This is a genomic window from Myxacorys chilensis, assembly GCF_059505265.1.
Genome location: NZ_JCACKG010000189.1, coordinates 1 through 55,135, shown reverse-complemented (window position 1 = coordinate 55,135; position 55,135 = coordinate 1). Strand labels below are relative to the sequence as shown.

The 55,135-nt window shown below is 47.9% G+C and carries 65 protein-coding genes and 1 tRNA gene (1 of these 66 cut by a window edge); 36 read left to right on the top strand and 30 right to left on the bottom strand.

Going from position 1 to position 55,135, the window contains the following annotated elements:
- Positions 1–162, bottom strand: partial view of a DUF3172 domain-containing protein gene (locus AC5JLB_RS16800; protein ID WP_495874973.1) — the beginning only. Its footprint begins 420 nt before the window's first position; 162 of the gene's 582 nt are visible here — the first part of the coding sequence; it begins with the start codon at positions 160–162; the stop codon falls past the left edge of the window.
- 160 nt (positions 163–322) lie between these two features.
- Between AC5JLB_RS16800 and AC5JLB_RS16795 the strand changes: the two genes are divergently transcribed.
- On the top strand, positions 323–1,144 hold the full coding sequence (locus AC5JLB_RS16795; RefSeq protein WP_495874972.1) for an ABC transporter permease: 822 nt from the start codon (positions 323–325) through the stop codon (positions 1,142–1,144).
- 21 nt (positions 1,145–1,165) lie between these two features.
- On the opposite strand, the gene AC5JLB_RS16790 is transcribed toward AC5JLB_RS16795, so the two are convergent.
- On the bottom strand, positions 1,166–2,212 hold the full coding sequence (locus AC5JLB_RS16790) for a histone deacetylase family protein (RefSeq protein WP_495874971.1): 1,047 nt from the start codon (positions 2,210–2,212) through the stop codon (positions 1,166–1,168).
- A 154-nt stretch (positions 2,213–2,366) separates the two neighbouring features.
- Between AC5JLB_RS16790 and gyrA the strand changes: the two genes are divergently transcribed.
- Positions 2,367–4,964, top strand: a complete 2,598-nt coding sequence (gene gyrA / locus AC5JLB_RS16785; RefSeq protein ID WP_495874970.1) for a DNA gyrase subunit A — start codon at positions 2,367–2,369, stop codon at positions 4,962–4,964.
- An 86-nt stretch (positions 4,965–5,050) separates the two neighbouring features.
- Here gyrA and AC5JLB_RS16780 read toward each other — a convergent pair whose 3' ends face one another.
- Positions 5,051–5,788, bottom strand: a complete 738-nt coding sequence (locus AC5JLB_RS16780; protein WP_495874969.1) for a HEAT repeat domain-containing protein — start codon at positions 5,786–5,788, stop codon at positions 5,051–5,053.
- A 491-nt stretch (positions 5,789–6,279) separates the two neighbouring features.
- Between AC5JLB_RS16780 and AC5JLB_RS16775 the strand changes: the two genes are divergently transcribed.
- Positions 6,280–6,885, top strand: a complete 606-nt coding sequence (locus AC5JLB_RS16775; RefSeq protein ID WP_495874968.1) for a hypothetical protein — start codon at positions 6,280–6,282, stop codon at positions 6,883–6,885.
- A 69-nt stretch (positions 6,886–6,954) separates the two neighbouring features.
- Here AC5JLB_RS16775 and AC5JLB_RS16770 read toward each other — a convergent pair whose 3' ends face one another.
- Entirely contained in the window at positions 6,955–7,275 is a 321-nt protein-coding gene (locus AC5JLB_RS16770; RefSeq protein ID WP_495874967.1) for a hypothetical protein, read from the bottom strand.
- Between the two features lie 7 nt (positions 7,276–7,282).
- Positions 7,283–7,492 (bottom strand): hypothetical protein, encoded by a 210-nt coding sequence (locus tag AC5JLB_RS16765; RefSeq protein ID WP_495696041.1) that lies wholly within the window; start codon positions 7,490–7,492, stop codon positions 7,283–7,285.
- A 246-nt stretch (positions 7,493–7,738) separates the two neighbouring features.
- Between AC5JLB_RS16765 and AC5JLB_RS16760 the strand changes: the two genes are divergently transcribed.
- From AC5JLB_RS16760 to crcB (AC5JLB_RS16740), 5 genes are all read left to right on the top strand, one after another.
- Entirely contained in the window at positions 7,739–9,340 is a 1,602-nt protein-coding gene (locus AC5JLB_RS16760; protein ID WP_495874966.1) for an Hsp70 family protein, read from the top strand.
- Between the two features lie 238 nt (positions 9,341–9,578).
- Positions 9,579–10,127, top strand: coding sequence for a methanogen output domain 1-containing protein (locus AC5JLB_RS16755; RefSeq protein WP_495874965.1), 549 nt, complete (start codon positions 9,579–9,581; stop codon positions 10,125–10,127).
- A complete protein-coding gene (locus AC5JLB_RS16750) occupies positions 10,124–11,764 on the top strand; it encodes a hybrid sensor histidine kinase/response regulator (RefSeq protein ID WP_495874964.1) in 1,641 nt (546 codons plus the stop codon). The genes AC5JLB_RS16755 and AC5JLB_RS16750 overlap by 4 nt, the downstream gene beginning before the upstream one ends.
- A 207-nt stretch (positions 11,765–11,971) precedes the next feature.
- Positions 11,972–12,370 (top strand): fluoride efflux transporter CrcB, encoded by a 399-nt coding sequence (gene crcB / locus AC5JLB_RS16745; RefSeq protein ID WP_495874963.1) that lies wholly within the window; start codon positions 11,972–11,974, stop codon positions 12,368–12,370.
- A 38-nt stretch (positions 12,371–12,408) separates the two neighbouring features.
- A complete protein-coding gene (crcB, locus tag AC5JLB_RS16740) occupies positions 12,409–12,810 on the top strand; it encodes a fluoride efflux transporter CrcB (protein ID WP_495874962.1) in 402 nt (133 codons plus the stop codon).
- 42 nt (positions 12,811–12,852) lie between these two features.
- On the opposite strand, the gene recF is transcribed toward crcB (AC5JLB_RS16740), so the two are convergent.
- Positions 12,853–13,977, bottom strand: a complete 1,125-nt coding sequence (gene recF, locus AC5JLB_RS16735; protein ID WP_495874961.1) for a DNA replication/repair protein RecF — start codon at positions 13,975–13,977, stop codon at positions 12,853–12,855.
- A 294-nt stretch (positions 13,978–14,271) separates the two neighbouring features.
- Here recF and AC5JLB_RS16730 point away from each other — a divergent pair, with 294 nt between their 5' ends.
- Positions 14,272–14,457, top strand: a complete 186-nt coding sequence (locus AC5JLB_RS16730; RefSeq protein WP_495696048.1) for a hypothetical protein — start codon at positions 14,272–14,274, stop codon at positions 14,455–14,457.
- Between the two features lie 216 nt (positions 14,458–14,673).
- On the opposite strand, the gene AC5JLB_RS16725 is transcribed toward AC5JLB_RS16730, so the two are convergent.
- The 4 genes from AC5JLB_RS16725 to AC5JLB_RS16710 all read right to left on the bottom strand — a co-directional run bounded on the left by AC5JLB_RS16725 (position 14,674) and on the right by AC5JLB_RS16710 (position 17,770).
- Positions 14,674–16,245 carry a bifunctional pantoate--beta-alanine ligase/(d)CMP kinase gene (locus tag AC5JLB_RS16725; RefSeq protein ID WP_495874960.1) on the bottom strand — a complete coding sequence of 524 codons (1,572 nt, stop codon included), beginning with the start codon at positions 16,243–16,245 and terminating at the stop codon, positions 14,674–14,676.
- A gap of 258 nt (positions 16,246–16,503) precedes the next feature.
- The gene (locus tag AC5JLB_RS16720) at positions 16,504–16,824 is read right to left on the bottom strand and encodes a pepsin/retropepsin-like aspartic protease family protein (RefSeq protein ID WP_495874959.1); all 321 of its coding nucleotides are present in this window, start codon (positions 16,822–16,824) and stop codon (positions 16,504–16,506) included.
- 6 nt (positions 16,825–16,830) lie between these two features.
- A complete protein-coding gene (locus tag AC5JLB_RS16715; RefSeq protein WP_495874958.1) occupies positions 16,831–17,043 on the bottom strand; it encodes a hypothetical protein in 213 nt (70 codons plus the stop codon).
- A 166-nt stretch (positions 17,044–17,209) separates the two neighbouring features.
- Positions 17,210–17,770, bottom strand: a complete 561-nt coding sequence (locus AC5JLB_RS16710) for a YfbM family protein (RefSeq protein ID WP_495874957.1) — start codon at positions 17,768–17,770, stop codon at positions 17,210–17,212.
- 222 nt (positions 17,771–17,992) lie between these two features.
- Between AC5JLB_RS16710 and AC5JLB_RS16705 the strand changes: the two genes are divergently transcribed.
- From AC5JLB_RS16705 to AC5JLB_RS16690, 4 genes are all read left to right on the top strand, one after another.
- Positions 17,993–18,754: a ferritin-like domain-containing protein gene (locus AC5JLB_RS16705; protein ID WP_495874956.1), complete on the top strand. Its 762-nt coding sequence runs from the start codon at positions 17,993–17,995 to the stop codon at positions 18,752–18,754.
- 338 nt (positions 18,755–19,092) lie between these two features.
- Positions 19,093–20,052, top strand: a complete 960-nt coding sequence (locus AC5JLB_RS16700; protein WP_495874955.1) for an orange carotenoid-binding protein — start codon at positions 19,093–19,095, stop codon at positions 20,050–20,052.
- Between the two features lie 119 nt (positions 20,053–20,171).
- Positions 20,172–20,498, top strand: coding sequence for a fluorescence recovery protein (gene frp, locus AC5JLB_RS16695; RefSeq protein WP_495874954.1), 327 nt, complete (start codon positions 20,172–20,174; stop codon positions 20,496–20,498).
- 128 nt (positions 20,499–20,626) lie between these two features.
- Positions 20,627–21,517 carry an alpha/beta fold hydrolase gene (locus AC5JLB_RS16690; RefSeq protein ID WP_495874953.1) on the top strand — a complete coding sequence of 297 codons (891 nt, stop codon included), beginning with the start codon at positions 20,627–20,629 and terminating at the stop codon, positions 21,515–21,517.
- On the opposite strand, the gene AC5JLB_RS16685 is transcribed toward AC5JLB_RS16690, so the two are convergent.
- From AC5JLB_RS16685 to AC5JLB_RS16635, 11 genes are all read right to left on the bottom strand, one after another.
- Positions 21,509–22,402, bottom strand: a complete 894-nt coding sequence (locus tag AC5JLB_RS16685; protein WP_495874952.1) for a carbohydrate ABC transporter permease — start codon at positions 22,400–22,402, stop codon at positions 21,509–21,511. The two genes, AC5JLB_RS16690 and AC5JLB_RS16685, sit on opposite strands and share 9 nt — an antisense overlap.
- A gap of 122 nt (positions 22,403–22,524) precedes the next feature.
- Positions 22,525–23,154: a hypothetical protein gene (locus AC5JLB_RS16680; protein ID WP_495874951.1), complete on the bottom strand. Its 630-nt coding sequence runs from the start codon at positions 23,152–23,154 to the stop codon at positions 22,525–22,527.
- 539 nt (positions 23,155–23,693) lie between these two features.
- Positions 23,694–24,725 (bottom strand): L-histidine N(alpha)-methyltransferase, encoded by a 1,032-nt coding sequence (gene egtD, locus AC5JLB_RS16675; RefSeq protein ID WP_495874950.1) that lies wholly within the window; start codon positions 24,723–24,725, stop codon positions 23,694–23,696.
- Positions 24,726–24,860: 135 nt separating this feature from the next.
- On the bottom strand, positions 24,861–26,120 hold the full coding sequence (locus AC5JLB_RS16670) for an SUMF1/EgtB/PvdO family nonheme iron enzyme (RefSeq protein WP_495874949.1): 1,260 nt from the start codon (positions 26,118–26,120) through the stop codon (positions 24,861–24,863).
- Positions 26,089–26,883: an ergothioneine biosynthesis protein EgtC gene (gene egtC, locus AC5JLB_RS16665; RefSeq protein WP_495874948.1), complete on the bottom strand. Its 795-nt coding sequence runs from the start codon at positions 26,881–26,883 to the stop codon at positions 26,089–26,091. The genes AC5JLB_RS16670 and egtC overlap by 32 nt, the downstream gene beginning before the upstream one ends.
- 92 nt (positions 26,884–26,975) lie before the next feature.
- On the bottom strand, positions 26,976–27,353 hold the full coding sequence (locus AC5JLB_RS16660; protein ID WP_495874947.1) for a DUF423 domain-containing protein: 378 nt from the start codon (positions 27,351–27,353) through the stop codon (positions 26,976–26,978).
- A gap of 2 nt (positions 27,354–27,355) precedes the next feature.
- Positions 27,356–28,012, bottom strand: coding sequence for a hypothetical protein (locus AC5JLB_RS16655; RefSeq protein WP_495874946.1), 657 nt, complete (start codon positions 28,010–28,012; stop codon positions 27,356–27,358).
- A 116-nt stretch (positions 28,013–28,128) separates the two neighbouring features.
- Positions 28,129–28,911, bottom strand: a complete 783-nt coding sequence (locus tag AC5JLB_RS16650) for an intradiol ring-cleavage dioxygenase (RefSeq protein ID WP_495874945.1) — start codon at positions 28,909–28,911, stop codon at positions 28,129–28,131.
- A 60-nt stretch (positions 28,912–28,971) separates the two neighbouring features.
- A complete protein-coding gene (locus AC5JLB_RS16645; protein ID WP_495874944.1) occupies positions 28,972–29,238 on the bottom strand; it encodes a peptidase in 267 nt (88 codons plus the stop codon).
- Between the two features lie 34 nt (positions 29,239–29,272).
- Entirely contained in the window at positions 29,273–29,668 is a 396-nt protein-coding gene (locus tag AC5JLB_RS16640; protein ID WP_495874943.1) for a response regulator transcription factor, read from the bottom strand.
- Between the two features lie 91 nt (positions 29,669–29,759).
- Positions 29,760–30,368: a hypothetical protein gene (locus AC5JLB_RS16635; RefSeq protein ID WP_495874942.1), complete on the bottom strand. Its 609-nt coding sequence runs from the start codon at positions 30,366–30,368 to the stop codon at positions 29,760–29,762.
- 207 nt (positions 30,369–30,575) lie between these two features.
- Here AC5JLB_RS16635 and AC5JLB_RS16630 point away from each other — a divergent pair, with 207 nt between their 5' ends.
- From AC5JLB_RS16630 to AC5JLB_RS16595, 8 genes are all read left to right on the top strand, one after another.
- Positions 30,576–31,256, top strand: a complete 681-nt coding sequence (locus AC5JLB_RS16630; RefSeq protein WP_495874941.1) for a response regulator transcription factor — start codon at positions 30,576–30,578, stop codon at positions 31,254–31,256.
- On the top strand, positions 31,253–32,779 hold the full coding sequence (locus tag AC5JLB_RS16625) for a sensor histidine kinase (protein ID WP_495874940.1): 1,527 nt from the start codon (positions 31,253–31,255) through the stop codon (positions 32,777–32,779). The genes AC5JLB_RS16630 and AC5JLB_RS16625 overlap by 4 nt, the downstream gene beginning before the upstream one ends.
- Positions 32,780–32,976: 197 nt before the next feature.
- Complete coding sequence (locus tag AC5JLB_RS16620) at positions 32,977–33,396, top strand: hypothetical protein (RefSeq protein ID WP_495874939.1); 420 nt, start codon at positions 32,977–32,979, stop codon at positions 33,394–33,396.
- Between the two features lie 29 nt (positions 33,397–33,425).
- Positions 33,426–34,487 carry a glycine oxidase ThiO gene (thiO, locus tag AC5JLB_RS16615; RefSeq protein ID WP_495874938.1) on the top strand — a complete coding sequence of 354 codons (1,062 nt, stop codon included), beginning with the start codon at positions 33,426–33,428 and terminating at the stop codon, positions 34,485–34,487.
- Positions 34,488–34,750: 263 nt separating this feature from the next.
- Positions 34,751–35,404 carry a hypothetical protein gene (locus AC5JLB_RS16610; RefSeq protein ID WP_495874937.1) on the top strand — a complete coding sequence of 218 codons (654 nt, stop codon included), beginning with the start codon at positions 34,751–34,753 and terminating at the stop codon, positions 35,402–35,404.
- Between the two features lie 341 nt (positions 35,405–35,745).
- Positions 35,746–36,150, top strand: a complete 405-nt coding sequence (locus tag AC5JLB_RS16605) for a response regulator (RefSeq protein WP_495874936.1) — start codon at positions 35,746–35,748, stop codon at positions 36,148–36,150.
- A 402-nt stretch (positions 36,151–36,552) separates the two neighbouring features.
- On the top strand, positions 36,553–37,260 hold the full coding sequence (locus AC5JLB_RS16600) for a Crp/Fnr family transcriptional regulator (protein ID WP_495874935.1): 708 nt from the start codon (positions 36,553–36,555) through the stop codon (positions 37,258–37,260).
- Positions 37,261–37,537: 277 nt separating this feature from the next.
- Positions 37,538–38,263, top strand: a complete 726-nt coding sequence (locus tag AC5JLB_RS16595) for a Crp/Fnr family transcriptional regulator (protein ID WP_495874934.1) — start codon at positions 37,538–37,540, stop codon at positions 38,261–38,263.
- Between the two features lie 6 nt (positions 38,264–38,269).
- On the opposite strand, the gene AC5JLB_RS16590 is transcribed toward AC5JLB_RS16595, so the two are convergent.
- From AC5JLB_RS16590 to AC5JLB_RS16575, 4 genes are all read right to left on the bottom strand, one after another.
- Positions 38,270–39,463, bottom strand: a complete 1,194-nt coding sequence (locus tag AC5JLB_RS16590; protein WP_495874933.1) for a sensor histidine kinase — start codon at positions 39,461–39,463, stop codon at positions 38,270–38,272.
- 209 nt (positions 39,464–39,672) lie between these two features.
- A complete protein-coding gene (locus AC5JLB_RS16585; protein WP_495874932.1) occupies positions 39,673–39,990 on the bottom strand; it encodes a hypothetical protein in 318 nt (105 codons plus the stop codon).
- 345 nt (positions 39,991–40,335) lie between these two features.
- On the bottom strand, positions 40,336–40,752 hold the full coding sequence (gene msrB / locus AC5JLB_RS16580; protein WP_495874931.1) for a peptide-methionine (R)-S-oxide reductase MsrB: 417 nt from the start codon (positions 40,750–40,752) through the stop codon (positions 40,336–40,338).
- A gap of 34 nt (positions 40,753–40,786) precedes the next feature.
- A complete protein-coding gene (locus AC5JLB_RS16575; protein ID WP_495874930.1) occupies positions 40,787–41,224 on the bottom strand; it encodes a GlcG/HbpS family heme-binding protein in 438 nt (145 codons plus the stop codon).
- Between the two features lie 164 nt (positions 41,225–41,388).
- On the opposite strand from AC5JLB_RS16575, the gene AC5JLB_RS16570 reads away from it, so the two are divergent.
- Together AC5JLB_RS16570 and AC5JLB_RS16565 are read left to right on the top strand one after the other, a co-directional pair.
- A tRNA-Pro gene (locus AC5JLB_RS16570) sits at positions 41,389–41,462 on the top strand.
- Positions 41,463–42,473: 1,011 nt separating this feature from the next.
- Positions 42,474–42,707 (top strand): Nif11-like leader peptide family natural product precursor, encoded by a 234-nt coding sequence (locus tag AC5JLB_RS16565; protein WP_495874929.1) that lies wholly within the window; start codon positions 42,474–42,476, stop codon positions 42,705–42,707.
- Positions 42,708–42,982: 275 nt separating this feature from the next.
- On the opposite strand, the gene AC5JLB_RS16560 is transcribed toward AC5JLB_RS16565, so the two are convergent.
- The gene (locus AC5JLB_RS16560; RefSeq protein ID WP_495874928.1) at positions 42,983–43,615 is read right to left on the bottom strand and encodes a DUF1003 domain-containing protein; all 633 of its coding nucleotides are present in this window, start codon (positions 43,613–43,615) and stop codon (positions 42,983–42,985) included.
- A gap of 477 nt (positions 43,616–44,092) precedes the next feature.
- On the opposite strand from AC5JLB_RS16560, the gene AC5JLB_RS16555 reads away from it, so the two are divergent.
- From AC5JLB_RS16555 to AC5JLB_RS16525, 7 genes are all read left to right on the top strand, one after another.
- Positions 44,093–44,272: a hypothetical protein gene (locus tag AC5JLB_RS16555; RefSeq protein WP_495874927.1), complete on the top strand. Its 180-nt coding sequence runs from the start codon at positions 44,093–44,095 to the stop codon at positions 44,270–44,272.
- A gap of 611 nt (positions 44,273–44,883) precedes the next feature.
- Positions 44,884–45,483, top strand: a complete 600-nt coding sequence (locus AC5JLB_RS16550; RefSeq protein WP_495874926.1) for a hypothetical protein — start codon at positions 44,884–44,886, stop codon at positions 45,481–45,483.
- Positions 45,480–46,235: a dCTP deaminase domain-containing protein gene (locus AC5JLB_RS16545; RefSeq protein ID WP_495874925.1), complete on the top strand. Its 756-nt coding sequence runs from the start codon at positions 45,480–45,482 to the stop codon at positions 46,233–46,235. The genes AC5JLB_RS16550 and AC5JLB_RS16545 overlap by 4 nt, the downstream gene beginning before the upstream one ends.
- 52 nt (positions 46,236–46,287) lie before the next feature.
- Positions 46,288–46,812 carry a DUF1643 domain-containing protein gene (locus AC5JLB_RS16540; RefSeq protein WP_495874924.1) on the top strand — a complete coding sequence of 175 codons (525 nt, stop codon included), beginning with the start codon at positions 46,288–46,290 and terminating at the stop codon, positions 46,810–46,812.
- 116 nt (positions 46,813–46,928) lie between these two features.
- A complete protein-coding gene (locus AC5JLB_RS16535) occupies positions 46,929–47,168 on the top strand; it encodes a hypothetical protein (RefSeq protein ID WP_495874923.1) in 240 nt (79 codons plus the stop codon).
- 139 nt (positions 47,169–47,307) lie between these two features.
- Positions 47,308–47,967, top strand: coding sequence for a hypothetical protein (locus AC5JLB_RS16530; protein ID WP_495874922.1), 660 nt, complete (start codon positions 47,308–47,310; stop codon positions 47,965–47,967).
- 27 nt (positions 47,968–47,994) lie between these two features.
- Positions 47,995–48,159 (top strand): hypothetical protein, encoded by a 165-nt coding sequence (locus tag AC5JLB_RS16525; RefSeq protein ID WP_495874921.1) that lies wholly within the window; start codon positions 47,995–47,997, stop codon positions 48,157–48,159.
- 37 nt (positions 48,160–48,196) lie between these two features.
- On the opposite strand, the gene AC5JLB_RS16520 is transcribed toward AC5JLB_RS16525, so the two are convergent.
- Positions 48,197–48,406 carry a hypothetical protein gene (locus tag AC5JLB_RS16520; protein WP_495874920.1) on the bottom strand — a complete coding sequence of 70 codons (210 nt, stop codon included), beginning with the start codon at positions 48,404–48,406 and terminating at the stop codon, positions 48,197–48,199.
- 209 nt (positions 48,407–48,615) lie between these two features.
- On the opposite strand from AC5JLB_RS16520, the gene AC5JLB_RS16515 reads away from it, so the two are divergent.
- A complete protein-coding gene (locus tag AC5JLB_RS16515; RefSeq protein WP_495874919.1) occupies positions 48,616–49,374 on the top strand; it encodes a TRADD-N-associated membrane domain-containing protein in 759 nt (252 codons plus the stop codon).
- Positions 49,375–49,662: 288 nt separating this feature from the next.
- Here the strand turns inward: AC5JLB_RS16515 and AC5JLB_RS16510 are convergent, their stop codons facing one another.
- The gene (locus AC5JLB_RS16510; protein ID WP_495874918.1) at positions 49,663–50,403 is read right to left on the bottom strand and encodes a hypothetical protein; all 741 of its coding nucleotides are present in this window, start codon (positions 50,401–50,403) and stop codon (positions 49,663–49,665) included.
- Between the two features lie 292 nt (positions 50,404–50,695).
- Between AC5JLB_RS16510 and AC5JLB_RS16505 the strand changes: the two genes are divergently transcribed.
- Together AC5JLB_RS16505 and AC5JLB_RS16500 are read left to right on the top strand one after the other, a co-directional pair.
- The gene (locus AC5JLB_RS16505) at positions 50,696–50,902 is read left to right on the top strand and encodes a hypothetical protein (protein ID WP_495874917.1); all 207 of its coding nucleotides are present in this window, start codon (positions 50,696–50,698) and stop codon (positions 50,900–50,902) included.
- A gap of 506 nt (positions 50,903–51,408) precedes the next feature.
- Positions 51,409–51,708: a hypothetical protein gene (locus AC5JLB_RS16500; protein ID WP_495874916.1), complete on the top strand. Its 300-nt coding sequence runs from the start codon at positions 51,409–51,411 to the stop codon at positions 51,706–51,708.
- A gap of 74 nt (positions 51,709–51,782) precedes the next feature.
- Here the strand turns inward: AC5JLB_RS16500 and AC5JLB_RS16495 are convergent, their stop codons facing one another.
- Positions 51,783–52,253, bottom strand: coding sequence for a hypothetical protein (locus AC5JLB_RS16495; protein ID WP_495874915.1), 471 nt, complete (start codon positions 52,251–52,253; stop codon positions 51,783–51,785).
- A gap of 453 nt (positions 52,254–52,706) precedes the next feature.
- On the opposite strand from AC5JLB_RS16495, the gene AC5JLB_RS16490 reads away from it, so the two are divergent.
- Both AC5JLB_RS16490 and AC5JLB_RS16485 read left to right on the top strand, forming a co-directional pair.
- Positions 52,707–52,886: a hypothetical protein gene (locus AC5JLB_RS16490; RefSeq protein WP_495874914.1), complete on the top strand. Its 180-nt coding sequence runs from the start codon at positions 52,707–52,709 to the stop codon at positions 52,884–52,886.
- Between the two features lie 222 nt (positions 52,887–53,108).
- Positions 53,109–53,933, top strand: a complete 825-nt coding sequence (locus AC5JLB_RS16485; protein ID WP_495874913.1) for a hypothetical protein — start codon at positions 53,109–53,111, stop codon at positions 53,931–53,933.
- An 87-nt stretch (positions 53,934–54,020) separates the two neighbouring features.
- Here AC5JLB_RS16485 and AC5JLB_RS16480 read toward each other — a convergent pair whose 3' ends face one another.
- Positions 54,021–54,176 (bottom strand): hypothetical protein, encoded by a 156-nt coding sequence (locus AC5JLB_RS16480; RefSeq protein WP_495874912.1) that lies wholly within the window; start codon positions 54,174–54,176, stop codon positions 54,021–54,023.
- A 28-nt stretch (positions 54,177–54,204) separates the two neighbouring features.
- On the opposite strand from AC5JLB_RS16480, the gene AC5JLB_RS16475 reads away from it, so the two are divergent.
- A complete protein-coding gene (locus AC5JLB_RS16475) occupies positions 54,205–54,456 on the top strand; it encodes a hypothetical protein (RefSeq protein ID WP_495874911.1) in 252 nt (83 codons plus the stop codon).
- Positions 54,457–55,135: the final 679 nt, after the last annotated feature.

The following is a 55,135-nucleotide window of genomic DNA, read 5'->3' as shown; positions in this document are numbered from 1 at the left end:
AAAAACTCCTGCAATGATTGCGATCGCGGTGGCATTGAACAGCGAACTCACTTTCTTCTCCGGTTTGGGATCAGGCGGTGTGAAATCAGGTCGGCGCTCGTAGCCATCGTAGTCGTTGCGATCGTAGTCGTTGTAGGAATTGGATTTAGGTCTACGTTTCATGGTGGCTTCAGAAGTTGAGACGTTCGTAAGAAATGGTAAATGCTATTTTACTTTCTTTTACTAGTATGACGAATCTCACGGGCAGATGGCTGCAAATCGAATGTGCACTCGGTTGTTCCAAATGCAAAAATGATAAAAGTGTTTCACTGACGTAACCCTCGTGACCCTGCAAGCCTCTTCCTCAACGCGATCGCGCAAATCTTCTCTGGCAACGCTTTGGTCAGATAGTCTCACCGTATTTTGGGGCGATTGGCTCGATCTGCGAGTCAGACTGGTGCAAGTCGCCGCTTCAGGACTTATTTCTCCCTTAATTTATATCTTGGCGTTTGGTTTAGGATTGGGCAGCACTCTCGATTCGGTTGCAAAACCAACGGCAGGAGACACCTATCTACAATTTATTTTGCCAGGAATGGTGGCGCTCTCATCAATGGTAATCAGCTTTGGCGGAACGACGTTTTCGATTTGCGGCGATCGCTTGTTCACTAAAACCTTTGAAGAAATGCTGCTGATGCCCGTTCACCCGTTAGCACTGCACTTGGGCAAAATGCTCGCGGGAATTGTGCGGGGAATGCTGACGGCTGGGTCGGTGATTCTGGTGGCGGTTCTAGTGACAGGAAAAATTTGGAGCTTTCTCAATCCATTATTTCTATTAGTTCTGATTCTCAACTGTGCTGTTTTTGCTGGATTAGGTGTGTTAGTTGGCTTGAACGTAAAGTCTCTCGAAAGCGTTGGAATCTACAATAATTTTCTAATTGTTCCAATGTCATTTTTAGGCGGGACATTTTTCGACGTGGCAAATCTTCCGATTGCTCTAAAAGCGATCGTCTATCTATTGCCTTTGACCTATACCAGCCTAGGACTAAGAGCCGCTGCTTACCTTCCGGTTGCGCAGTTTCCTTGGTTCGCGATTCCAGTTTTGTTGATTATGGCGATCGCAGTTTCAGCCGTAGGTGCATATCAGTTCTCTCATTTACAAGATTAACGAGAAGACTAATTTTTACGTTCAAGCTATCAGCGGATCGATCGTTTCCACTACCGATTGTGCTAGCGCGTTAAAATCATATCCGCCTTCCAGTCCAAAAACAATTCGCTCAGTGATCGTCAAGCAATACTTTGTAAACACACCATAGTCTTTCGGCTTCAACGAAATTCCGGCTAACGGGTCGTCGTGGTTGGCGTCATATCCTGCACTCACTAACAGCACATCGGGCTGAAATCCCGTTAAAAACGGCATAATCTTTTGTTCAAACAACGGCTGGTAATCCTCAATTGTGCTGCCTGATCGCATCGGCAGATTCAGCACATTATTGTGCAGCCCTCGTTCCGTCGCCCGCCCCGTTCCCGGATATTGGGGCGACTCATGAATCGAGCAAAATCGAATGTTGGGATTGTTCTCTACGATCGCTTGAGTTCCGTTACCATGATGCACATCCCAATCGAGAATTGCGACTCGTTCTGCGCCATTATCTAACGCATATTGAGCTGCGATCGCGGCATTGCTAAACAAACAAAATCCCATGCCGATTCCTGACACGGCATGATGTCCTGGCGGACGCGCTAAAGCAAAACAAGGTTCTCCGCTTTGCAAGGCATGATCCACCCCATCGATCCAAGCATTGACCGCGAGCATCGCCACCTCAAAACTGCGCGGCGACACCGGAGTATCACTGTCGATGTGTCCGCCGCCTTGCTCAGCTAACTGACGCAGTGCTGTCACATAGCGTGGACTGTGAGTTTTCTGGATCAACGGTAGCGGCGATCGCGCTTCAATGGAGGTTGGGGTGCGCCAGTCTAGTTGGTCTGCCCAAGGCGCAGACTGAAGTGCGGTTTGAATCGCGGTTAAACGTCCTGGTTTTTCAGGATGGAGAATGCCGGTATCGTGGAGCAGAAACTCGTCGGAGTAAATGATGGGTATCATGGACAGTGAGGTGCGATCGCGCTCTGAAATTACAGCAATTACAGCATAGGTAACTTTAACTATGCCATCCCCTCTTTGAGGACAACGCTTTATTCCCTTATCACAAGGCTGATTTCTGCACACAGTCAGCATCTTCACTCCCCCGTCAATGCCTCATTCTGTGCGCTCTTCAGCCCCCTCAACGTCCATGAAAATATGATAAAATTTAGACAATATTGAACCTAGCGAGTATACTTTCTAGGCTTTATTCTGCTGACAGGCTTGCACTGACATTTCGGAGTATTCTATGACCTTCTCCCAAGACCCGCCTCAAGATCGGATTATTCCAACCGACTTACGCAACGAAATGCAGCGGTCTTACCTGGAATACGCCATGAGCGTGATTGTGGGGCGGGCACTTCCAGACGCGAGAGACGGCTTAAAACCCGTCCATCGTCGCATTCTTTACGCCATGCATGAACTGGGTCTCACCCACGATCGCCCCTTCAGAAAGTCGGCTCGTGTCGTCGGGGATGTGTTGGGTAAATACCATCCCCACGGTGATACCTCGATCTACGATGCGCTAGTGCGGATGGCTCAAGATTTCTCGATGCGAGCGCCGCTGGTGGACGGACATGGAAACTTCGGCTCCGTCGATAACGATCCGCCTGCCGCCATGCGATACACCGAGTCGCGACTAACTTCCCTGACGACGACCGCACTGCTACAAGACATCGAAGCCGAAACGGTCGACTTTGGCGATAACTTTGACGGATCGCAACAAGAGCCGCTGGTGTTGCCTGCCCGGGTACCGCAACTGTTGCTGAATGGCTCATCCGGCATCGCGGTGGGAATGGCAACCAACATTCCTCCCCACAACTTGGGAGAATTAATTGACGGTCTGATGGCATTAATTCAAAATCCGGACATCACCGATTTGGAGTTAATGCAATACATTCCGGGTCCTGACTTTCCGACTGGAGGACAGATTCTCGGACGCACCGGCATTCGAGAAGCTTACACGACAGGTCGCGGCTCGATTACGATGCGCGGTGTATGTTCGATTGAAACGATCGAGCATCGAGGACGCCCCGATCGCGATGCCATCATCGTCACCGAACTGCCTTACCAAACTAACAAAGCGGCGTTGATCGAACGGATTGCAGAACTCGTGAACGATCGCAAGATCGACGGCATTTCCGATGTGCGCGATGAGAGCGATCGCGACGGAATGCGAATTGTGATCGAGCTGCGGCGCGATGCTTACGCGCGAGTTGTGCTGAACAACCTCTACAAGCAAACGCCCCTGCAAGCTAACTTTGGGGCAAACATGCTGGCACTCGTCAACGGCGAACCGCAACTGCTTACCCTGAAGCAATTCCTCAGCGTCTTTCTCGATTTTCGGATTGAAGCGATTACTCGGCGCACTCGCTATCAGCTTCGTAAAGCCGAAGAACGCGATCACTTATTGCAAGGCTTGCTGATTGCTTTGACTAACATGGACGCGATCATTAACTTGATTCGTCATGCGGCAGATACGACAACGGCAAAGCAAGAACTTATTTCTACCTATGAACTTTCAGAAGCGCAAGCAGATGCCATTCTGCAAATGCAGTTGCGGCGTCTGACGGCACTCGAAGCGGATAAGATTCAGCAAGAACACGACGCTTTGCAAGAGCAGATTGCTGACTTGCTCGACATTCTTGCCCGTCGAGAGCGAATTCTCGAAATCATCGCTACCGAAGTGACGCAACTACGAGCATCGCATGCGACACCTCGCCGCACGGTGATTGAGCAGTCTGAAGATGAACTCGGCGATATTGATCTAATTGCCAACGAGAAATCTCTCATTTTGATCACCGAGCAAGGTTATATCAAACGGATGCCCGTTGATTCGTTTGAGGCGCAGAGCCGAGCCACCAGAGGTAAAGCGGGAGCGCGAATGAAGGAAGATGATGTGGTTGAACACTTCATTACCTGTTGCGATCACAATAGCATTCTGTTCTTTAGCGATCGCGGCGTGGTCTACGCGCTGAAAGCCTACCAGATTCCCATCGGGTCGCGCACCTCGCGGGGAACCCCGATCGTTCAACTGCTGCCGATTCCTCATGCTGAAAAACTCACGTCGGTGATTCCGGTTACAGAGTTTACCGACGATGAATACCTGGTGATGCTAACGCAAAAAGGCTTCATTAAAAAGACGGCGCTTTCTGCTTTTGGCAACATTCGCTCCAACGGACTGATTGCGATTTCTCTTGAAGAAGGCGATCAGTTGCGGTGGGTTCGTTTGGCGCGCGTCGATGACAGTATTATTATCGGTTCGACCTTGGGACGTTCGATTCACTTCCGCGTCAACCATGAGCAGTTGCGTCCGCTCGGTCGCGCCACCCGCGGAGTTAGAGCTATGAATCTTCGCAAGGGCGATAATCTGGTCGGGATGGCAATCTTACCGAGCCAAGTGGTCGAAGATGTGGCTCAAGCAGAAGCCGCCGGACTGATCGATGATGCTGAAATCCCAGTAGAAGACAATACCGAACTTCCGCCTCAGTCAGGGCCGTGGGCGTTAGTGATCACCACGGGTGGACTGGGTAAGCGAGTTCCGGTGACTCAGTTCCGTTTACAAAAGCGGGCAGGCATGGGCATCATGGCAACAAAGTTCCGCAAAAAGGGCGATACGTTAGCGGCACTGCACATTGTGAATGAAGGCGATGAACTGATGCTAATCACCAATCGCGGGGTCATCATTCGCCAGTCGGTGAACGCCATTTCGTCTCAGTCTCGCGGAGCTACCGGAGTCCGGGTTCAGCGGTTGGATGAGAATGATGCGATCGCAGCGGTGGCACTCGTTCCGCCTTCTGTGGAAGTCGCTGTCCTTTCACCCAGCGCTAGTGATGAGGCAGAATAAGTTGATTGGCAACGGTCAGTAAAACGGAAACCATTGCCAATCAGATTTTTTCTACGATCATGCATCAGTCCTTGATGCATGATTTTTTATGGCATGATTTCAGTGGAGTGGAGTTCGCCCAGTGACGCGGCAGCTTGAACTCTCACATGAGAATCCGCATCTTGGCTTAACCGAGTCAGAAGGGCGATCGCGGCTTGGCGGTCATCTCCTTGTGTATTGGAAAGTAGCCCACCTAAAGTAGACGCGATCGCAACTCTTAATACGCTATCTGGATGTTGAACATACTCCGCTAAGTGCGCGATTTGATCTTTCTTTGACTGGTGGTCTAACTGAGTAATCTCTTGTAATACATCAGGCGCGTGGTGGGAGTGAGCCTGCTGCTCAAATTCAAGAGGATAATCCGGATAAAGATCAGGAATTGCAATCTTCTTAGGACTAACTGGATCGACAACTTCTGAAAGGGTAAGAGAAGTAGCTAACGGAATGTCATACCCAAAATTCGCAGAGTCCGGCGTAGCATTTGATACGTTGCTAACAGATTCATCATCAGAAGACGAGCCAGCTTCTACAGTTTCTGCATCAAATTTTGAACTTTCTCTACGTGTTGCCGGACGGATTTTAACAGATTCATCGTCAGAAGACGAGCCAGCTTCTACAGTTTCTGCATTAAATTTTGAACTTTCTTTACGTGTTGCCAAACGCACTGGAGTCCTTGTAGAACTGGGATGATTGTCATGGGAAACAAACTTATCTCGCGTTTTTAGAGCCGCCTCGATCGCTGCAAGAATCGCTACTAAACTTAGAATAATTAATGAAATACTCATTTTTCTCTGTTACTTGTTAATTCCGATACTTCTATTTCAGCATTAATAATTCGCTCAATTCATCTAACTTGTTATATAACTGCGTGAAAATGAGCATCCTGTGTGGGTGAAGCAGGTTTAGCCTAATTCTGGTGCTACTTACCTCCTTCTAAAGACTGTCTTTGCAACGGCAACAAATCATCAATTCAACTGATTCCAATTTCCCTTTTCGCTGCAAACTTTCTACTCAACAGTTTGCTGAAATTTTGTTGGTTAAACTTTCACATTTTCCTAGACTGTTTTACTATTTATAAAGGATGTATCACTATTCCAAATGGTTTGTAGTGTAAGTCTATTGCCTGCGGCTGATCAACTTTGAATCCGAGCCAGCAGATCGAGCACTTGCGTTAATTAGAGTGACTCAATAGATTGCTACAGTCCTGCTTTTGTATTGTTTTACTTCTTGTACTGTTTCACTTCGTTTAATAAACCCTGATCGTCCTATGAAATCTATGAGTTCCTGGCTCACGTCTTCTTCCCTGGTTGCGGGAGTTCTAGCTGCAATGGCTCCCGCCGTTGTTTTTGCACTGCCTGCTCGTCAATCGGCAACACAGCCAACTTTAGTTGCTCAAGCGCAATCAACAAACTACCAGATTTATCAGAGTCCCCAGCTTGGGTTTAGAATTGCTTATCCCAAGGGCTACACCGTGGATACGAGTGATGTTAGCAAGGGATATCTACGCTTTTCTCGTGATGCAAGCACGCTTCAAGCGAGTGCCGCTGAAACCTCAACGCAGGCTCAGCCCGGTGGTCAATCGGGTAGCATTGTGGCGTCTACCTTTGACAATCCGGGTGGCCTGTCCGCTCTCGAATGGGCACAGCAGAACGGCGAGAAATCGTTTTTTGAGACGGGACGGCAAAGCAACTATCAGAGCCGCAAGTTTGCTGGACAAAATGCGATCGCATATTCGTGGTGTGCGTCACAGTGTGGGGATAGCGTTGTTTTTCCCAGCCGCGATGGTAAGCGCATCATTGTCTTGAGTGCAGTCTACCAGTTGCCCGGAGACGCTGTGCGGTGGGAATTTCAAAACACGATTGGCAAGTTCCGTTTTAACTAGTTGTCTATTTCTAGAAAGATCTCCGATTTCCTGAAGAAATCGGAGATCTCAATATGCTGCATTTTAGGTTTACAAGTCCTGCGGAACCTTTAGCAACTCCTGTTCCAGGTCTGGATACTTCTCTGTTTGTTTTATGAACCCATTGGTTGGGTCTGAGTACTCCTTTGTTGCGTTGAAGTACTCCTTTGTTACGTTGGAGTACTCCTTTGCTAGATCTGAGTACCCCTTTGTTGCATCAGAGTACTGCTTCGCTGCAAACGAGTACTCCTTTGTTGCATTGAAGTACTCGTTTGCTAGATCTGAGAACTCCTTCATTGCAAACGAGTACTCCTTCGTTGCATTGGAGTACTCGTTTGCTAGATCTGAGAACTCCTTTTCTGGATTTAGCACTGTTGATTTACTTCCCAGGCTTTAGAAACAGCCACCCCACAAAGAAGAATGAAGCTGTAAACAGTTGAGTGATATCAAGAGCAGAGAGATATCCATCCATGAGTGCCGCGATCGCGCGATCGGCAAGACCAAACAGCCACGAAGAAATGCCCAAGAACCAAATGCCATTCTTAAGGTTAAACAGAAACGAGAGTAGCTCAGTCGGTGGACGAGTCATAAGTAGCGCCTTGGTCGAGAACCTCTATCTATATTAAGAAATATCTAATTTACTTGCCATAATTGCCTTGATGTACATCCATCTTGCCTGACCTCTCACGGCAAAGATGTTTTTACCGAACATTAGGAACTCTTGCTATGGGTGTATAGGTTGTGGTTCTGTGAATTGGTATGAGTAATATTGAATGTCGTCCCAAAGGGTGGATGAGATTTGCCAATTCTATTAATCATTGGTTGATACGCCAGAATGTCTTACGCTATTGATTTTGGAACCAGTAACACCGTCATTACTCGTTGGAATCGAGCCACTCAACAGCCTGAAACCTTGGCACTGCCCAATATTTCTGTGCGCCAGGGGCAAAACCCGCCTCTGATTCCCAGCTTGGCGTATCTTGAAAATGCTGCAACTCCAAAAATCGTCGTTGGGCAAGCGGTACGCGATCGCGCCTTAGATGTCACCTCAGATGCCCGATTCTTCCGCAATTTCAAACGTGGCATTGGCACGAGTATTCAAGGCTTCTTACCAGAATTAGATGGACGCACCATCACCTTTGAGCAAGTCGGAGAATGGTTTCTGACCGAAATCATCAATCAACTCAAAGCGAGCGATCCAGAAGTGACGGATTCGCTCACGTTCACCGTGCCAGTCGATAGTTTTGAAGCGTATCGGCTTTGGCTGGGTCGGGTGTCTGAGGCGCTGAATATCAATCAAGTCAGAATGATCGATGAGCCAACGGCGGCAGCATTGGGCTATGGCTTAGCCGATCGCGAAATTCTGTTGGTGATCGACTTTGGCGGCGGAACCTTGGACCTGTCGCTCGTCCAGCTTGATGGGAGCGAAACCACCTCATCGAAACCCCTCGGATTTATTCTCAAGTGGGGACAGAAATCGTTTGCCGAACAATCGGGACAGAAGCCAAAGATTGCGAGAGTGTTGGCAAAAGCAGGGCAAAATTTAGGCGGCTCTGACCTGGATAATTGGCTCGTCGATCACTTTGTCGAAACTCAAGGACTTGCCGCAACGCCGCTCACCACGCGATTAGCTGAACGACTGAAGATTCAGCTTTCTCTGCAAGCGCAAGCCCAAGAAGTGTATTTCAACGACGAAACATTTGATAGCTACGATTTGTCGATCAGCCGCGATCGCTTTGAGCAAATTCTCCAAGACCACCAATTTTTTGACCGTCTCGACACAGCCATGGAGCAAGTGCTTCAGCAGGCACGGCGGCAAGGATTATCGGTTAGCGATATTGATGCAGTCTTGTTGGTTGGCGGCACCGTGCAAATTCCTGCCGTGCAGACGTGGGTAAAGCAGTATTTCGATGCGTCTAAGATTCGCTGCGAAAAGCCCTTTGAAGCGATCGCGCAAGGAGCGCTGCAACTGAGTCAAGGCGTGGAGTTAAAAGACTTTCTCTACCACGGCTACGGCATCCGCTACTGGGATCGACGGCAGAAGGGGCACAATTGGCATCCCCTGATCAAACCAGGGCAGCCTTACCCAATGGGCAACTCAGTCGAGTTAGTCTTAGGCGCATCAGTGGACAATCAGCCCAGTATTGAACTGATTGTGGGAGAACTGGGCACTGAAACGGTGCAAACCGAGGTCTATTTTGACGGCGATCGCTTGATCACGCGCAATTTATCCAGTGGTCAAACTTCGGTACAACCCTTAAATGATCGAGAAGGGGCACGCGCGATCGCAGAGCTTGATCCGCCCGGAGTGCCGGGTAGCGATCGGATCAAAGTCCAGTTTCAGGTCGATGAGCACCGCTTTTTGCGAATCACGGTTGAAGATTTGCTCACCGCTCGCACCTTAGTTGAAGACCAATCCGTTGTGCAGTTGAGTTGACTTCAGAGCTTGCACTTCTTGTAGTAAACCGCAGTGAAGCAGCAAAATTAAAACTGGGACAGGTGAAGGATATCCAGTAGCGTTTACAGAGCTAGAGTCGAAATTGTTACTCTCGCTACACAAATCGTTCAAATCTCTACAATGTCTCTACAATAAAATCTCTACAATAAACGGTGACTGCTACTCCAGGAGCAGCTTCATCCGTCAAAATTTTTGCTCGTCTTTGTTAAAAAACGCTATGTCCACTTCTTTTCAGGCTGAACCATCAATCCAGGATCTCAACATTTCCCTGGAACGCGACCTCTTTTTGCGCACATTAATTCGAGAGCTAGCGGGTACGTTGCAGGATGTCATTGGTTTAGAAGAAGCCTCCGGGTTTATTAGTGTGGTTGGTCAAACCATGGGAAGGCAGATTGACCAGGACTATAAAGCTGCTTTAAAAGTATCCAATTTAACACCAGAGCAAGTTACTGATGTCCTCGTGGATTTGAAAAAGCGAATTCAGGGCGACTTTTTTGTCATTGAGCAGACGGATGAAAAGATTGTTTTTGGGAACCGCGCTTGCCCGTTTGCCGAGAAAGTTGCCGATCAACCTGCCCTGTGTATGATGACCTCAAACGTGTTCGGCTTCATTGCTGCTGAGAATCTCGGCTATGCCAAAGTAGAACTGCAAGAGACGATCGCGATGGGTGCTTCGGCATGCAGAGTCGTGATCTACTTAAAGCCAACTCCAGAGGCAGAAGAAAGCCACGGATACGAATACTTCAAAGGAGAAAATGAGGATTGACACCTGAACAGTTTCTCGAATTCGCCCGACTCTTACCAGAACCGTCACTCCTAGTGACAGGAGAGGGGCAGATCGTTGCTGTCAATGCCGCATTCACTAAACTGCTAGGTCGTTCAACACTCCAGGAAAAACAACTTTTTGCTCTAGTTGCGAATTCTCATGACACTGTAAAACAGTATCTGCGTTCTTGCTCCAGAAGCCGAAATATGGTGTTTGGCTCATTGACGTTCCGTACCAGTGATGGGCAATCTTGCTTATGCCGTTGTGAAGGGGCAGTTCTGCGTCCTTGGTCGCCTGACTCGCCTGCGCTAGTTTTCTTACGCTTAAAAAGCAGAGAATCAGCCAGCCACCGATTTGTTCTTCTCAACAGGAAGATCGACGAATTGGCAAAAGAAGTGCGAGAACGTCAACGAGCAGAGGAAGAGCGATCGCAGCTTTTAGTACGAGAGCAAATGGCGCGAGCGGAAGCCGAGAGATTGAACCGATTGAAAGACGAATTCCTCGCGACCCTTTCCCATGAGCTACGAACTCCCCTGAATGCGATCCTTGGCTGGTCTCACGTGCTGCTTGCTCGGAAGCCGGACGAATCAACAATGAATCGTGCCATAGAAACGATCGAGCGCAACGCCCGCTCTCAATCGAGATTGATTGATGATCTGCTCGATATTTCACGCATCATCACCGGCAAAATTCGCCTCAATGTTCAAGCGATTGAGCTTGTAGCCGTGATCGAATCCGCCATTGATACGGTGCAACCTGCTGCCGATGCAAAAGAGATTCGGCTGCAATCGGTGCTTGATCCATCTGCTGGTCCTGTTTTGGGAGATACCGAGCGGTTACAACAGCTTATTTGGAATCTCCTCAGTAATGCGATTAAGTTCACTCCCAAAGGTGGGCGGGTTCAGATTGGGTTGAAACGAATTAATTCCCATGTTGAAATCAGTGTGACCGACACAGGGCAAGGCATTAGTGCTGAATTCCTTCCATTTGTGTTCGATCTTTTTCGTCAAGCGGATAGTTCACTCACGCGATCGTTTGGTGGATTAGGGTTGGGGTTAGCGATCGTCCGCCAATTAGTGGAGTTACATGGCGGAACTGTAAGTGTTGAGAGTTCTGGAGAAGGGCAAGGAGCAACCTTTACTGTGAACCTGCCAGTCATGATCATCACGCCGATGATTCATGAAGCAGAACGGGTGCATCCTACTGTAGGAGGTAGTTCTTCGTTTGACTTCTCGCCCAGATTAGATGGACTGAAGCTACTAATTGTTGATGATGAGGCGGATGCCCGTGATCTCCTCACCTATACTCTAGAAATGTGTGGAGCCGAAGTGATAGCAGCTAATTCAGCCACTGCCGCGATCGCGGTGCTGACGCAGGCATCTTCCTCAATCGATGTGTTAATCAGCGATATTGGTATGCCAGATGAGGATGGCTATGAACTGCTACGTCAAGTCAGAGCATTAACGCCAGAGCAAGGCGGACGCATTCCTGCTGTCGCTCTAACAGCCTACGCTAGAACAGAGGATCGCAGAGCCACACTTTTAGCAGGCTTTCAGTCTCACATCGCTAAACCCGTTGAAGCGGCTGAATTAGTTGCAGTGATTGCCAACCTGACTGGACGAGTTGGAAGGAGCTAAACGAGTATTTGAAGAAAGGTTTCAGAATGAAGTACTCTAGCCCGACACTTTGTAAGGTTGCAGGACTTTGCGGCGCAAATTCAGTCATCCTTACCCAGGTAGTAAAGGATGTCAGGGTATCCAGACTTCCATCTATGAAGAGTAGGCTTACATTTTCGATAATGCAATTCTGTATTACTGAATGTAATGAATTGAGGAGTGGGTTGATTGCTGCAAGATGTTGGTTTGCTTAGTGTGTTAGCCATTGCGATCGGTGCGATTCCTGGAGCGTTGTCTCGGTATCACTTAACAGAATGGATCAAAGCAAAATATGGGACAAAATTTCCCTATGGAACATTTGTTATTAACTTGACGGGATGCTTGGCAATGGGTTTCTTTTTCACAATTTCTAAAGGAATCACAGGTTATCCCAAGGAATTAGATCTACTTATTAGAACTGGATTTCTAGGCTCTTACACCACATTTTCAACCTACGGCTTTGATACTTTAACTTTGTGGCGTAGCAACCAAAAACTTGCTACGTTTTTTTACTGGGCAGGGAGTGCCATTCTAGGTTTGGTAGCAGTGATTCTAGGGACTGCGATCGCTAATTTTTTCGTGAAGTAATTCCATAAAACACACTATTGGTTTTGAGGTCAAAAGGAATGGATTTTTTGAGGGGGCGTTTATCCCTCGCTGTGGCGATTGGGGCAATTTTTGGAGCGTTGAGTCGTTTCTACATAACCGAATTTGCAAAAGCTATTTTTGGAAAAGATCTTGGCTTTTACGGTACTTTCCTCATCAACGTGTCGGGCTGCTTTTTAATTGCTTATATTTTGACGCTAGCGTTTGAGAATATTCGCAGCATCTCACCTGAACTGCGACTGATGACTACAACAGGATTTTGTGGCGCATACACTACATTTTCAACCTATGGTTTGGAGTCAAAAGGTTTTTTGGATAAGGGCGATATCACGATGCTGTTAATTTATTGGGTTGGCAGCGCGATCGTAGGAATGATTGGTGTCCAAATGGGTGTCTTTCTAGCCAGATCGAGTATTCAATAGATCACTGCCTCGTCAAGATACCCATCGCTCCTACCCGAACAGCTAAAACGCCTCTTGCTGCAACGCTCCTGCCTGCACCTCTAGAATTTGAGCAGACTTGATCCACTGAGCATCGAAAGAGCCGAGATGAGTAGACGTAATGAGCGTTTGAAATCGATCTTGAATCGCCTCTAAAAGCTGATTTTGGCGATTGAGATCGAGTTCGGCGAGAACATCATCGAGCAGCAGGAGCGGCGGCTCGCCGATCACATCTTCGATCAATTTAAGCTCGGCAAGCTTGAGGGCTAACACTAACGTGCGCTGTTGCCCTTGAGAACCGTATTGCCTAGCGGGAGTTTGATTAATGGTAAAGTCCACTTCGTCGCGGTGCGGTCCAACTAGCGTCGTGCCTTGATATTGCTCTGGCAGCGATCGCTGCTGAATTTTCTCTAAAAACGCTTTTTGCAGCGCTTCGGGAGTGTCTTCGTCTGCCGTTACGTTTGAGGCATAGCGAATTTCTAACACTTCCGTACTGCCGCTAATCGCTTGATGCCACGATCGCGCAAAAGGAACCAATCGATTCAGGACTCTGGCACGGCGGCGAATCACGCGAGAGCCAGCGATCGCAAGTTGAGCATCCCAAAGTGCCAGTTCGGATGAAGGAGTTTGGAGTGCTTCTTTCTGGATCGCTTTAAGGAGGGCGTTGCGCTGGCGCAAGACTTGGTTGTACTGCTGAAGGACATAAGCGTAGACGGGTTCAAGTTGAACCAGCAGAGAATCAAGCCACTGACGGCGCTGATCGGGGCCGCCTCGCACCAGATCGAGATCTAGGCTAGAGAACTGCACCATATTCAGCGTGCCAAGAAAGTCGAGTTGACGACGCAGGGAGACGCCGTTGAGCGCCACTGTGCGTCGCCCATTTTGCCGCAGTGTCATCGCGAGTTCGATGCTGCCCGTGTCTTTGTCAAGCTGCCCGCTAACGTGGGAGAGCAGTTCTCCGTCTAAAATTAAGTCGCGATCGCGGGAAGTCCGATGAGACTTCAACGACGACAGCAATTCGACCGCTTCTAGTAAATTAGACTTACCCTGAGCATTGTTGCCGATCAGAATCGTCTTAGCCGCAGTAAACTGAACCGACTGATCCTGATAATTGCGAAAATGTTTGAGATGCAAAGACCGAAGATACATGGGTAATGGTTATATCACGATCTGAACCTTGACAACGTGATTGAATGGCTTTCGTTCAGTCTAAGCACAGAAGCCTATCCTAGCGATCGAAGATTCATTCGTAAACTCAGAGGATTCATTCGTAAACTCAACTGCCATTGAGCGGGATGATTGCGATCGCTTGATTTACGATTTAGCGCCATCAGGCCAAAATTTTTCAATTAAAAGTTTTGAGGATTGTTAAAACTCTCCGCCAATCCTTTAAAATGGCTATTTGCATGTCTTGCATCATAAGGTGTCGTAAAAGGGGTAAACATGGCTAAACGCCGTAACCAAAAGAAAGAAAAAGCTCTTCGTAATCAAGCTTACGCTCGTAAGTTCCGCAAACGCACAAATAATGGTCGCATGTCGTCAAGAAGACGCTACGACAATCGGGATGAGTCATCTGAGACTGATCAAGAAGGCGCGAACAGAGGCAGTGAAGGCGCTGCGGATCTGTAACACTCTCGTTCAGATCGCCCATTTTAGACAAGCTTTAGTGAATTGTCTTGATACAAAAATGCCCCAGATCTTTAAGATCTAGGGCATTTTTGTATGTGTCTAATATGTGTGTAATGTGTAGGGGTTCAACCTTCGGTCGTTTTCACGGTCTTACGCCCGCAGCACTTTTAGGTAAAGCGTGGTTCTACAAGATTTTGTCTTAGATCTCAGTCGTTGTTAGACCAAAACGCTTGCAGTCTTTTGATAGAGTGCAACGATCGCATCCAACACCTGATCAATAGTGAGATTATCGGTTTCAATCCCGATCGCATCGTCCGCTTTTCTGAGAGGCGAAATGGCGCGAGTACTATCTTGACGATCGCGCTCTGCGATCGAGGCTTCTAATTCGCTCAAGCTCACGTCCGATTGACCCAAATTCTTCAGATCGACCTGCCTGCGTCGTGCCCGCTCTTCGATGGACGCTGTGAGAAACACCTTCACTTCTGCATCGGGAAAGACATGCGTTCCGATGTCACGACCATCAATCACAATCCCGCCGCGCCGACCGTAATTTTGTTGTTGCTTTACCAGCGCTTCCCGGACTGATCCTTGCGCCGCGATCGCCGATACTCGTGCCGTTACCCTTGGAGTCCGGATGGCTTGCGTTACATCTTCACCATTCACAAATACAGAAGGCGTTGAGGTATTTACAAATTCGATGTGACACTGGCTCGCTAATTCTGCAACCGTGGGTTCATCGCTCAAATCGACACCCGATTGCAGAAGAAACCACGTCAGCGCCCGATACATTGCGCCCGTGTCGAGGTAGAACAACCCTAAAACCTCAGCCGCTTTTTTAGCAACGGTCGATTTTCCGGCTCCCGCAGGGCCATCGATCGCAATAATAGGTTTACGGTCACGCAATACATAATTGTCAATCAATCGCGTTGAGCCAATTCGAGCCGCTAGCGTTAACAAGCCTTCGTCGGTCACGGTTTCTAAAGGTTCGAGAGTCATAGGGTCAACGAGTTCAATGTATTCGGGATGAATCACGGGGACGTTCGCCAGTTCTAGTTTTACTGCCTGAACTAAGTTAGCACTCGAACGCTCTCCTGTGCGAAACAGTTTTTGAGCCGTTGCTAAACCTTGATAAAGCGTGGCAGCTTGTATTTTTTCTTCATTAGACAGGTACTGATTCCGGGAACTCAGGGCGAGTCCGTTTGCTTCTCGTATAATAGGGCACGCAACAATCTTAACGGGTAGGTTCAGATCTCGCACCAATTGCCGGATGATGGCGACTTGTTGAGCGTCTTTCTGCCCAAAATAAGCGCGATCGGGCTGTACCAAATTTAGGAGTTTTGTCACAATGGTGGCGACGCCTTCAAAATGACCGGGACGAAATGCGCCGCACAAGCCCAGCATCATCGCTTTGGGCGGCTGAACATAGGTCTGAGTCGAGGCGGTGACGCCCATTTCTTCAGGCGTTGGGGCGAAGAGAACATCGACGCCTGCCTCTTCACAGAGGGCGCGATCGCGCTCTAATGGTCGGGGGTAGCGACTAAAATCTTCGTTTGGTGCAAACTGAAGCGGATTGACGAAGATGCTCACGACCACCAGTTGGTTTTCTCGTTTGGCGCGATCAATCAAACTCAGGTGCCCAGCGTGCAAGGCTCCCATCGTGGGTACAAAACCAATGTGAAGGGCGGGGGTTGGAACCGGATTCGACGGGGAATCGCTGGATCGAGGCTGTTTCCCCCGACTGAGATCTAAGTAACACCGCAATCCTGCCACAGTCGAAAACAGCCGCACCGGAACCCCCAGGAAGTCCTTAATATTGTCTTCTCAAGTGTATAGAATTCGTCTCGTTCTGGTCGAGAACGATGGAATTTTATCGATACAGCCGAGCTACTGGTTACGCCTCGTATAGCCTGCGTACAAACAGTACCTTTTAGCTAGCTTTCTACAATTTCGGTTTGACCTCAAACTCCATTTTGGAACGGTAGAAACAAACATCAAATTCAAGGAAAAAGTTAGTCTGACCTAGAATCAATGGTGCGTTTGGACTCTTCACCCAAGCAAACACCAATTCAGTTGGTGAAAATTCTCCGATCTGAGCGTTTCCTTCGGAGTTGCGTAGCTAATCGCAGAAAGTGGCATCGCTGGCTGACTGCCCAGATTGCTTGCTAATTGAATAATGGCTCTGCGCTCATCCCAAATACCTCCCAACTGAAGACCGAATTCGTAAGGTAAGACGTTTACGGTTGCTCCACTATCCACTAAACCAACCGCTTCAACGCTTTGAGCTTCTCGACGCAGCGATAACGGAAGTCTTGGCAGGCTGTCAAACTCGTTTTGGGTTGAGCTAGTGGTTGAATATTTGAATCGCATTCACTACTACTGATTTACATCTGACTGCTTAAGAACTTCCATTAAAACTGCACCCGCTCCAAAACAATCATATGGAGTTGACAGGTCATAGGTTTTGAAGGGTTCCAACGGCGAAATATCCTCAGCTATCTCTAAATCCTCAGCCAGAATCCGAATCAGTTTAAGTTTTTCCGCTGCGGAGAGTTGCCGCGCCGCAGGAAGCACCTCAGCGAGTGTCATGTGCTGTACCTCTACTTTCTAAGGTTTATGCTTACAGCTTACTTGATGCTTACCTCATCAGGCTAACGACCCCGTTCACCCGTGCGAGTAGCCTCTCGGACTTAACAAAGAAATACTATACAGTCGGTGTACAACGGTGTACAACAGGACTGTTAGCCTGCACGGTTCAATCAGATGAGAGCAAAACGATGTTTCCATCTCTAGCAGCCTTCTGAAAGAACTCTACCAATTCTGGATACATTTCTAACAACGGTTCTATCTCTTCCTCATTCCATCCACCAGGACGAGGGTTCGGATAAATTTCTGCAGCATTAAACGCAGCAGGATCAAATCTTCGTCTCAATTCCTCAACAGAAATTGTACTCAGCAACTCGGCAACTGCTCTAACCTCTTCAGGTGCAAGGTAGCGTACAAACCCGTATGTTGCTTCAAACTGCGTTGGTGTATCTCCCACAACGATGTTGCAATATGGTGGTTGTAACTGAGTATCACCCTCTAAACTTGAATCCCCGGTGATTAGAAAATGTAGGGCGTGCCATTCTTTTTCAAGGCTAAAGTAACGTTCGTCAGCTTCTTGCTCCTGAAATTTGGCAAGCATTGCCTTTGGATTACTAAAATCGAAGCTATCTAGGTCAGGCCCGAAAAAAGATTCAGCCGCTTCAGGATCATTTTGAAGCTCTGAAAACTCCTGTGGTGTAACACGTCTGTAAGTAGCTGTTATACCCATACTATGTTCCCAAACTAAAAGCTATTCACAATATTCCCAGGACTAAAACTTCTTTGATAGTCTTGCACACACTACTGAATACAAACAGAGAGCCCCAAAGGATTGCCTTGATAGAGAATCAGCCGCATAACTATTGATTCTGTAGAAACAAGGGAGCGATCGCTCCGCGCTCAAAAGAGTGACGCTACCATAATGAGTAGTTCCTCTATACTGCCTCCATCTATGAACTTCTTGACTCAACTGCTCCACATTGCGGGTTCAGGTGCGATCGCTTACATCACCTCTAGCAGTGTGCGCGACCCCAAAAGTCGTCCCAATGTCCTCGCGGGTTTTCAGATGGCAGAATCAGGATCGGTGCCGTTTTTAGAAGCATTGCGCGATCGCGCCAAAGCAGAAGGCGATGACTGGTTAGCTGTGCGTTTAGACAAACATGCCTCAGATGAGAAGCGTCACGGTCAGATTTTTGCTCACGGACTAAAGCAACTGAATAAGAAAGTGATTGATTTCACTAAGTTGCAACAAAAGAAGGTGGTAGACGGGCGACCCGATGAGCAAAAGCGGAGCCCGTTTTTTGCGGCTTATTTTGAGGGGTTTTCTCAAGACGACTTGAAACCTCAAAACCTCGATTGGACAGTTTTTCTGGCAAGTACTTATATTTTGGAGTTTGACGCGAGTAAAGACTTTGTGCGAATTGCCAACGCCTTACCGAGCGATCCGGTCAGTGCCAATCTCAAGAAAGGCATTCTGAGCGTTGCTGAGGATGAAACAGGTCATGCTGCCTATCTTCGCGAAACGCTAGAGCGTCGCTTAGGAGTCGCTAAAACTCAGCAGTTGATTGACGAATGGCGGACTCGTAAAGTGAATGCACTAATGGCAACGGTGCAAAACTTTGTGCAAAAGGGCGGTGATATGGGTCAGATGACCGAAGAAGGCTCACCCGTTGATATGGAAGAGGTGCGAGCGGCTGAACAAGTCGCTGCGTAGGGCTTTCTGGCAAAGTTGGTACTTCAGTTGATAGTTCACAAGTCAATAGTTTACAGATGATGGATGTTGGCAGCCTTGTTCAGGCAATTCTGAGCAGCGTTGTTAACATCCATTTTTTAGCGGCTCTGCTCCTAATTCCCTTAAAATCAAGCGCTTTGAACCCATTGAGATAAACTTCTTTTTCAAGAATGTAAACGAAATCTGTTAAGAAACTTTACATAATATAAAGTTTTATGTATCTTATTCCTAGGAGATAAATCCGCTTCTTCAAAGGATTTGGTATTACTTTCTTGCCAATTCTTGCCGATTGTAAAATCTAGTAATGGTGAATTTGTACTATGCCTATTACCCTTGACTCAGCCCGCAGTATTTTTCCGAATACTCTTTCGGCTGATGCAGTACCGGCTTTAACTGCTAGATTCAATCAACTCAGCGCTGAAGACCAACTGGCATGGACTTGGTTCGCGTTTCTTGAAATGGGTAAGACGATTACGATCGCGGCTCCAGGTGCAGCGAGTATGCAGTTTGCAGAAGGAATTCTACAGCAGGTCAAAACCATGAGTTTTCCTGAGCAAACGCAGGTCATGTGCGACTTGGCAAACCATGCTGATACACCCATCTGCCGCACCTACGCGGCGTGGTCGCCAAACATCAAATTAGGATTTTGGTATCAGCTTGGGCAGTGGATGGAACAAGGGGTCGTTGCTCCAATCCCGGCAGGCTATCAGCTTTCGGCGAATGCATCGGCAGTGCTGCAATCCTTGAGAGAAATGGATCAAGGTCAGCAAATCACCGTCTTGCGGAACTCTGTCGTCGATATGGGATTTGATCCAAACAAACTAGACGGCAGCACCAGATATTCCGAACCGGTTGTTGCTCCTACTGAACTGTCACAGCGCACAAAGGTCAACATCGAAGGCATGAATAATGCAACGGTGTTGAACTACATGAACAACCTGAACGCGAATGACTTTGACACCCTGATCACGCTGTTTGCGCCAGATGGGGCATTGCAGCCTCCGTTCCAAAGACCGATCGTTGGCAAAGAGGCAATCATGCGCTTTTTCCGAGAAGAGTGTCAGAACCTGAAGCTGATTCCAGAGCGGGGCGTTTCTGAGCCAGCAGAAGATAGCTATACCCAAGTGAAGGTGACAGGTAAAGTGCAGACCCCTTGGTTTGGAGCCGCAGTCGGAATGAATATGGCGTGGAGATTTTTGATCAATCCTGAAGGCAAAATCTTCTTCGTCGCCATTGATTTGCTGGCGTCTCCCAAAGAACTGCTAAATCTGGTTCGCTAGAGAATCGTTAAGCACGAGTCCATCGCGGATGATCGGTGAGCGCTCTTTTTTAAGGAGCGCTCCATCATTTCGGAGGGTGTTTATCCAGCTTGAGTGACAAGTAGATTTTAGATTGAGTGATGAGAGTGCGTGAAATTGAGTGGTCTACAGCAGAGAAAAAGGTAGCTCAAGCCGCGTTTGAGAAAGCCTACAAACGAGAGATTGATGCCTTAATTGAAGACGTTCGTAAGAAAGCGAGTGCGATCGCAGGGCTTGACGATATGTGGCGTTTACACGATTTTCTAAGTGCAAAACGACACGAGATCGATGGTAAATATGACTACCGATATTCGGTTCTCATCTTTGTCTTTGCTGGATTGGTTAAAGAGGGATGGCTACAGTTAGATGAACTAGAAGGACTCGATCACGGCAAGCTCACTAAAGTAGCAGCGCTTGCGCGCATGTAATGTTGGTCAGTCATCCGCCTTGCTAATTCTTCAACACCATGCAATTGCAGATTTCCGCCCTGTCTTGTTGTCAAATGTACCTCTTGCAAGACTTAGAATAAGTAGCAGTGAGTTTATTGTGTTGCGTCATGCAGGTTGCGCCCTCTGTTACCGCGATTCCCGGACAGTATTGGAATTGGCGGCAACAACAAATTTATTACGTAAAAGCAGGTGAGCGTCACTCAGATCGCCCTCCTCTTTTATTGATTCATGGCTTTGGAGCTTCGACCGATCATTGGCGAAAGAATGTAGCTGGACTGAGCGAGCAGTTTGAAGTGTGGGCGATTGATCTGTTGGGATTTGGTCGCTCAAGTAAACCTGCATGGGAGTACAGCGGTGATTTGTGGCGCGATCAGTTGCATGAGTTTATTACGGATGTAATTGGTCAACCTGCGGTTTTAGCGGGGAATTCGCTCGGTGGCTATGTGGGGCTGTGCGTTGCGTCGCAGCGTCCCCAGTCAGCGGCGGGATTGATTTTGATTAATAGTGCAGGCCCCTTTACCGACATTCAAGGCACAACGAAACCTGATCCGATTCGGCAGGTGATGGGAAATGTGGTGACGACCTTGTTTCAGCAAGACTGGGCAAGTTGGCTGCTGTTCCAATATGTGCGTCAGAAGTCTGTGATTCGCAAAACGCTAGAGAAGGTGTATCTCGATCAGAGCGCCATTACCGATCAACTTGTTGAAGACATTTATCGTCCTTCGGCGGACGTCGGGGCGGACAAGGTGTTTGCTTCTGTGTTTCGCACGCCTCAAGGTGAAAAGGTCGATGTTTTGTTGGGAGAGTTGACGAGACCGCTTCTGATGATTTGGGGGGAAGGCGATCCGTGGATTAATGCGCGATCGCGCGGCGAAAAGTTCCGGAGTTATCACCCGCAGTTGACCGAGTATTACCTGCATGCGGGGCACTGCCCGCATGATGAAGTCCCCGATCAAGTGAATGCATTAATTGGTGACTGGGTAACCGGCTTAGCTTAGCGGCTGATTGTCTGTGAACCGTCCAATGCCTAACCGCACGATCGACAGTGACAAAATGATCAAAAACATCACGAGTCCGATCGTGCAGGCATAGCTAATTTCTAGGTTCTTGAAGGCTTGCTCATAGACGTAATACACAATCGTTTTGGAGCTATTGAGCGGGCCGCCTTGCGTCATGATGAAGATTTCTTCAAATACCTTAGTGGCAGAAATCGCCGAAATGACGCCGACTAACAGCAGGTAAGGCTGCATCAGCGGAACGGTGATGTCCCAATGCTTACGGATACCATCGGAACCATCGATCGCGGCGGCTTCGTACAAATCGGCAGGAATAGCTTGCAGTCCGGCAAGATAGATCACCATGTAATACCCCAAGCCTTTCCAAACGGTGACGGCCATGACGCTAAAGATTGACCAGCTTGGATCGGTTAACCATGGAATGGCGGCTATACCCAAGGCTTTCAGCGTTTGATTGAGCAGGCCGTTATCGGCATAAAGCCACTTCCAGGCAATGCCTGCGACGACCATCGAAATGATGACGGGCGTGTAGTAGGCGACGCGAAACCAGCGAATGCCCCGAAGTTTTTGATTCACGAGAATTGCCAGTCCCAACGGGGCAATCACGAGAATGGGCACAACACACACGAGGTACAAAATTGTATTGCGTAGGGTTTGCCAAAAGAGCGCATCGGCGGCTAGTCGCTTGAAGTTTGCCCAACCAATCCACTGTGGTTCGTCGATCAGGTCGTAGCGCGTAAAACTAAGATAAAACGCTTGCAGCGCCGGATAGAAGACCGTAATTCCTAGGATGATCAGCGCGGGCAGTAGAAAGAAATAGGGCGTGAGATGACGCTGAGCGGGATACCAAGTGCGGAGGGTCTTCATAGCAAACGGGGCAACCCCTGAGAAGCTGCATGACAAAAACACTCTCACACTTTACCGCTTCACTATTATGGTTTGTTAAAGATTCTTTGGTTTGCGGTCTTTGACCATAACTTCATCAAAGACTATTCAAAGTCTTCAGCCTCGACGCGCCTAATCGCCCGTCTAGCAGGGAGAGCTTGCGATCGCCGTCGAGCCGTGAGGTAGTTTGGATAGTCCTCATGAAACACTTCAATCGTGCGAGAAGGGCGCTGCTGTCTGGCAAATAGCGCAAACATGGCCACGAGCGCGATTCCTCCTCCAAAGGTGAGAATCATTCCTCCTAGTGCCCACATCAAGCCATTCATGACTGGATTGGCAGCTTCAGCGTTAGGTGTTGGAACGGCAGTCGGTCGCACCGGGAGGGCTGACACACCGTTGCCCTTGTTCTGAGCGGTCAATGTTTCGATAAAAGCTTGCTGACTTTGAGTTTGGGCTTTTAGCTGCTCGATCTGCGTGCGCTGCTGCTCGACCTGCGATCGCAGTTGCTCTGCCTCCAAACGCTGCTTATCATAGTCGTTGGTCGGTGTTGCCACTGCGCCGGGTGGATACATTCCCGGTGATGGATAAGTCGGAATGGTGGGATAGGGCTGAATTGGGGAGAGCGGCGACGAAGGAAGGGCAGGCGAATTAGCAGACACACCTCCCCGCAGCAACACTATGGCTGCGAGTCCAGCGATCGCTGCGCCTCCTAAAAATGATGTTGTGTCGCTCATCTCCTCTTCACCTTCTCTGGGTTGGAACTGTTTGCAAACGGTCTTTGGTAGTCATTCAGCTTACGTGAGGCAATCCAGGAAGTTTCGTGAATTGGCACTCAATTGCTTGCGTAGGATCGTAGTTGTTTAAGATACCTACTTACTATTCAAAGACACAATTCCCCATTTCTCTACTTCAGTTTATACAAGTTTGTCGAAATGAGTCATTCAAATTTATCGATTTAGCAACAATTCTGAATTTGAATCCCATTAATCATCAAGTTTACGAGGCTGACGCAGCGAATTTTTGGTTCTGCTGCTTTCCCTACCCGTCTCAGAATGGGCAGGCAAGCGTGTCACTCTAAATACATCCGCCTGATTAAATACTACTGAAATAAATTCATTCCCCAGTCATGTCTAGGACTTACGCACGCCTTGTTGGCATCCCATGTTGAAACGGATGTAGCAGATGAACGGATTAACTGGCTTCATCATCTATTTTTACGGAGCGTTGCTGGAACTATCTGCTACATCGTTCTCCGCTATCCACTGGGCTGGCACTATTTCAGTTGGCACAGCATGACGCTAAACCATTGGTTCTGATCTGTCCAAACGCGAATCGGCATTAAGCCTTTTGACTCCAGCAGAGGCTGCATCTGATCGAGATCAAACTTGCGGGAAATTTCGCTCAAGATGGTTTCGCCCGCTTCAAACTCGACCGTCAGATCCAGTGCTTGAAGATGAACAGTCTGCGATCGCAAACTCTTGAGATGCATTTCAACCTGTCGCTGCGATTCGTTGTAGACCGCAACATGCTTAAATTGGGTCAGATCAAAGTTTCCATCAAACCGACGATTGAGATGCCGCAGCATGTTTAAGTTAAACTCGGCGGTGACACCTTGACTATCGTTGTAAGCGGCTTCGAGTTGGGCTTTCGCTTTATGTAAATCAATACCTAGCAAAAAATATTCTTCCGGTTTCAGCGCATCTGTAATCTGTTGCAGAAAGATGTCGCAGGCTTGCGAGTTGAGATTGCCTAACGTGCTGCCAATAAATCCGATCAGGCGGGTTGGCAGTTCGCTATCCGGCAGCTTTTGCAGCGCTAGTTCGTAGGTTCCGATGAATCCATGAACGTGAAGGTCAGGATAATCCAGCAACAACTGCTCAGCACTGCTTTCTAGAATGCCAGCGCTAATATCGATCGGGCAGTAGATCAGTTCTTGTCCTGAATCTTGATAAGCATTCAGTAAGATTCTTGTCTTAGTCGAACTGCCGCTTCCCAATTCGATCAGTTCACAAGCTCCCGTGATCTCTGCGATCGCGCCTGCATACTGCTGCAAAATTTCGGTTTCGGTTCGCGTTAGATAATATTCTGGCAACTCACAGATTTGCTCAAACAATTCAGAGCCGCGATCGTCATAAAAATATCGGGGTGGCAGAGTCTTTGGCGTTTGGGTCAGTCCGCGCACCACATCACTGCCCGGATGCAGTTCATCTTCAGATGGCTCGGTCGGACTAACAAGATGTTCTAAACGTAATCGGTGTTCAACTGAATGCAGTTTAGATTGATCAATCGATGGAGATGTTGACATAAATCTGGAATCACTCCTCAATGCGCTAATTGCGGGTTTAATCGACAGTTCCAACTGAGATCGGCTACGACTGCATGAATGCAAAGGCGCGGTCATCGGTTCGTGGTGCAACCGATCATAGGGCGGATCGATTCTCTACGATTTGGCGCATCGAAAGCCTGCAAAAACTTGTTGAACGTGAGGATGATACCAATTGCGAAACGAATTCCGCATCGACCACCGCCGCGTCGCCCAACTGCCCCCTTTCAACACCCGATGGGCATTGTCAAAATAGGTTTGAGAATATCCTGCATACGGGAAGCACTCAAAGTTTGAATAGCCGTCAAACCAGGTTGCCGTCCATTCCCAAACATTACCCAGCATATCAAAACATCCCCAAGGACTCTGCCCTTGAGGATAGCGATCGACGGGCGTAGTCCTGCCGATTCTATGCTGATGATTGCAATGCGATCGCTCCGGTTCTGCGTCGCCCCACGGATAAGTCAAGCAAGTTTGCGCCGTCGAATTCCAACTTGCCGCTTTCTCCCACTCTGACTCCGTAGGCAACCGCTTCCCCACAAAGCGAGCGTAGGCACTCGCTTCATACCAACTGACGCCACAAACTGGATGGGTATCGTAAACCGGATCGTCTGTCCAATACAACGGAAACTGAGTCTGGGTCGCTTGCAGCCAGTTCCAGCCTTCCTCTGACCACCACTGTCGATCGCGATAGCCCTCTGCGACAAATAGACGATACTCCTGACACGTGACCGGATAGCGATCGATCCAATAGTCTTTTAAGTAAACCTGTTGAACCGGACGTTCATTGTCCATCGCGTCGATCGAGTCGCTTCCTTGCTCGAAATAACCCGCCTCAATCAGAACCATGTCCGCTTCTGGAACAGAGCAATTCGTCTCATTAATCCAATCAGTCGTTGTGTCTGTGTTCGGCTCGGTTGACCGTTGAGATAACGCCAGCACAATGGCGATCGTCTCTGCGTGTTGGCTCTCGTGTTGAATTAACCATCGCCACAGTCGTTCTTGTTTCTCTAGAGGAGCGACCTCTAAATAGGTAAGCACCCTGGCTCGAATCGTATCCATGTAGTCTAAAACCTCTGCGCTCGCTGGAAGATGCACGCGATCGCGCTTCAGCAATCCGTCTTGAGCAAACAAGCGATGATCGCCTCGCGTCGGCGGATCGCCTGCACAGCGTTGCAGAACCCATAGCGCTTCGGTGTAAGCGATGTGTCCGAGATGCCAGCCAATCGGACTGAAGTCTGGATGCGCCTGTCGGCAAAACGTGTCGTAGTCAACGTCTTCAAAGAGCGCCAACGTTGCTTCGCGGCACTCCTGAAGGGTTTGCACAACAGAATTAGACAGAGAATTAGACAGGCTGAATATCGATCGTGAGGTCATGATGTACGGTAAAAAGGCAGCGATCGGGCAACGATTCCCAATTTCCCTCAAACAGAGGTTCCGATGCAATCAGCACTGAGTTAGAGACTGAGTTATCTTTCAAAGGCTCATCTTTCAAATAGTAAAGTGAAGGGGAATCGAGCTGGTAAGCATAGCGAGATCCAACGAGTTGTTGACCATCACTGAGAATAAAATTGGCAGAAAACGGCGTTTGATGTTTTTCGCCTAGCTCCGTCAGTCCCTTTAGCATGTGGTGTAATGCTTGGGTCAGGGTAGAACTCGTCTCAAGCTCATCGATCAGCAGTGCAATCATGTGTTCAGAATCGGTTGATCCCTTGACCCATTGGTAAGCTGCATCACTTAAGCGATCGCAGATCGGACGATACAACGTATGCCGGAAATCTTTGATCAGCCCATTGTGCATACTCAAAATTTGACCATACTGAAACGGCTGACAGTTGCTCAAATCTACAGCAATTCCGGCAGTTGCACTTCGAATATTCGCCAACAAACAGTGCGACTCGACATACCGACTCAAGCTCGACAAATTCACATCATTCCAGATGGGCGCAACGTTCTTATAGGTGAACGGCTCCGTTTCACGCTCAGCATCATACCAACCAATGCCAAAGCCGTCTGCATTCACGACTCCTGACTTCATCTCCTTCGGTTGATAGCTCTGGACAATCAAGGAGTGTTCAGGTTGACAAAGCACTTGCTCCAACGAAATTGGAGACCCTAAATAGCCCAGTAAACGACACATAGGTTAAGAAAAGTTAACAAGAACAAATTGAACCTCGATTCTGGCACGATTTTTTAAGTTCTGCCGAACGGGACTGCTGTTAAAGCGTTTTCTCAAAAGTTGCGCGTTGCGCTAATCGCTAAACAGGCCCAGCCGACAATAAGCCCCACACCACCGAGAGGCGCAACCGCCCCTAACACTTTCACTCCCGATAAACTCAATCCGTAAAGACTGCCGGAAAATAATCCAATTCCAATCAAAAAGCTAATTCCTGATGCATTTAGCCACGCCTGATTAGCCTCTGGACGGCTCAATAAAATACCTACCATAATTAAGGCCAGCGCATGATACATCTGGTATCGCGCTCCCGTTTCAAACACATCGAGCATTCGTTCGTTCAAGCGTTCTCGCAGCGAATGTGTTGCAAATGCTCCGGCGGCAACTGAAATTCCTGCTAGTGTTGCTCCTAATGTAATAAACAATTGTTCCATAATTATCCTTTTGGTACTATCAATATTGCTGCGCCAGTCGCTTCTAACTTTTGCTTTAATGAATTGGCTCGTTGTTCAGTGACATCGGTTGCGATCGCAACCGGACGCGACTTGGCTTGTTTCAACAGTGCCTTCAGCACTGATCGCTCTAGCCGCATGTTTTGCTGAAGTAAACTGAGCACGCGATCGCGATGCTGCCAAGGAAACGATTGCAGCACAACATCATAAGCCGTGGCAGCCGGAAGCGCGTTAAAATCTCCATCGAAATAGTAGAAGATCTTTCCTTCTTCCGAAACATTGTAGGCTGCGTTAAACTCGCGTGCCCGTTCATCTAAATATGCTTTCGCGTCTGTGCCGCTGATACCCGCTTCCATTGAGAAGCGCAGCACGTTCAATTGGCCGCCATTTTCCTTCAGCAATCGGTAGAACACCTTTTGCAGGCGATCGCGCTCTTTTTGGTTGCGGCGATCGCGGCTTTGAATCAACAGCCAACTGCCCAATGCGGTAGATGGAACCCCGCCTAACAGTCCTACACCGACCGAGGCGAACTGCTGCTCAGGGGTCGCTCTCGGTTGAGTGATGCCGAGCACCGCAATCAGCCCGAAAAAAAGTCCGATGCCAAACGAGGCCCCGGCTGCGATCGTTCTTCCTTGCGCCATAGTCTTTTGATGACGATGTGAATTCTGCTGACATCTTAGCCCGCAAGAATAAGGATGGAGGAGGAATGACGTAAGGCTGAGTTCATCTCTCTTCCAAATTCAAACCCATTCAGAGTTTATGTGGTGGAGAGGTCAAGCCCAATATCGAATGTTCCTACATATCCGGTTGAGTCTTGGCTGAGTTGGAGCAGCAGTTGCTCGCCACCATCCTGAAAGATGCCGTCACTCTCATTTCTTTGAGTGCGCTGCCCTTTGGCGGCATAAGGCGGCTGCGCGTAGACTTGATCTGAGATGGCATCATCAAAGTAAAGCTGCGAGGTGAATTCGTAACTTTGAGCAGACGCCGCCTCAGTCCGAATTTTGAAGTGAATGTGAACCGTTCTGCCCGGATACCAACCAGGGTAAATCGTCACGAACTCGACTTTTCCATCCGCATCAGTCACCTGATAGCCGCGTAAAAACTTCTGACCGACCGTACTGGATCTGCGATCGCTCACGTCTGAATAGGCTCCCGACGCATCGCAGTGCCAAATATCGACGATCGCTCCCTTCAACGGCGTACAGGAACCCGCCCCGACTTGAGAGACGTGAAAGGCTAGCCGCAAGGGAACTCCAGGTTTTACAGCTCCGTCTGAAGGGTTCGAGCGGATGTCAGAGCGGTTCAGTTTTTCATCGACAAAATAAGGCCCTTCTGTCTGTTGAGGTTTGATGACGCAGGCAGGAGTCTTGGTCGCTGTGGTCGGGGTTTGATCCAGCGTACGGCTCGGTTCGCCTGAGGCGGATTCACTCCGCAGACATCCCACCAATGATACGGCGACTGCTCCTCCCAAAAAGCCAAGCACTTCTCGCCGCTTGACGATCGCGCCGACTGAAACTTTGTTTACACGAGTATTTTTCATTTTGATAGCTGCTAACTAAAGTAACCGAACGTAAGTTTCTGCAACGCTGCGTTTGAAACATTAGGAGAGATAGCGACGCTGCCGAAACAAACGAGTCATGTAAATTCCTGTAATCAGCAAACTGAATAATCCGATTCCATTCAAAAGGGGAAAAACTTCACCCAGTCCAAAAATTTCTAACGTGTGAATGTGAATCAAAAATTCAGCTAATGCGCGTTGATGCAGTGACCGAGCGATCGTGAATCCAACTCCGCTAATAACGGTTGTGAGTAAGGGCAGGAAAAGTACGATCGCAAGCCACCGATGATACTGACGAAAGCGATTCATATAGCTTAGCGAAATTGCGTTTTTACTGAATTTTCTACTGAATTAAGTCTTGAACCGATTCACGCCGCTGTTGAAGCGACCGAATGCAGCCACTCATCATCTGCAACAGATTCTCCAATTCCGCCGACTTGAGCAAAAATCCGTCAGCGCCCAAGGCAAAGGCATGAGAAGCATCGCTGGATTGACCAATTAGCACCATGCAAGGCTTTTTATCGAGAGGATGGAGACGAAGCTCATTTAAGATGGCAAACCCATCGAGATCAGGCATGTCTACCTCACACAACATCAGCTCAGGCTGTTGAGACTGAGCGATTTGCAATCCGATAAAACTATCCCAAGCCGCGATCGGTTCAAATCCATCTCGCTCTAACCAGTCGGCTAATGTTGATCGCAGCCAGTCATCTCTCACAATAATCAACGCTTTTTTCATGGTGCTGCCTCCTGAATACCCTGCCAGAATGCCTGCGAGTGAGGATTCTAAACCGGCGATCGCGCGATCCTCCGGTTTAGAACGTTCGGGATTAGGACTGAGGCGGACGCGATTCGTCCGGTCGATTGTTATCTTGAGGCGGGCGAGACGGAACTCCCAATGCATCCACGAGTTGCTGTTCGGTCACACCCAGTTTTGCTGCTGCCGCTTTCAAGTCGGGTTTGGGGCGGCGCTGTCCCGGCGTCGGTGGTGTAGTCGGTGGATTCGCTGGCACGCCTAGGGCTGCCTTTAAGTTTGCTTCTGACACGCCCAGTTTCTGAGCGGCGGCTGCAAAATTGGGACGGGGACGACGAGGCGGCATTCCTAGCGCATCCACGAGCTGCTGCTCGGTAATACCTAGTTTTGTCGCGGCTGCTTTAAAGTCTGGTCGGGGAGGGCGTTGTCCGGGTGTTGGATTGGCTGGCACTCCCAGCGCCTCTTTTAACTGAGCTTCGGTAATGCCTAATTTCTGAGCCGCTGCTGCAAAATCTGGCCCTCGATGACGGCGCCCGTTTTGCCCTTCGTCTTGCCCATTATTGGGCTGAGGCGAGGCTTGCGCGAGAGGGGAAGATTGAGCCGTTGCTCCAGTTGAAGATACACATCCAAACGTGCCGATCACAATAGGAAGTGCAAGTAGAGCAATCATTCGGCGAGTCGTCATGAGCTTTCTCCTAAGATTGAGAGATGTGGATTGAGAAATGTGTCTATGGTTCTCATTAAGCTCAACGAAAATGACAAGCTACCCTGTCTCTCGATTACAGTTTTGTAATTTGCGTCAGGAGCTTAATTTGCACATCCCAAGCGACAATGAGAGCATCGCCTAGACTCCGCTCTGCGAATCCCGTTAAAGCCTGATAGAGCCAATCACATGCACATTCTGTTTGTGGAAGATGAAGCCAAAATTGCTAACTTTGTCCGATCTGGGTTGAAAGAGCAGGGCTTTGTGGTGGACTACTGTGATAACGGCAATGAGGGCTACGATCGCGCGGTAGACAACCAGTACGATGCGATCGTTCTGGACATCATGGTTCCGGGCAAAGATGGACTGTCGATTCTCAAGCATCTGCGACGCCAAGGAAAAAATGTGCCCGTGATTTTGCTAACGGCGCGAAATGAACTCGACGATCGACTAGAAGGGCTAAACTTGGGCGCGGATGACTATTTAGCAAAGCCCTTTTTTGTAGAAGAGCTTGTCGCCCGAATTCACGCTGTGATTCGTCGCAGTGCAGGAGAGCGCCAAAATTTGGTCTCCGTTGGGCCAATCAAACTCGATCGAATCGCCCGAGAAGTCACGTGCAACCAATATGTTGTCGAACTCACAACTCGCGAGTTTAATTTGCTGGAATACCTGATGCGATCGCCCGGACGGGTCTTTACTCGTACCCAAATCTTGGAACATATTTGGGGCTACGATTTCAATCCCAACACCAACGTGGTAGACGTGTGTGTGCAGCGCATTCGCAAAAAAATTGACTCGATTGGTGGCGCGGGATGGATTGAGAGCATTCGCGGCGTTGGTTATCGGTTTCGCGCTTCCGAGTTCTTATGATCAGGCTGCGATCCTCTGGAGCTTGGCTTCGCAAATCGTTTCGGCTCCGCATTGCGCTACTGTCTGCGGTTCTGGCAGGAACTGCCCTTGTTGGCTTTGGAGCGATTTCTTCGTGGCTCATCTACGAGGCGAAGGTGAGCCGTTTGGATGCAGAACTCCAAAGTCAACTGTTGCCAGCGGGTCGTCCGCGCTTTGGAGCCCCGCCCAAAGAATCGCAAGACCACTGGCAATCCTACGAAGCCCGCCTGCCGCGAGCGTTTGGAACCAATGCCAATACCCCGATCGCGCTGCTAGTGATCGATGCTGATGGCGACGTGCTTTACCGATCGCCGCAATGGGCAACTGATTTGAGTGTTGCAAACTTGTGGACATCGCGCCCATCAATGCCGTTCCCGCCGTCTGATTCGTCAATTGCGCCACCTCAACCAAATCCGCCTCCTGCTCGCTCCGATTTTTCTAGGCGGAAACCTGGATTGCAACGTCCAGACGAACCCCCTTCCCCGCCTCGATTTGTGACTCAACGCACATCAACTGGACTATGGCGGATTGGAGCAGTCACGACGCCTGCCACTCAAGTTGCGATCGCCATTAGCTTAAATGCGATTGATCAGGAAATGTCTGTCATTCGTGGTATTTTTCTGATTTCAATTCCAGGGGTGCTGTTGTTGGTCGCGGCTGGTGCATGGGCGATCGCAGGCAGTAGCTTACAATCTATTCGACAGCTCACTACTGTGATTGGCAACGTGACCGCGAGTGGTTTAGAACAGCGAGTCCCGATCGGCACAACGGATGTAGAGTTTGTCGAACTAGTTCAGGTGTTTAACCAGATGCTAGAACGTCTGGAACGCAGTTTTAAGCAATCATCTCGCTTTAGTGCAGATGCGGCTCACGAACTGAAGACGCCGCTCGCCATTTTGCAAGGAGAACTAGAACGCACGCTGCAACAGGCGGAACCCGGCTCAGAGGTGCAACAAGGCTTAAGCAACTTACTCGATGAAGTCCGTCGATTGAGTGGAATTGTCCGTAAACTGTTGCTGCTTTCGTTGGCAGATGCCGGACGAATGAATCTTTACCGAGTCGAGGTGGATCTTTCTTGCTTATTGCGGGAGATGTTAGAAGATATCGAACTACTTGCTCCTCATTTGAAGGTTGAGACTGAGCTGGCGAATGGCTTGACGGTGCGTGGCGATCGCGACTTGCTGATCCAAGTTCTGCAAAACTTGATTAGCAACGCAATTAAATATAATTTGCCTAACGGCTGGATTCGGATGACCGCTCATCGCCACGGTGCAAGGGTTGCGATCGCCATCAGTAATAGCTCAAAAGATATTTTAGAGCGCGATCGTCAACGCATTTTCGATCGCTTTCATCGCGGCGATCCAGCCCGGACGCGCAAAGTAGAGGGAATCGGATTGGGACTAAGCCTTGCACGGGAAATTGTGCGGGCACACAACGGCAACTTGAGGCTTGACCCAGCCGTACCCGGACAAACAACGTTCACCCTGACCTTACCCGTATCCTGATAATCCTCATGGAGGTGAGAGGTACGGATGCTGTGCCTCTACCGTTCTTTCATTGAGATTGGGATGAATGAGCTAGCGATAAACTGAACAAGCTTTGTAAACACTGAGACCCTAAGGGTATACTTCAGCCTAGGGGACAGTTTTCTTAAACAAAGAATCTTGTCACGATAGTAATACTTAATTGCGGGTCTGGAGTTATGAGGAGTTCTTCTGGCAGAATAGCGGGCGGTGTTTTAATTGCGATCGCAATGGCATTAATTCTGCGAGCGGCGGGGGCATTTCAGGTTCAAGGCAACGCTGCGCAGAATCAGATTGAAGCCGATCGTCCCCCGGTTGCCGATCCGAGTGCGACTCGATCGCCGACTTCCACCGCACAGACGCCCAACCAGGGAACACAGACGTTTGCTGCACCCAACACCAATTCATCAGGCTCGTCCACATCAACTAATCCCTCCAATTTACCAGAAGGCGCATATCCAGACACAACAACGGGCACGACAGGCAACGGAACGAGTGGCAATGGAACTACGGGCAACGGAACTACTGACAACGGAACCACAACAGATACAACGTCTAACCAAACACCTTATCCCCCACCAGTGCGAGCAGGATGGTAGAACGGAGAGGGGTTCATACATGAGTCGTAATGACTGAGAAACGAGACATTTTGATCGTGGGTGGTGGTGTGATCAGTTTTGCGATCGCGCTAGAGCTAACCCGCCAAGGCGCATCGGTGACGATCCTCTGTCGAGATGCGGCTCAGGCGGCTACCCAGGCGGCGGCAGGAATGCTTGCGCCTCAAGCCGAAATGATCCCGCCAAGTCCGATGCTGGACTTGTGTTTACACAGTCGATCGCTCTATCCAAGTTGGGTTCATCAACTCGAAGCACTAACCGGACTAAGTGCAGGCTACTGGGCGTGCGGAATTCTGGCTCCTAAATACGGAGAGATAGAACCTACCGGAGAACATTGGATTGGACGAGAAGAAATCCACGCTCGTCAACCCGGATTGAGTGCTGAAGTGACGGGAGGCTACTGGTTTCCCAAAGATGCTCAAGTGGATAACCGAGCTTTGGCGAAAGCGCTTTGGGTCGCGGCTCAGAAATTAGGCATCGAAATTCAATCTGGGGTAACGGTCGATTCGGTGGCTCATCGGGATGCGTCTGTCACTCATTTGCACACCAATCAAGGTGATTGGCAAGCCGAACACTACATTTTGGCAACTGGAGCTTGGTCAGAAGATTTGCTTCCCGTTCCGGTCTTTCCCAGAAAAGGACAAATGCTGTCTGTCCAGGCTCCAGTTGATGCGGCGCTGCCTCTGCAACAGGTTCTCTATGGTGATGAAATCTACATTGTGCCGCGCCGTGATCGCCGGATTGTCATAGGCGCAACCAGCGAGAGTGTTGGCTTTACGGCGGGTAATACTCCACCTGGTATCGAGCATTTGCAGTCTGCCGCGACTCGGCTTTATCCGGAGTTGAAGCAGTTTCCGGTTCAAGAAACGTGGTGGGGATTTCGACCCGCAACGCCCGATGAACTACCAGTTTTGGGCGAAAGCCCTTATCGCAATTTGACCTTAGCGGTAGGGCATTATCGCAATGGTATCCTGCTAGCTCCTGTGACAGGAAGTGCGATCGCGCAGTGGGTGCTGAATCGAACGGCTATTGTCCCACTCGATGCATTTCATTGGTCGCGCTTTAGCTCTTAATGGATTGCCTAAGTTTATTGTTACGAACGGTTTTCGCCTTGCGCATCTATCATTAAGTACTTTAAGAATCGTTCTTTAGGTAGAGGAATAAGTTATTTCTCTAGATACAGCGATTCCTAATACGATCAGAACTATGTTGTAAATGTAACAAGTGCTTCAGTCTAGCCCTCAGACGCATCTACTTAAAACCCCTTTTGCAAGCTTAAAAAGAACAGCTTGTACAGCACTTCTAAAAACTATTTTGACGAGTTTTAATTACTAAAATGGCAAACATTAATGACCGCGACGCTTATAACCGCGACAACAATCCTAACAGAACTCCAGAAACCCTAAATCAACCCGGTGATTATCACGTTGTAAAGCCCGATCCGGTCAATTATCAGCAGGGCTATGTCGAAGGCAAAGCCCTTGAGCAGCAACGCTATGAGGCGAATCAGGAAATTCGAGATAACGATAACGCTGGACGTGGACTACTGGTTGGTATTTTGGCGACAGGGTTGTTGGCTATAGTCGGCGCAAGCTTCTATTTCCTAACGCAGCGCGATCGCACTCCCGTACCCGCCGTTAATCGGACGATCGTAGTTCCGAGCGCTGCTCCGTCCACCAGTCCCTCCGCGAGTCCGTCTCCCGAAGTGCGCGAACGTATCATTGAGCGCGATCGAGTGGTGCCTGTACCTCAACAATCCGCCCCTACTCGAGTGATTACGATTCCTCAGCCCTCGGCTCCCGCTCAGCCTGCCCCGGCTCAGCCTGCTCCCGCCCAGCCTTCGGCTCCAGCGCAATCTACTCCTCGAGAGACGACCCCAGATCGTTCTACTCAGCCAGAGGCTAACGATTCGGCTCAACCGTCTTCGGATGCGACCAAGCCGAGCGAAGACTCGACAACCAGTTCTCCTCAACCAAGCTCTGGTCAATAAGGTTGGTAATTTTCGTCAGTGTGAACTTCATAAAACTTTCCCTGCTTCTCCTGAAGAGCAGGGTTTTTTCTGTTGAAAGTGCTTTATGAGGAGAGCAAGAATTTAGCTCTTTCTCTGGCGGCAGAGGTCGAGGTGAGAGTGGTTCGGCAAGAGTCACGAAACATCTTCTAGAATCGAGCATCTAGCAGTGTGATGCGATGCGTAACCCTCCAAAAATCGCCAGTCAAATTGTGTCCGCCAGCGTACAGACATGGCTTGATCTTTAATTTAGTCTATAAGTTAGGTTGCTGTAAAAACGCATAAAACACCTCAGTAACCAACGTTACTGAACTGGGGGATGGATGGATCAATTAATCCTAGAAGGGTTAAAGCTTCTAGTTGTAGATGATGATCGCGACTCTAGAGAGTTGTTGCTCGTTGCTCTAGAAGGAGATGGAGCCGAGGTTGTCATTGTAGAAAGCGTCCGAGATGCCATTATTTCTCTTCAACAGCGTATCCCTGATGTTTTGATTAGTGATATTAGAATGCCAGATGAGTCTGGCTATCATCTAATCGCGCAGGTTCAGCAATTAGAAACAGAATTAGGTATTTTGATTCCTGCGATCGCCGTCACTGCCTTTGCTCGTTCCAACGATCGGACAGACTGCTTAGCGGCAGGGTTTCGTCGGCATTTTTCCAAACCCGTGGACTTAGACGAACTTTCCCTTGCGATCGCTCAAGTCGCTGAACGTTTCTTTCAATCCTAGTGCTTTCAATCCTAATGCTTTGAGTCTAGAGAGATACGACTTCGCACGCTGTGGCTCCTTAAACTTTCCAAACAAGTCTGCCCAGTGAGGTAGGGAATTCATAATGTTGAGTACGCTATATTACTGACAACCCCTCCTCCTACGGTGTGTTTTACAGCCTACGGTGCGTTTTACAGGTGAGTAGCCGCCTTTGAAGCGCAGCGTTAGCATTTGGCTACACTTAAGGTAGCTACAGTTGCTTTTCAGAGATGTCATGAGTTCTAAACTTATGCAGAACCAGAGAAGCTAACTCTAGATCGCCTGATTTTTCTATGTTGTCCTGCGCCTGGAGATTTCCACTGATGGTTTTAGATGTCTGTGCTTACACACATCTGACTCTGAAGGTGGCGACTCCCGATCGCCATGTTGCACGAACTTATTACTTTTAACAAACTCCTATCTAATCTCTCTGGTGAAGATTATGCACGTCTATTACCGCACTTAGAAGTTACCCAATTGTCGTTGGGGCAAACTCTATACGAACCTAACCAACCGATTGATTACGCCTACTTCCCAATCAATGCCGTCGTCTCTCTCATTAACATTCTTGAGGGCGGGCAGGGTGTTCATGCCACGGTAATTGGTAATGAGGGCATGATTGGTGTTCCTTTAGTGTTGGGCACAATGCAAATGCCAATGGCTGCCGTGACCCAAATTGCAGGGTCAGCGCTGCGAATAGAGGCAAGTGTTTTTAGGGCTGAGCTTCGCTGTAGCGGTGTGCTTTACCCGTTAATGCTGCGATACATTCAGGTCTTTATCAGTCAGCTTACCCAAAGTTTAGCTTGTATTCGTTTGCATAGCGCTCAAGATCGCTGCTGCTTTCTTCTCGCCCTACTGCAAGACTACGTTGGTTCTCGAGACTTAGTCATTACTCAAGAAGCGCTTTCTCGTGTTGTCGGGGTTCGTCGAGCGGGTGCGAACGAAATTGTGAGTGCATTAGCGCGTGCTGGACTAATTCACCATCAGCGCGGCAAAATTACCATTCTCGATCGTCCGGGTTTAGAAGCGGCTAGCTGTCAGTGTTACCGAGTTTTGCGTGCAGAATACGGTAGGTTAAGCAGTCACTTGTAAAAGGACGAGAGGGACGCTTTGGCAGCAGAGAGCTTTCTAATCGCCGGAACATCAGCAGAAGCTGGCTGATGCTTGATCTAACACTCAGATAGAGTGTTAGATCAATTAAATTATCTTCGCCATTCTCTGAGCGTGGCAGAGCAAATTGCGAATCACGGCTGGACATATATGTACGCCAGGGGACAGACAACAGAACCGTAAGACTTATACGTTAGAGCCTGCGTTGCTTGTGCAATCTGCTGCTTTAGCTAGACTTTGATTTAGGCTTTTGGCATTCATGCCCCAAAATCGTTCTACTCAAAATAAACTCCTGTCTGCTCTATCTGAAGGAGAGTACGAGCGCTTGGTGCCCCATTTTGAGTTCGTTTCTCTGCCCTTCAAACAGGTGTTGTATGAGCCAAATCAGCCGATTGAGTATGTCTATTTTCCTAATAGCGGTGTGATCTCGATGGTGACCATCACCGAAGATGGGGAAACCGTAGAAGCGGCAACCACCGGAAATGAGGGAATGGTTGGGCTAGCCGTGTTGCTGGGGGTCGAGCAGTCGCCGCTACAAGTGATCGCGCAAGTCGCGGGTGATGCCTTGCGGATGCGAAGCGAGGTATTTAAGCGGAAGGTGACACCAGATAGTGTGCTCTACACTCTGCTCTTACGCTATACCCAAGCTTTGATTAGCCAATTGTCTCAAACCGTGGCCTGCAACCGTCTTCACTCGGTAGAGGAGCGGTGCTGCCGTTGGCTGTTGCTGTGCCACGATCGCGTTGGGGCACAGGAGTTTTTTCTGACCCAAGAATTATTGTCCCAAATGTTGGGAGTGCGGCGAGCCAGTGTTAGTGTTGTCGCCGCAATTTTGCAGAAAGCAGGACTGATTCGCTACACGCGCGGCAAGGTAAGAATTTTGGATCGGCAGGGGCTAGAAGCGGCATCATGTGAGTGCTATCGGGTCGTGAAGACCGAGTTCGATCGGTTGTTCTCCGAGAACGACAATAATTTAAATTTTTAAGTAGGACTAGTCGAGCGTCATCTTGAGCGGCAAAACCACGGTGAAGGTAGAGCCTTCTTTGACTTGCGAGGTAAGATGGATTCTGCCTTGGAGTAACTCGACTAACCGCGCTACGATCGCTAAGCCGAGTCCAGTGCTATCGGATGGATGAGGGTGATTGCTAAACTCAGCCCGGACAAACGGTTTGAACAACCGGGACTGATCTGCTAGCGCAATGCCGATACCCGTGTCGCTGACCGAGCAGAGCCAGCGATCGTTTGGCAATCCTTCGCACTTGATCGTTACGCTTCCCGCCTCGGTGTAGCGCACCGCATTACTCACAAGATTGGTGAGGATTTGCTGAAGCCGAGTTGGATCGGTGATTACTTGCGATGGAGCTTGAGTATCAGTCACAACCAAGTCCAATTTTCGGGAGTCTGCCAAGGGCTGCATCACTTCAACGACGGTTTGAATCACCGCGCGAACATCCGTCAGTTCGGGAACAGGCTGAAGTTTTCCGGCTTCGTATCGAGCCAGTTCTAACGCATCATTGATGATGTGCAGCAGTCTCCGCCCACTGCCGAGGACGCGCTCAATGTGTTCTAGTTTCTTGCTTGATGTGAGATTGCCATCCTGCCGAGACAGTCGTAAAAACAAATCCGAGTAGCCAATGATCGACGTAAGCGGCGTTTTTAGTTCGTGGGCTAATACCGAAAGGTTATCTTGATTAGCTTGAGCGAGTCGCTTGAGTTCCTCGACCGTCATCGTGAGTTGATGCTGAACTAGCTCTAGCTCCTGTAATCGCTCCTGCACATAGCTTTTGAAGCATTGAGAAAGAGCCGAATCGACTACTGCATTGATCAGTGAAATGGCTCGCAGTAGATCCTCTGAGTCACTACTCAGCAAATCAGGACGAAGGATATCAAAAATCGTTTTGCGGAGAAGATGATATTCTTGAGCGATCTCGCTGGGGTCAAATCCTTGATTGGCTCGTAAAACACCGTGAGAAATGCTGGCGTTTACGATCGCTTCGGTATCGTCGGCTTGCTGCTGAGATAAGACCGTCGCTAAGGCTTCCAAGACATAATCAATATGGTCTTGGATGGCGCTGCGATCTAGATGTTCTGTGCTGGTAATCTGGCGATCGCGTGAAACTGAAGCAACCCACTGTTCGACGATGGTAGAATTTTTTTCTCTCAGCAGTTGGCTAAAGTCTTGCATTTCTTACAAATAGCGGTTAGGTTGCTTAGACAAATACAGTTGCTTAGACGAATACAATGGAAGGCTCACAAGGTTATCTATTAACCGTATTACAAAAGACTTTAGATTACAAAAAACAGATTACAAAAAAACAAGTTGGGAATGCATAATAAATTCCCCTCTTTCAGATGAAAAAGGGGAGAACAGCAATGTACGTCAACAAAAACAATCTACATTAGCGACTGACCTGCTTGAGAGAGTAGCTCACCTAATTGCTCTACTTTCATGGCAACATCTCCTGTTGCACTCGCTGCCGACTCTGAGGTGTCTTCTCCAAGATCTACCATAATTTCAGCAATGGTAGCCGTGTCTCCGCTTTGCAACGCTTGCTTCAGTTCACCCAAGTCTTCAGCCAAATCAGAGCCTTCAAGCTGCTGCTGCCAGCTTTCAATGATTGTGATCGCGTCTTCTGTTGGAATCGAGGTCAATCCCTGATGCAATGCTGCGATCGTGCTATCAACATCGATTGTCCGAATTGAATCTGCCATACCAAACATTCCTTGTTAAATCGACAATAGAATCACAGTCTTCGTATTAAATTCTGCAATTAGCCCCTCACTCCTGAACTGATTTTTCTCAATGTCGATTTTGAAATCGTCAGCCTTTAGGTGTAGATAAATTTATGCCTTCTCTAGCATTGAGCAATTCCGCAAGTTCACATCTCAAACGTGTTAGCTTGTCTGTAAATTATCCAGCAGAGTTTGCGTTATTAAACCAAACAAGGTTATTGATGCGGAGCGAGATTAGCTGAGTGTAAAAAATATCGCCACCTGATTTCTAAGGATCGTTTCTTCAGAAATCAGGTGGCACAAACAGCGACTTATAACAGCAACTTACTCTGATGTTTCGGGTTTGAACTCTAGCGAAACCCCGTTCATGCAGTAGCGTTGTCCGGTCGGGGCAGGACCATCATTAAATACATGCCCTAGATGCCCACCGCAGCGACGGCAATGCACTTCGGTGCGGGTCATAAAGAACGTCCGATCAGTCGTGGTCTCGATCGCGCTCTCTAGAGGTGCAAAGAAGCTAGGCCAGCCGGTGCCACTATTGAATTTGGTTTCAGAGGTAAAGAGTGGTAAGCCACAGCCTGCACAGACATAGGTTCCTTCGTCGTAGACCTTATCTAGTGGGCTTGTGCCTGCTCGCTCTGTTCCATGCTTCCGCAGAACGTGAAACTGGTCTGGAGAGAGCGTTTCTTGCCATTCTTTATCGGTTTTTTGCACTTCAAACTGGTCTTTGGAGGTTGTCATAACAGAATTGATTAGAGTTACTCTCTCCTTAATTCTAAGACGTGCAATCGTGGATTGCTGCCTGTAATGCGGCGATCGCAGCTTCAGCCACGGCTACATCTTGGTCACCACTGCCCGAACTCACTCCAATCGCCCCAAGAATTTGATTGTGGATGATGATTGGCACGCCGCCTCGAAGATTCACGAGATGACCTGACGTTGCGATCGCGAGTTTGAGTTCTACTTCTGGTCGTAATCCTCCGGTTGGTTGCCGAGTTGAGGCGGCAGTAATCGCCTTCTGGGTCGCTAGGGTGTGGCTAAGGCTCTGTGCTCCATCCATCCGAAATGTCGCCAGCACATTTCCTCCAGCATCAACAATGGAAATGCATTGCGGAACGCCCATTGTTTCTGCGCTCAAAATTGCCGCTTGCAGAAGGGTCATGATGCCTTGGGTAGAAAGCTGGAGCGATTGACGTACAAGCGACTGACCCATGATTGTCTGTCTGGTACTCACTGTCTGACTGGCGCTTGCTGTCGGGTTTACACTCATTGATGTAGTCTCTACGTTCAGTTCGATACCCTTTTCAAGACTAAATCTTGATCAACCGGATCGATTGATCAAAGATGCGGTATAGTAAGTAAGTCTCTTAGACTCTACGGGATGTAGCGCAGCTTGGTAGCGCGCCTGCTTTGGGAGCAGGATGCCGCAGGTTCGAATCCTGTCATCCCGATAGGTTTCAGGAATTAGGTTTAGAGAGCTTCCCTAAATCTTCCCTAAAACCGAAACACAACCGAATACGTGAGCACGCGGATCGACCGGCGTGTCCACCACTTTTTAAGGGGATTTAACCCCATTAGAAAGCTATGGACACTGATGCAAGATAGCGTGGTTTTCTCATGACAGAAATATAAGTAACTCCTAAAAGATTCCTTTAGGAGTTACTTATATTTTTTGATTTGTCTGTACTAGACCGATTGCCCCAAATATCGATCGCACCTTGGCTCACACTCGCAGTAATGTTGCTGTGGGGACTGTAGGTAGAGTGTCGAGATTTATGGCTCTTGCATTCCACCCAATAAAAAACCGCTTCCTGTTGGAAGCGGCTCAAGGTGAGGTTTAGTTTGATGGGCGAGCAGGGATACAATCACGAGAAAAAGCGATTTGTGATGAATTTTCATAAGTATGGGACGCCTTACCCAACAGAGGGGCAGATTAGGCAAGCAGAGCAAACCGAAAAGTCCTAGGTATTGCTTGTGTGATTTAGAGAAATCGTTAATGGAGGGTATCCCCGCGATCGTACTCCTGCTAATCCCCTCTATGCCAGCACTTCTCAAGCTTGGAGCGATATGGACGCGATTGGCGATGTCAAGCTCCGAAGGATCGCGATTAGCAGTTCTTGTGTTGAAAATCGTGTTTGAGTTAGCCTGAAAACTCAAGATTTGTGATCAGAACCGATGCCTCTATCTTGCGAGCTTTATAACAGAGTGAAGAGGCAAACAAATTGCGAAGACAAGTTTTGTTGGTGTAACTCTATTGAATATCGGCGACCGGAGTGCCGCCACTTTCAGGTACTTGTGTTGTGGAATATCGTCAAATGCTGCACTGTTTCTTCTACACTTCATCCGTAGTGAAGAGTGAGCATTCAGTAACATCAATTGCAGAGCGTTAGTTGTAGCTGATGAATCTATAGCAAGTTTTTTTGCACAACCAACAAATTAACTCTATTGACAGGAAGCCTACGATGAACCATCCAAACGTATCCCAGTTTTTAGCCGATGCAAAACAAAATGAAGCCTTGAGGAACAACCTCAGGGCCGCTATGACCCTCCAAAGCTGTATCGAGGTTGCTGAAAGCTACGGCTATCACCTCTCTAGCAAAGAACTTCAAGCTGGACTTGACCAAATGTCTGAACAAGAACTCAGAGAACTGATTAATCCAGGGGTGGCTCCTCGTCGCCATATCCAACCCCGTTGAGCCAAAAATCAGAGTTCACGAGCAGAGTACACATCATCCGTCTGATAGCACGTCTCCCTGCCAGATACCTCTTGTGTATACTGCCGATTGCCAATAGAAAGCCGCCTCCAGTTGAAGGCGGATCAAGGTGTATTTTGGTTTGATGTGCGATCGTGCTGTCTCCTCTCCCCTAGTGCTGACCGTGGCAACATCAAGGCTCATCTCTACACAAATTGCACGCGGTAGTAGCTAAGGTCACGTCAACCCAGAAACTTGATCCTGCTTCATGTAGGAGTTTAACCAGCGTTTTCCTGCTCCTGAAGCTCTGCTAACTCTTCTTCCAATCTCTCTTCCAGCAGATCCACAATCAAGTGAGGGTCAGTTGGGTGTCTCAACACCTCTGATTCAGGATCATGTCGGTCTTTCACATTCGGCAAGTCACGACGCAGTTCTTCCACCAACTCAATCAGTTTGGCAATCTTCTGCTCGGACAGTAGGTTCATCTGTAGACTGAGCTGGGCTCGCTGCTCGGCTAGCTGTTCTTGTCGAGTTTGCTTGATCAACACGCCTGTAGCGATCAGCAAGGCACTGAAGCTGACGATGCCTTGGAGAGCGTAAAACGGAGGCGGGTCAAACTGGCGGACGCCGAAGCGCTTCGGTAAGACGTTGGGGAGTACCCAGAGCGTCGCTACGAGGAGAATGCCGTACAGAAAGGCGGGGCGACTAAAGAAAGCCGTCACCGATTCCACGGCTCGTTGATGGCGAGACAGGTCTCGGTGAGCTTTGGTTTGGAGCGCGACGATCGCATCGATGTTTCGACTAATGGGGTCGGGCAGAGGGGCAGTCGGTAGCGTGGGCGAGCTTGATGAATGTAGGACAGGGGCGTTTAGTCCCGGACGTTCACTTTCTGGTGTACTGCTGGTCTTCATGTGAGCATGGTATCTCTGCTAAGAGTTCTCAATCTTCACAATAGTAGTGAGATCCAAGGGAATCGGATGGTGAAAAAGCCAAAGGGGTCATGAGCCCTGTTCATCGAATACAGCTTTATCCCGCTTGTAACTAACAGAACAACTTCACCCAGCCAAAATCCCGTTGCACCCCTACAGGATAAGCATTCCGGCCCGTCACCCCAGCCGTCACCCACCTCGTCACACCCGTCACAGATTGGACATTCCAAGAGAATCAGAGCTGATCGCCCCCAATACTTACCGAAGCTGGATACGATCGCCAGTGCTGCGCTCTCCAAGATGAAGGATTCTTGGTAGTTAGGGTGAGTTACGAATATAGAGTTCGGTGAGCCACTGTTAATTGAGCACGGCTTCAGCTACAAAGTCCCTCTGTGATCGTTCCTTTTTCAAACATAATTATTCTGATCACGCAGATAATGCTAAGGAGCACGATCGCGCATGACTGATCAAGATTTCATTAACATGATTTTGGAGACTCGATCGAAGGCTTTAGCCCGATCGTCTCAACTTCCGAATACCGAATCCGAACAGACTAAACAAACCGACGATAAAACTCCTGCTTCTCTTCTGACGATTGAGGAATTGCAGCAAGATTCGAGCCAGATGGACGTATCCTAAGCAACGTTTCATCCCCGCCGCCGCACGATTGTCTTTCACCTCACCCGCAGTGATGCTCCCCATTGCGTTTTGCGTCTGCACAACGATTATTTGCCATCAAGCAAATATCCGGAGACAGCAAAGGAACATCTGTACAACGTAAACAGGCAGGTGTAGATGATGTTTGATTTGTGTAGTTGAAGACAAGGGGGATAAAAGACATTGGAGAAACTGTAATAGATGGTGAAGAATTGCATCAAATACCATCCAAAATCCTTCAGATCTCGAAGGGGTACATCCCCCACCCTTTCGAGCGTAAGAAGTGCCTAAAAAATGTCTGTTCATACTCCATCCGCTTGCGGCGGAGCCTTTGATCCAAAGATATTTACGTCAAGTAATGCCCATAAGCTTGAGTGATCGGTCAGGCGATTAATAATTTGATCGCTTGATCGTTTAATTTATTGAGCACTCATCTGATCGATTAATTGGTATAAATAAGTTGTTTAGGCTTCATCAATAATATTTCTGATGTTCTTAGTTTGCTCCCCCAGCAGATACAGCATACGCAGATTACACATCTATCTAATTGCCTTAATCTATCGCTTTGATTGAATAAGGACGCTTTAAGAGTTATGTCAAATCAACTTGCTCCATTGGAACAATTAAATGCCTCTGATCAAGAAAAACACAGTGAGATGAGCAATTGCAATGTCATCTCAATCGAAAAGTTAGATTCATATCAACGCTTGCAACTGAGACACGACAAGATCTATCATCCTGAAATTCTCTTGCTGCGGGTCGCTGAGCGCATGAATCACATCGCGCTACATCTGACTAAGTATCTCGGTGCTCTTTATTCTCTACCTAATTCAGCAGTAGAGAACAGAAAAGCGTTTATTGATTCATTCATTATGGTTGTTTCTGCAAGCAATCTATTAGGTATTCTTCTGAGTGAGAGCTTAGAAAGCGATGAAGTAACTGATACTGCTGAAACCTTTATCAAAGGCTACATCCAGATACTTTCTGAAATAGCTAAAGCTTGTGAAGCAACTGATCATCAAGAGGACTACCCAAGTCGGCGCATTTTGAACAGGAATATCCGAAGCCTTTTTACGCTCTTACTATGTGAGGCAGCTTCACGCAATATTTCTATATTAGATGAGGCTAGTCATCGTTTAGTTTCAGTTGAGAGAAAACATCCCCTCTACAAAATTTTACGAGAAGAAGAATGAGTTTTTGGTCGTCACAGTCGCTAATTTCTCGTCTTCCTGATCTGGTCAACCCTTTTGATCCTAATCGGATCGATTCAGCATCATACGAATTGTCTTTGGGCGATGAAGTTTATATATCATCCTTTCCAAATACACCTCAGAAAGATCGCAAAAAAGTTTTTTTGAAGGAACGAGAAACAATTGCCATTCCTCCTGGGCAGTTTGCGTTTCTAATAACTGCTGAGGAGATTTCTGTTCCTGTAAATGCTATTGCATTTATCTCAATAAAATTCTCCGCGAAAGCGAAAGGAATTATTAATGTCTCTGGCTTCCATGTAGATCCAGGCTACAAGGGACGATTAATTTTTGCTGTTTTCAACGCAGGTCCACTCAACTATCATGTGGAATGCGGGCAGCGACTTTTTTCTATGTGGTTTGCTGATCTAGATGGGGCTGATGAGCGTCCACGTAAAAAGCCTGGATTTGTCTCAATCCCTACTGATTTAATTAACAGTCCAGATTTAGTGGCCTCTCTTCCTTACCTTGCAGAACGTTTAGATGAGATTGATAAAAAAGTAGAAAATTACTCTACTAGGCAGGCTATTATCTGGGCTATTTTAATCCCCATCAGTCTGGCCATTATTGTGTCTTTTTTGAAACCCTTGACAGATCGTTTCGTTAGTCCATTATTTGACTCAAATAATAGTAATCCTACATTAGTTAGGCCAAGCCCATCAAATCAACCGTCAATCCCACAGAGCGAAACTAAGTAAACTCCTTAATGAGAACATTTGCATTTTTTGGCTCATGAGTTTACAGAGTGAAATGATGAATTTAGAATACCGCTATCAGCTTTCGCGAAATATTTCAACATTATCGAATCGTGTTTTATTGGTCTGTATGCTGAATCCATCAACAGCAAATGAGGAAAAAAACGATCCCACAATTTCTCGTGTATGCCGTCTTGCAGAGAATGCAGGATTCGGTCGGGTGCTAGTGTTAAACCTTCTAGCTATCCGTGCTACTAATCCTGCTGATATCTGGCTACATGAAGATCCTTTAGGAGCAGACAATTGGGGAACATGGCATAAAGTTTTAGAAGAGCTAATTCCAGACAGAGATGCCATATCAGTAGCTTGGGGAAAAGCACCAACGCGCCGGGATCAGTTGAGCCGATTTGTTCCGATCTTAGTTGAAGCATCTCATTGCCTCAAAGTTTGGTCATTGCCACTCATGACTTGGGTGCACAACCTTGATGGCTCGCCGCGCCATCCGCTTTATATTAGTGTTCGTACAGAACTGCAACCTTACAACCTCGATAGTTACATTGAAAGACTTTGTAAAGTTTAGGTAACCAACTACATCAGAAACTTGCTGAATTTTCCCCGGCGATCGCTCGAAGCAGCACATCAGATTCTCGATCGCCTTTGGGAATCTTAATGGTGTCCCCTCACCCCTAAATGCTTGTGCCCGACGCTGAAACTATTCTCGATGCTGCTGACTTTGCTCGTGAGGCTGGCTTCGCTAATGCAGGTGATCAACTGACGATCGCGGTGATTTTCTTCGCGCTGCTCTGTCTTGGCGTGTGGTTAGGCGATCGGCAAAAAGAACCTCAAAAATCTGAGCGAACTCCGCCACCTCCAACCCCACTTTCTCAGCCAAGCGATATAGGACGCTCTCGCGGTGATGGTGCTGATAGCAATTAGGTAACCTTAGCAAGGCACTCCTTAGGGACAGAGTTTGAAGGAGCCGGTTTGATGATGCCTATGGATCGTGCCTTGATGGATGGTACCTCTCCATCAAAGCTGCTTTAATTTGTCTCAGTTAACTAATAAGGTGACATTTATGATAACCTTTCCAACGAATCCTCAATACGCCACCTTCATCCAACGGACTTGGGCACGGTTACAGAATTCCCCGTGGAGCATTGCAATCTCACTTGGGCTAGTCTTGCCCATCGCGATCGCACAACCCGCAGCAGCAGGACGATATGTCTTAAATCAGACCCCTGCAACGATTGAAAAATCCTTTGGGCGGTACTGGACGAAATTGACTCGGAAAGTAGAGAAGGACACCTACGTCACCTATACCTATTCTCCAGCCCCATTGCGGAAACTCTTTCCAGCCTATTCCTTCGCCACCTTATCCATGCTCTATGTGAATGGCAAGGTGCAGCGAATCACCATGCAACCCTATCGAACCGCGCAGGAGAAAGCAGCGGACGAAATCAAGATGGAAAGCAAAACCGTTATCGCTCAAGCCCTGGAAGCAAAACTGTTTGAAGTCATCTTTGGGTATCGCCCGCCCATCTACAAGCCCCTGCATCTGAGCTATGGCATCGATTACATCTACACGAACTGCTTGGGAGATGGCGTGGATTCGACTTACAGCATCATCAGGGGAGATCGCTTCAATGGAGGCATCTCGATGACCTACAACTCTGCTTGTGAACCACCCTACGATCGCATTAAATACACTGAGGATCAGGGACCCATAGGCGGATAACTTCGCGTCGATTGGTTCTGCTGCCTAATGTTGGAGATGCGATCGCTCAATATATTTTTCAGTGGCTCGCAGGGAACCCTGAACAGCATAGAGTTGGAGTTGGAAGATCGCGTCTTCTACAAATTAGTGATTGTGTATTTGACAAACCGCTATGAAACAGGCGCGATGACCGATTCGCACACTAAAGCCTAATGGCGCTTCTCAATCGCAACACACCCCACCTCTCCATTCAATCACAATCAGCCCCATAGTGAACCGCCTGCACTTTGCCGACTGAGTTCACATCAGCACACCATTGCCCGTGAGCCAGCCAGACCATGATCGGATGGTAGAAGACTGTAAAGGCTATTGCCAGGGCGCTTACTGTAGCGAGAGAAATCAGAAAAATTGGCAGAATCTTCTTAGGGCGAATCGTAAGGGGCGAGGGTCGTTGGCTCATGAGTGGATGGCAGAAGGGGCGGTTTGATTATGCCCTTAAGCAGGATAAAGGGCGCGATCGCTATTCCGTAGAATTACTCAAGATCAGGCAGTTATGCAGTGTAAATTTAGGATAAATCCTAAAAAATAGGAGTTATCCGGTCTGCAAACTGCATAATTCCCTTATGAGAGGTACTGAGTTCCTGCCGAGAACACTAAATTAGCCTGAACATGACTCAAGACAGCAAGCTAGGAAAATCGCCACTTCAAGGTCTTAGAAAGCGAAGGCTTCTGAGCTTACTTGCAATCAGCGTCAGTATTCTATTTATCGTTATTCGTCAGCAAATTGCATCTGTTTGGGAATTCTCAACTCAAGTTTTTGGTTCTTTTTTAACCAATATTTTTCTCGTTTTTCCTTATGTAGTGTTAATCTTTGGGTTCTTCTTGTATTTTCAGACAGAGCAGGTCAGTTCTAAGCTTGAAGAGAAAGCGTACATGCTTGCTCAGGAAAGGCATAGGGAGGAGCCAAGTAAAGCAAAACCTGTGTGGGACATGGCTCAAATAACGCTTGAAAGTTACTTCAACCGGAATTTGAGTCAAATACGTTGGATATTTTGGTTAAGTGTAATCGTAATGTCCCTCGGATTTGTCCTCATCCTCTATGGTGTGGCACTAGGCTATCAAACCCCTAATGGAAACTGGATTGTAGCTGCTATCGGAGGAGTAGCTGGCGTTATTACAGAGTTTATTGGAGCAACTTTCTTATTTATCTATAAATCGAGTATTCAACAGGCGGACAAGTATGCAGAAATTTTAGAGAGAATGAATTTTGTCGGTATGGCAATGCAAATGTTAGACAGTATTGCAGAACAGGATAAGGATGCAAAATCCTCAGAGCCTAATTCAGCAGAGTCTTTACAACAAGCCAAAATAGAGATGGCTAAAGCCTTGTTGGAGAAGTTGCAGTCTAATTCCCAGCAAACTAAGTAAAGCTAAACGTTCCTGAAGCGGTATAGACAAATGCGGCATAACAATCATGGTGCAGCGGATTGACCGAAGGCACTTGTGGAGCTGCAAAGATGCTGGCAACGGCTGACCAGGAAAGTTATACAGCTTAAGCTGAGATCGCGCCATTGAAAACCCCATAGGGTCAGGGCAGATGCATCTAAAACTTAACTCTGGCTTTCAGGTCTGACGAGCTAATGCCCAAATCAATCGGCAAGCTATCAACTTGAAGATGAAAGAGCCGCTATATTACGAGTCCTGTTGAATAAGTTATTAGACCTTTGTTCGACTCTCAAATCTATTCAGGAATTCTTTTGCCTTGTCATACTCATATGTCGTAAGAAATGCTTCAACGACATCATGCTTCGCATCGAGCTTACGTGCGAAATAGCTAAATGGGTATTTCACATCATCAAACATAATGAGGTTTATCGAAATATAGTGTTCAAGCATCTGCATGAAACCGAAAAAATGGTCAAAGCAATCTCTGACATATTTCTCCTTGCTGTCAAAATTTGTGGGATCAGTACGTAAAGCTTCCCACATTTCTTCTCGTGCTATTCTTTCTAGCTGGTCCTTACCTGTATTGTATTCGCGGTTAGACCAGTCCAACATAAGCATAGCGTCGTTAGCGTAAGAGTCCTCCCACATCTCATTCAACATATCTCTTGCGAGGCTCGCCTTCCTCCATCGGAGCTCTTCTTCACGTTGTTTTCTACTCCTTTTACTCTCTTTTAACTCATCATCCTTTTGTTGTCTGTTTCTTTTAACTTGGTCATAGGCTAGGAAGATCGCGACGAAAACACTAATCACACCGCCAATTTTTGACGCGGCATCAATAACATCTTTGGTGAAAGAATCCATTCCAGGATCTAGTTGATTTGCTTTCCCTACTTCAGTAGAATTGCTCTTTGCTTGAGGAACTTGTGCCGCTCCTTGCCCTCTAACGCCATGAATGCCTAATGAAAGAGCTAAGAACAAACTCATCAACAACAGGTAAATTACTCTTTTCATAGTTTCAATTACCCGACAAAAGGTCTAATTATTATTTATCCTGTTTGAACTTCTCCCAATCAGAATAAATATTTATCATAAGGGAATTAAGCCGGTTACAAACCCAGGGCGAACAAATCCCGCGAAGACTAGGAGGGAGAAAGGAGGGGGGGATAGATGGCTGCCCTTTCTTAAAAGCTGCTTTCAGAGCGACAGAACTTGATCTGGATGTTGATTCGGTAAAACCATCAAGCGCACAGAAAACGATCGCTACGCTTGAAGTAAAAAGAATAAAGCCCCTTGAAATCTCAAGATGATCAACGTTAAAAACCTCATCAAAATTATCGTCGTAGGCACGATTGCTATCAGTGGCGTTCAAATGCTACTCCTTGAAATCTCAGAGCCTCAGCAATCAGCCGAAAGCAAACAGAAAATGGAAGAGATTGATCAATTGCTGGAAAGGGGCGATCGCTTAATCGAGGAGGTCAATCGACAAGTTGAAGAGGCTGAGAAAAAATAATGCGATCGCACTTTATGATGAGCGCAAGCATGACGATCTCTTATCATGAATTGTCGTTACCAATCTTGGTAATCACGACTCAAGGGAAAACCTTACAGCACAAGTATTTCTCCGTCTTCAACATGGAATAATGACTCGACTAACTTCAACCCAGGTAAACGCCTTCTCTGCAAAGGTCTTAGCCTTGTTTGGGGCGACAAAGTGTAACCCAGATCATCCCGCGATCGCAGATAATTTGTAGAGTTTAGGAGCCTTAAATTTATGGCTATGGGTACAGTTAGTGAAGTTTTACGAAACGCGATCGAGCGCTACATGAAGCAGAAAGAAGAAGAGGCAAAAAGCGCAAAAGCTTCAGAACCTGCGAAATCTAGTAGAAAACGAAAAAAGAAGAGTGCAATTTAACTTCATTTATTTCTGCGCGATTGACAAGACCAGAAAACAAACACCAAAAGCCTAGCTCCATGCTTGAAATAGGGAGGGGGGGATGCTCTCGCTAAAATGGCTACATGACCAATAGTTCCAAGCGCCCATCGCCCGAAAAGGTTGAAAAACTCGCCTCAAAAGCAGCCCTTTTGAAGCAAAAGCTCGATCGCTTGGATCGGCTCGAAGGTGATTTGCTCTCCCTGATGGAAAGCTGTATCCGCAGTGCAAAGAAGTTAGTCAAACCGTCCTTCGATGGAGACGCCCACGCAGAAGCAGCAAAACTGAATGCATCAGTCAGAGTTTGCGACATTGCCTGGAAGATGCTTCACAACGAATTGGCAGCAGAAAACGCGCTGCGAGATATGAGCACTGATAAAGAGTAGGCACGCTCTTTTTATGCCTGACCGCAAGAACTGAGAGTAATGCCAAGACTTCTATCACGATGAGCGGTCTCTCTCTAATCAAACGCTCGGAAGCAAGCCGTCTTCACCATTTTGTCCGTAGCGGAACCGCGATTTGGTGTAAAACGATTTCTCGGATCTTTCAGGTTTTGAGAAACTCCGTTTACTTGTCCTACAGTCATCAAAGATGTGGAACAGCTAGCGATCGCTAGCACAGTGTCTTCTCCAATCCTGTAGTGAAAGCCAACTTGATTGGTATTTCGATCTGGCGTAAGTGTATTTGTTCTAAGGTAAATGTCTTCACCTTTTTTGGATTTTCCTATGTACAGCCATTGACGCTGAATTGTTGAGATTGTCTCCTGCATTTCCTGAAGTGTGTCAGCAAGGTCTGCTCTGGCGGGGATAGCAGAAACGGCAATCAGGACAGCAGCAAAAAGCGATCGCTTAATCATTGAAGTTCTCTGGGGACGTACCTTTTCTACTTCGAGCGTTGCGATCGCGTCCCTGCTCATCCAAATAAAGTTCACCCAATCAACATCTACAGTTAAGACTCAGGCATCGTTGGCTCTACACATTCACTAATTGCCTCAATCTCTATCCCTGTTTATTTCTCATTATCAATGATGAAATTCCGCGCGTTGCATCCTGTGCATCCTGCGCAAACTCGCTCGATCGCTCTCCTTGTTTGCTTTTCCTCAATCTTGAGGAAAAGCCCTGTTAGTGGTGAAAACCTGAAAAAACCTGAAATTGAATTACGGGAATTGTCGTAATTACGATCGCTGTAACTCAGGTAACCCTTTACAAATAGGAGATTTCAGCCTATCTATTTTTTGGCTGTAACCCAGGTTCTGAGAGTTTCAGTTGCCCGATCTTGTCTTGAGAAGTGATGGCGCATAACTAATATGAGATAGATCCTTGCGGGTACTCAGAGATGACAAAACAGCGCCCTCGATTATTACAAAGAGACTAAAGCCCTAGCGATGCTAATTGCGATCGCGGTCCGCAATGAGATGGAGGACTTTCATTGCGAACATCTGACCGATTCACAGATGCAGGAACTCAACCCAATCATTAGAAACGCGATCGTCACCGCACTATACGCCACCAGAAACTACAGCGAAAACGAAACCTCTGCTGCTGCGGCTAGCTTCCAGCTATAGCAAGCCAGTCAAAACGGGATAATTCGTTTTGAATTTCAAGTTTTAGCTTCAAAGTCCCCTGCGCTTCAATCTTTCTCGCTATGGTCTATATGAATTTCAATTAGTTGTAGCAATTTTCGATAATTCAAACCAAAAAATTTCTTTGAAATATCAAATATTTTGATACTGTTGTGCAGGAAGTAAAATGTTTGTCCCTTCCAACAACTCAAAAGAGATTTAGAAATGACAGAATCGACGAAATGCACGGATGCTAGAGCAACAGAAGCTGGGCTCAAGAACGACTATGATTCAGCCAAGGCGCTTTACGATGCAAAGGTTGTTGCTTTCCAACAGTGCACAACCGCTCGCATAGCTGCTGCTGCCGCTTCTACGGCAGCAGCAGCAGCTGTGGTTTATAACAAGACGCAAATTGAGGCTACTGCCGCGGCTGTTGTTACCACAGCCGCTACCCTTGCGACCGCCACTGCTACTCACACAGCAGCCATTGCCACCGCTGCTACTACTGCTACTACCCTTGCGACCGCCACTGAGATTGAAATAGCAGCCACTGCCACCGCTGCTACTACTGCTGCTACCCTTGCGACCGCCACTGAGATTGAAATAGCAGCGGTTATTGCCGCCGCTGCTGAGATAGGTCTCGATGTGGCCGCAGATGTTGCCGCTGCTGTTGCTACTACTGCCCTTGCGCCCGTTACTGCTGCGAATGTTGCTGCCGACGCCGCCCTTGCGACCGCTACTACTGCCCTTGCGACCGCTACTACTGCGAATGTTGCTGCCGACGCCGCCCTTGCGACCGCTACTGCTGCCCTTGCGACCGCTACTGCTGACGCTGCTACTGCTACTGCTGCTGCCGCTGCTGCTGTTGCCGCTGGTCCTGCTACTGCTACTGCTGCTGTCGCCGCTGCTGGTGCTTTCACTTTGGCAGAAACCGCACTAAGCGATGCTCAAACTGCTATGGATACGGCAAAAAGTGACATGAACGCTATTAACGAGAGGTATCAACTGTCCACTGCTCAAAGGCAGACTGCCTGCGATGCTTCTTCATGACAATCATGCAGAGTTAGTCTGCAGGTACATAGGGAATTAACGCCGGAACCCATTTTGCCAAATTAAAATCTCCTGCGTCGAAGTTTCTCACGCCACTGCTGCAATTCCGCGATCGTCCGTTCTATTGCCAGCTTTTAGCCGCGCCAATTTGATTGTTTGAGTTTTTTGACCCAGAACAAAGAGAATAAAAAACTGCTGACAATGGCGGCAAATCCTAAGAGTGCCAGCAAAAGTTTGTACCATAGAGTCTGTATCTCAGTTGTTATAAGTCGTGAACAATTGGCGCGATCGTATTTCCAACGAGCAATGTCACCGTCGAGCCAGTGGGCGAAACCACATCAATGCGATTCGCAGTTTCCAGCGGCAACTCCGGCAACGTGAAGCTATTGCGCTTTATCGTGAACTACTAGGAACTGGGTGTGGATTCTTGGACAACTGGGGAGTTCAATCGGAAGTAGCTCGGCGGATGGGCTTGGCACGATCAACGGTTCATTCGTATCTCAAGGCGAGCTTCTTCCTATAGTGACGCTTTGCTTGAAAAGCCGTGTAAATTTCGTGATACTGATTCATATTTGCACAGGATGCGATCGCGATCTGCTGATCAGTAGCTCATTCATAAGCTTGACTGATAGAGGTAAAGAGAGTCAGCTTGCTATTTTCTGATTCGACCTTACTCAGCATTTAGTCCAAATAGTTCTTTTTTAGTCCAGTTAAATTAGCTAGCTCTGTAAAGTGTCATCTCATAAGCGTTTTAGAATTTTGGTTAACTGCTCATACAGCAGAAGTTCTTGACAAAACAACGAAATATCAGGGGTTTCAGCGATTTTGCTCAGATTGGACTAGTTCAGAGATGCAGTTAAGCAAGATACTGGTGAACTTATCAATCAAGGGGTTAAGTCAGAGTTGCTACGAGTTGGCTTTACAGAATGAGCGGGTCTTTTTATTAGTTCTAATGCACTAGGAGTTTATGACTTCATGAGCACTCGGCGATCGCATTGTGAATAACCCTTGTGAGTTCCTAACTAACAGAAAGACATCTATCCGTACCTTCCATACTTTGTGAATTGCGAAAAGTGTAGTCCGAATAGTTCATACCTGACCTTGACTTCGCTGTATTTGCGATCGCTCGGTTTCCAGTCCAGGTACACTAGGGCGAACGCATACGTTTCTTCATAATTGCAGCTGAAGAGTTGAACTGATAC

Coding starts and splice junctions, on each gene's coding strand:
- AC5JLB_RS16790 (WP_495874971.1), bottom strand. CDS start 2,212: ATGCTGACTGTGTGCAGAAATCAGCCTTGTGATAAGGGAATAAAGCGT.
- gyrA (WP_495874970.1), top strand. CDS start 2,367: ATGACCTTCTCCCAAGACCCGCCTCAAGATCGGATTATTCCAACCGAC.
- AC5JLB_RS16780 (WP_495874969.1), bottom strand. CDS start 5,788: ATGAGTATTTCATTAATTATTCTAAGTTTAGTAGCGATTCTTGCAGCG.
- AC5JLB_RS16775 (WP_495874968.1), top strand. CDS start 6,280: ATGAGTTCCTGGCTCACGTCTTCTTCCCTGGTTGCGGGAGTTCTAGCT.
- AC5JLB_RS16765 (WP_495696041.1), bottom strand. CDS start 7,492: ATGACTCGTCCACCGACTGAGCTACTCTCGTTTCTGTTTAACCTTAAG.
- AC5JLB_RS16760 (WP_495874966.1), top strand. CDS start 7,739: ATGTCTTACGCTATTGATTTTGGAACCAGTAACACCGTCATTACTCGT.
- AC5JLB_RS16755 (WP_495874965.1), top strand. CDS start 9,579: ATGTCCACTTCTTTTCAGGCTGAACCATCAATCCAGGATCTCAACATT.
- crcB (WP_495874962.1), top strand. CDS start 12,409: ATGGATTTTTTGAGGGGGCGTTTATCCCTCGCTGTGGCGATTGGGGCA.
- recF (WP_495874961.1), bottom strand. CDS start 13,977: ATGTATCTTCGGTCTTTGCATCTCAAACATTTTCGCAATTATCAGGAT.
- AC5JLB_RS16730 (WP_495696048.1), top strand. CDS start 14,272: ATGGCTAAACGCCGTAACCAAAAGAAAGAAAAAGCTCTTCGTAATCAA.
- AC5JLB_RS16720 (WP_495874959.1), bottom strand. CDS start 16,824: ATGCGATTCAAATATTCAACCACTAGCTCAACCCAAAACGAGTTTGAC.
- AC5JLB_RS16715 (WP_495874958.1), bottom strand. CDS start 17,043: ATGACACTCGCTGAGGTGCTTCCTGCGGCGCGGCAACTCTCCGCAGCG.
- AC5JLB_RS16710 (WP_495874957.1), bottom strand. CDS start 17,770: ATGGGTATAACAGCTACTTACAGACGTGTTACACCACAGGAGTTTTCA.
- AC5JLB_RS16705 (WP_495874956.1), top strand. CDS start 17,993: ATGAACTTCTTGACTCAACTGCTCCACATTGCGGGTTCAGGTGCGATC.
- AC5JLB_RS16700 (WP_495874955.1), top strand. CDS start 19,093: ATGCCTATTACCCTTGACTCAGCCCGCAGTATTTTTCCGAATACTCTT.
- frp (WP_495874954.1), top strand. CDS start 20,172: ATGAGAGTGCGTGAAATTGAGTGGTCTACAGCAGAGAAAAAGGTAGCT.
- AC5JLB_RS16690 (WP_495874953.1), top strand. CDS start 20,627: ATGCAGGTTGCGCCCTCTGTTACCGCGATTCCCGGACAGTATTGGAAT.
- AC5JLB_RS16685 (WP_495874952.1), bottom strand. CDS start 22,402: ATGAAGACCCTCCGCACTTGGTATCCCGCTCAGCGTCATCTCACGCCC.
- AC5JLB_RS16680 (WP_495874951.1), bottom strand. CDS start 23,154: ATGAGCGACACAACATCATTTTTAGGAGGCGCAGCGATCGCTGGACTC.
- egtD (WP_495874950.1), bottom strand. CDS start 24,725: ATGTCAACATCTCCATCGATTGATCAATCTAAACTGCATTCAGTTGAA.
- AC5JLB_RS16670 (WP_495874949.1), bottom strand. CDS start 26,120: ATGACCTCACGATCGATATTCAGCCTGTCTAATTCTCTGTCTAATTCT.
- egtC (WP_495874948.1), bottom strand. CDS start 26,883: ATGTGTCGTTTACTGGGCTATTTAGGGTCTCCAATTTCGTTGGAGCAA.
- AC5JLB_RS16660 (WP_495874947.1), bottom strand. CDS start 27,353: ATGGAACAATTGTTTATTACATTAGGAGCAACACTAGCAGGAATTTCA.
- AC5JLB_RS16655 (WP_495874946.1), bottom strand. CDS start 28,012: ATGGCGCAAGGAAGAACGATCGCAGCCGGGGCCTCGTTTGGCATCGGA.
- AC5JLB_RS16650 (WP_495874945.1), bottom strand. CDS start 28,911: ATGAAAAATACTCGTGTAAACAAAGTTTCAGTCGGCGCGATCGTCAAG.
- AC5JLB_RS16645 (WP_495874944.1), bottom strand. CDS start 29,238: ATGAATCGCTTTCGTCAGTATCATCGGTGGCTTGCGATCGTACTTTTC.
- AC5JLB_RS16640 (WP_495874943.1), bottom strand. CDS start 29,668: ATGAAAAAAGCGTTGATTATTGTGAGAGATGACTGGCTGCGATCAACA.
- AC5JLB_RS16635 (WP_495874942.1), bottom strand. CDS start 30,368: ATGACGACTCGCCGAATGATTGCTCTACTTGCACTTCCTATTGTGATC.
- AC5JLB_RS16630 (WP_495874941.1), top strand. CDS start 30,576: ATGCACATTCTGTTTGTGGAAGATGAAGCCAAAATTGCTAACTTTGTC.
- AC5JLB_RS16625 (WP_495874940.1), top strand. CDS start 31,253: ATGATCAGGCTGCGATCCTCTGGAGCTTGGCTTCGCAAATCGTTTCGG.
- AC5JLB_RS16620 (WP_495874939.1), top strand. CDS start 32,977: ATGAGGAGTTCTTCTGGCAGAATAGCGGGCGGTGTTTTAATTGCGATC.
- thiO (WP_495874938.1), top strand. CDS start 33,426: ATGACTGAGAAACGAGACATTTTGATCGTGGGTGGTGGTGTGATCAGT.
- AC5JLB_RS16610 (WP_495874937.1), top strand. CDS start 34,751: ATGGCAAACATTAATGACCGCGACGCTTATAACCGCGACAACAATCCT.
- AC5JLB_RS16605 (WP_495874936.1), top strand. CDS start 35,746: ATGGATCAATTAATCCTAGAAGGGTTAAAGCTTCTAGTTGTAGATGAT.
- AC5JLB_RS16600 (WP_495874935.1), top strand. CDS start 36,553: ATGTTGCACGAACTTATTACTTTTAACAAACTCCTATCTAATCTCTCT.
- AC5JLB_RS16595 (WP_495874934.1), top strand. CDS start 37,538: ATGCCCCAAAATCGTTCTACTCAAAATAAACTCCTGTCTGCTCTATCT.
- AC5JLB_RS16590 (WP_495874933.1), bottom strand. CDS start 39,463: ATGCAAGACTTTAGCCAACTGCTGAGAGAAAAAAATTCTACCATCGTC.
- AC5JLB_RS16585 (WP_495874932.1), bottom strand. CDS start 39,990: ATGGCAGATTCAATTCGGACAATCGATGTTGATAGCACGATCGCAGCA.
- msrB (WP_495874931.1), bottom strand. CDS start 40,752: ATGACAACCTCCAAAGACCAGTTTGAAGTGCAAAAAACCGATAAAGAA.
- AC5JLB_RS16575 (WP_495874930.1), bottom strand. CDS start 41,224: ATGGGTCAGTCGCTTGTACGTCAATCGCTCCAGCTTTCTACCCAAGGC.
- AC5JLB_RS16565 (WP_495874929.1), top strand. CDS start 42,474: ATGAACCATCCAAACGTATCCCAGTTTTTAGCCGATGCAAAACAAAAT.
- AC5JLB_RS16560 (WP_495874928.1), bottom strand. CDS start 43,615: ATGAAGACCAGCAGTACACCAGAAAGTGAACGTCCGGGACTAAACGCC.
- AC5JLB_RS16555 (WP_495874927.1), top strand. CDS start 44,093: ATGACTGATCAAGATTTCATTAACATGATTTTGGAGACTCGATCGAAG.
- AC5JLB_RS16550 (WP_495874926.1), top strand. CDS start 44,884: ATGTCAAATCAACTTGCTCCATTGGAACAATTAAATGCCTCTGATCAA.
- AC5JLB_RS16545 (WP_495874925.1), top strand. CDS start 45,480: ATGAGTTTTTGGTCGTCACAGTCGCTAATTTCTCGTCTTCCTGATCTG.
- AC5JLB_RS16540 (WP_495874924.1), top strand. CDS start 46,288: ATGATGAATTTAGAATACCGCTATCAGCTTTCGCGAAATATTTCAACA.
- AC5JLB_RS16530 (WP_495874922.1), top strand. CDS start 47,308: ATGATAACCTTTCCAACGAATCCTCAATACGCCACCTTCATCCAACGG.
- AC5JLB_RS16525 (WP_495874921.1), top strand. CDS start 47,995: ATGTTGGAGATGCGATCGCTCAATATATTTTTCAGTGGCTCGCAGGGA.
- AC5JLB_RS16520 (WP_495874920.1), bottom strand. CDS start 48,406: ATGAGCCAACGACCCTCGCCCCTTACGATTCGCCCTAAGAAGATTCTG.
- AC5JLB_RS16515 (WP_495874919.1), top strand. CDS start 48,616: ATGACTCAAGACAGCAAGCTAGGAAAATCGCCACTTCAAGGTCTTAGA.
- AC5JLB_RS16510 (WP_495874918.1), bottom strand. CDS start 50,403: ATGAAAAGAGTAATTTACCTGTTGTTGATGAGTTTGTTCTTAGCTCTT.
- AC5JLB_RS16505 (WP_495874917.1), top strand. CDS start 50,696: ATGATCAACGTTAAAAACCTCATCAAAATTATCGTCGTAGGCACGATT.
- AC5JLB_RS16500 (WP_495874916.1), top strand. CDS start 51,409: ATGACCAATAGTTCCAAGCGCCCATCGCCCGAAAAGGTTGAAAAACTC.
- AC5JLB_RS16490 (WP_495874914.1), top strand. CDS start 52,707: ATGCTAATTGCGATCGCGGTCCGCAATGAGATGGAGGACTTTCATTGC.
- AC5JLB_RS16485 (WP_495874913.1), top strand. CDS start 53,109: ATGACAGAATCGACGAAATGCACGGATGCTAGAGCAACAGAAGCTGGG.
- AC5JLB_RS16480 (WP_495874912.1), bottom strand. CDS start 54,176: ATGGTACAAACTTTTGCTGGCACTCTTAGGATTTGCCGCCATTGTCAG.